The following is a 56,170-nucleotide window of genomic DNA, read 5'->3' on the forward strand; positions in this document are numbered from 1 at the left end:
TAAAAAATATACCGCTATAAAATCAATAAGCAAGAAGTTATATCTTCAACTGAGGCAGTATTTCGAGTCCGATTTCTTCGAGCACCTCGCCCGCGCTGCGGGCGCCGTACTTGAGGTTCAGGATCACGTGGTGAATTCCGATGGAGCGGAGCGCGACGAGGAAGTCGAGCAGGAATTGACGACCGCAGCGGAACCCGAGATGAATGGGTTGCGGCGGGTGATGCGGGTCGGCGCGGAGATCGACGTAGAGGGATTGGGCGAAAGGCTTGAACACCCCCGGCGCTACACCTGCCGTCGTGGCCCGCCACCGGGCCGCGAGGTCGGACTGGCGCTCAAGCGAGCGCGGGTAGGTGATCCAGCCGTCCGCATGTTCGGCGATCCACTCCGGACTCTGCCGGCTCGATCCCGTCACGAGGATCGGCAGCCGTCCAATCGGCTTCGGCACCAGGTCGACGTTGCCGAGCATCTCTCCGAAGCGCGAGCGCAGCGTGGGAAACTCCTCTTCGAGAACCTTTCGGATGACGGCAATGTTCTCGCGAAACAGAACGTCGCGCTCGTCCGCGGGGACGCCGAAGGCCGGAAATTCGATCGGCCGGTCGCCTGACGCCACCCCCATCACGAATCGGCCTCTCGACAACCGGTCCACGGAAGCGGCAGCCTTGGCGGTATGGAGCGGGTGCCGGATCGGGAGGACGATCGACCCGGTCGCGAGGGCGATCTCGCGCGTTTGCGCGGCGATCCAGCCGAGCCAGACCCACGGGTCGTAGACCTGCCCCAGGTCGCCGAAATTGGGATCCCGTAACGGGACGTCGCGAGTCCAGAGCGCGGCGTAGCCGAGTTCCTCGGCCCGAACGGCCAGACGCTCCTGGTCGCGCATGGTCGGCTGGTCGCGCTGGAATGCCTCGATGGGGAAGAAGACGCCGACACTCAGGTGATCCGGGACGAACATGCGCTGGAACCCAGCGCTGTCGCTCGGGCGGGCTGCGTGGTGGACGTGAAGCATGAGGAAACCTCGAAGGTGGGTTATCGCTTCGCTTCATCCAGCAATCACTTTCCGAGGCCCTCGGCCCTGACGCGCATCAGCCTCCGTATCCTCGCCGCCGGACCGGTCATCGCAGCCGCGTGTGAGGATGAGGTCACTGCTTTGGACATCCACATCGAAGACAGGGCCGCAATCGCGATCTCCAGCTCCACCGCGAGCAAAGACGCAGCAGGCCGACGAGACGCTGTGGCCGAGGAGGCGAGGACGAGAGGTGTGCCAGCCACTGCCCTGGCGGGGGGCCTGAACCCGGTCCCTCCGAGGCTGCGGCCGTCGAGAGGCAGCACGGGCTGGCGCCGGCGGCATTGGCGTCATGTCGCCGACGCGCAGCGCGCCCTGGACAACCCTGGGCGCTTTTTGGCGTGGCACGAAGGAAAAGAGGCTGAGAGGCGCCGCTGTCCCCTGCGCGGCCCGGGATTTTGAACCCCAGCCTCCCACGGGCCTACAGCATGGGAAGCCGGCGCGGCCGGGGGCCGCGCGGGAACGCCTCGTCGATGCGGGCGAGGTCGGATTGCGTCAGCCGCAGCGCGCCGGCGCCCGCGTTGTCGGCGGCATGCTCGGGGCTGGACGCCTTCGGGATCGTGAACGAGGACGGCCGCCGCACCAGGAAGCGGAGCGCCACCTGGCGCGCCGTCGCGCCGTGGATCGCCGCGATCTCCGCCAACACGCGGCCGCCCGGCGTGCGCGGACCAGGGAAGTTGCCATGGCCGAAGGGGCTGTAGGCGACCACGGCGACGCCGCGCTCCTCACACCAGGGCAGCACGGCGTGCTCGATCGCGCGCTCCTCCAGGTGGTAGAGGACCTGGTTGCAGGCGATTCGACCCTCGCCCCCCGCATTCCAGGCGGCATCGAGGTCGGGAACGTCGAAGTTGCTCACCCCCCAGGACAAGATCTTGCCCTGCTCGCGGAGCCGCTCGAAGCCGGCGAATGTGTCCTCGAGCGGGTGCGAGCCGGGCCAGTGCAGGAGGTAGCAGTCCAGCCTGTCGGTGCGCAGGCGCGCGAGCGAACGCTCGCAGGCCGCCACCGTCCCACCACGGGAGGCGTTGCTGGGCATGACCTTTGAGACGAGGAAGACCTCGTTGCGCCGCCCGGCGATGGCCTCGCCGGCCACATCCTCGGCCTCGCCGTACATCTCGGCGGTGTCGATGTGGGTCATGCCGAGGTCCAGGCCGCGGCGCAGGGCAGCGACCGCGGTGGGTCGGTGCGCGTCGTCGATATACCAGGTCCCCTGACCGATGACCGGTACCGGACGCCCCGCGGGGCCGAACAGGCGCTGTTCCATGGTGCTGCTCAGCATCGGCATCGCGACCCGACCCAGGAATCCCCGGCTCCTCTCACGCGGCTCATGCTCTCCCCCGCGCGCCTGCGAACAGCTTGATCACCTCCCGGTTGAACGCCGGGATGTCGTCCGGCTTGCGGCTGGTGACCAGGTTTCCGTCCACGACGACCTGTTCATCCACCCACTCCGCCCCTGCGTTCCGGAGATCGGTCCGGAGCGAGGGCCAGGAGGTCAGGCGCCGCCCGCGCGCAGCACCCGCCTCGATGACGGTCCAGGGGCCGTGACAGATCGCGGCGACGGGCTTGCCCCCGTCGAAGAAGTCCTTCGCGAAGGCGACTGCCGCCGGGATCGTCCGGAGCGTGTCGGGGTTGATCACGCCGCCCGGCAGCAGCAGCGCGTCGTAGCGATCGGGCCGGGCCCTGCCGAGGGGCATGTCCACCGGGAATTCGTCACCCCATTCCGTGAACTTCCAGGCCTTCACCTGGCCGTCCTTGGGCGAGACGATCTGGGTCTCGGCGCCGGCTTCGTCGAGCGCCCGGCGCGGTTCGGTCATCTCGACCTGCTCGAAACCGTCCGTGATCAGGATCGCGACCTTCAGGCCCTTGAGGGTGTCAGACGCCATGTTCGTCCCTCCGTTGGACAGAGAGTGCGCTCGATGGGGGCAGCCCCATCTTGGTGCTGTCACTGCCCCCGGCGCTGCACCGGCCCGTGCGACGTGAAGACCCGTCCGGCCGCGGACAGGGTGCCCGGCAGCGGCATGCGGCGTATGCAACAGCCGCAGCCGGCTGGATGTGCGGCCGAGCCCCCGCGGGGGGACGTCGTGCTCGGCTCGGTTGCAGCGGGGGCAAGGCGGCCACCCGGATTGATCCTGGCAATGGCCGGTGCGCCGAGGAAGGCGCGTGGTGCTCCGACCCCGCATCCCGGGCAGAGGCAGGGGTCCCGGAACTGCGCCATGGGCCGCATCGCCGTGAACGGCCCGCACTCATCGCACGCGTAGTCGTAGTTCGGCATGGCGTCCCCACGCTTGAGCCCGTCCGGCGAGATGGCGGATCAGCCGAGCGGGCGACGGCCCGCCCGGCCCGGCGGCTCACGCGGCGGGCTTGAGGACCACCTTGGTCCAGCCCTTGTCGCGCGCGTCGAAGTGCTGGTAGGCCTTCGGGGCCTCTCCGAGCGGCAACTGATGCGAGACGATGAAGGACGGCTTGGCGCGGCCGGTCGAGATGAGATCGCGCAGCTGCCGGTTATAGGCCTTCACGTTGCACTGGCCGGTGCCGATCGTCTGACCCTTGAACCAGCAGAGGCCGTAGTCGAAAACGATCTCGCCCTGCTTGTAGAGCGGGTCCTGAGGGGCCGGATCCTGGGGCACGTAGACGCCGACCACGCCGATGCCGCCCGTGAACTTCACGGATTTCACGAGGTCGTTCATGGTCATGTTGGGGTGCTCGTGGCCCTCGGGGTCGTGCGCCTGGTAACCGACGCACTCGCAGCCGCGGTCGGCGCCGATGCCGTTCGTCAGCGCAAGGACTTGGTCCACCGGGGAGCCCTTGGAATCGTCGATGGGCAAGGCCCCGATCGACTCCGCGAGGCGCAGGCGGTCGGGATGGCGGTCGACGACCATGACCTTGCAGGCGCCCTTGATCATCGCCGCGTGGGCCGCCATGAGGCCGACCGGCCCCGCCCCGTAGATGACGATCGACTCGCCGGGACGCAGTCCTGCGAGTTCGGTGGCGTGCCAGCCGGTCGGAAAGATGTCGGCCAGCATCACATAGTCGTTCTGCCGCTCCTCGGCGTCCGGCGGCAGCTTCAGGCAATTGTAGTCGCCGTAGGGGACGCGCAGCAGGTCGGCCTGCCCGCCGCGATACGGTCCCATGTCGGCGAAGCCGTACGCGGCACCGGCCATGTTCGGCATGACGCTTCGATCCGCCGTGGTCAGGCAGAACGCGCTCAGGCCGCGCTCACAGTTCCTGCAGAACCCGCAGCCGATGTTGAACGGGACAGCGACCCAATCGCCGACTTTCACGCGATCGACGGCGCTGCCGACTTCGGCCACCTGGCCGAGGTTCTCGTGCCCGAACACGCCGCCACGCGGGAAGTCGGTCCGGCCCTCATACATGTGCAGGTCGGAGCCGCAGATGTTGGTGCTCGTGATCCGCACCAACACGTCGGTCGGCCTCTCGATTCGCGCATCGGGCACGTCCTGCACCGCAACATGGCGCGGTCCATTATAGACAACTGCTCTCATCGCGTTCTCCCGACCTGAAGTCGCATACGCGATAAAGAGCGTGTCACGCAGTCAGCCGTCGCACTATACGGGCGATACCTAAGGGGGTGTCCGAAGCGCGCTTCGAACCTCCTATAGGACGCGCCACCAGTCTAGAGAACTTGGCAGAACGGCGCCGGACGGAAGGCTTGCGCGTCGACGTGCGTGGCCCGTCCGCTGCGCCCTGATGATCTCTGGACCGAGATTGCTCCGCTTCGGCCCTCGCCGAAACCGCGCCCGAAGGGCGGCCGGCCGCCGATCGCGAACCGGGCCGCCCTGACCGGCATTCCGTTCGTGCTGCGCTCGGGCAGTCCGTGGGAGTTGCTGCCGGCCGAGATGGGCTGCGGCTGCGGCGTGAGATTGCTGGCGCCGCCTGCGCCACTGGCAGGAAGCGGGTCTGTGGGCGCGCCTGCATCAGGTGCTGCTGGAGCGCCTGCACGCGGCGGGCGAGACCGACTGGAGCCGGGCCGGTGTCGACCGCGCGAGCGTGCCGGCCAAAATGGGGGGTCTGCCACCGGCCCGAACCCGACGGGCCGCGGCAAGGCGGGCACCCGGCGCCACCTCGTCACCGACGCCCGCGGCACGCCGCTCGGCCTCGTTCTGACGGGCGCCAACCAGCACGACAGCCCGATGCCGGCCCCGACGCTGGATGCCGTTCCGCCGCTCCGCAAGGGGCGGCGCGGCCGCCCTCGCTGCCGGCCGACAAGCGGGACGCCGACAAGGCCTCCGATGCCAAGGTGCGACGCCAGGAGTGCCGCGCCCGCGGGATTGGGCCACGCATCGCGCGACGCGGCCTCGAGAGCAGCGAGCGGCTGGCCCGTCACCGCTGGGTGGGAGAGGGCACCCACGCGCGGTTCAACCGCTTTCGCCGTCTGCCCATCCGCTACGAGCGCCGTGCCGACATCGACGCGGCCTTCAACCTCCCTCGCCGCCTCCCTCATCACCCTGCACCAGATGAGACGGTTCTGTTAGGCGCTCTCTGGGGCAATCCCGAGCCGCGGGGGGTTACACCGCTCGCCCGTCCGCGCGGGCCGGCGCGGGAATCGGCCCGCCCCTCTCCCGCCCAAACGACCAGCCGGACGCGCATCATGTCCCACCCGACCCTGAAGCAGATCCGGTTCTTCGTGGCGGCGGTCGATTGGGGCAGCCTGTCCCGGGCCGCCGCCCACCTGAACGTCGCGCAGCCCGCCCTCAGCCAGCAGATCGCCCAGCTCGAGGCGAGCCTGCGGACCGAGCTCCTCACCCGCACGGCCCGCGGCGTCCAGCCGACCGAGGCCGGGGACCGCTTCTACCGTCACGCCCGCACGATCCTGCGGCAGGTGGAGGGCGCCGTCGCCGACGTGACCGGACCGGCGGCGGTGACCGGGCGTGTCGCGATCGGCCTGCCGACGAGCGTCGCCACCATCCTGGCGCACCCGCTCCTGAGCGCGATCCTCCGCGGGTTCCCGGGCATCCGCCCGGAGCTGTTCGAGAGCCTCTCGGGCTACCTGCACGAGCTGATCGCCCGCAACCGCCTCGAGCTCGCGATCCTCTACCGCGACCGCTCGGGGCCGGGGCTGACCGTGCGGCCGGTCCTGCGCGAGGAGCTGTTCCTGGTGACGAAGGCCGGGGCGTCGGGCGCCTCCACCATCACCATGCGGGAGGTCTCCCGCCTGCCGCTGGTGATGCCGAGCCCGACCCACACCCTGCGGACGATGATCGAGGCGGCCTTCGCGCAGGAGGGCCTCGCCCTCACCGTGATCGCCGACGTGGACAGCCTGCCCACCATGCGCAAGGCCGCGGCCTCGGGCCTCGCCGCCACGATCCTGCCGGTCTCGGCGCTGGCGGGAATCGACGACGCGCAGCGCCCGGCCATGCTGCGCATCGTCGAGCCCGCGATTTCCCGGCCGATCGGCCTGTGCTGGGCGGCCGACCAGCCCTTCGTGGGGCCCACCGCCGTCGTCGCCGACCTCGCCGTCGCGGAGATGCGCCGCCTCGTCCAGGACGGGGCCTGGGGCGGCGCGATCCTGGCGGAGCCATAAGAAATCGCGATGGCCACCACGCGAAATCCTTCTCGATCCCGATAGGTCCTTCGTCGCAAGATACCCCCAGGCCCCATCGGGGGCGGACCGTCCCGTCAAGGGGCGGCCGGGGAGGAACCATGGCCAGCACGCCCTGTCGCCGGGCACCGGCGCGCGCCGTCCGGAGCGGCGCATGAGCACGCTATCCGCGCTGATGGCGGAGGGTCCCCTCGCGGGGATCCGGGTCCTCGACCTGTCGCGCCTCGTGGCCGGCAACATGCTGAGCCTGCAGCTCGCCGATTTCGGCGCCGACGTGATCAAGCTCGAACCGGGCCGGGGCGACCCGCTCCGCCACTGGCAGGAGAACGGCATCTCCGCCTGGTGGAAGGTCTACAGCCGCAACAAGCGCTCGATCCGCCTCGACCTGAAGACCTCGGAGGGCAAGGACACGTTGCGCCGGCTCGTGCCGGGTGCCCAGGTGCTGGTCGAGGGCTTCCGGCCCGGCGTCATGGAGGCGGCGGGGTTCGGCCCCGACGCCCTGCTGGCGCTCAACCCGAAGCTGGTGATCGTGCGGGTCAGCGGCTTCGGCCAGACCGGCCCCTACGCCCAGCGCCCGGGCTTCGGCTCGCTGATCGAGGCGATGAGCGGCTTCGCGGCGAAGAACGGCTTCGCGGACAAGCCCCCGGCCCTCCCGAACCTCGCGCTCGCCGACATGGTGGCGGGCCTGTCGGGCGCCTTCGCGACGCTGGCGGCGCTCCGGGTCGCCGAGCGGCCCGACGGCGTCGGGCAGGTCGTCGACCTCTCGCTCCTCGAACCCCTGCACGCGACCCTCGGCCCCGACGCGGCCATCCATCGGCTGACCGGCCGCTCGCCCTCCCGGATCGGCAACCGCGTCAGCATCACGGCGCCCCGGAACGTCTACCCGACCCGGGACGGCGAGTGGATCGCGCTCTCGGCCTCGACGCAGGACATGGCCGCCCGGTTGTTCCGCGCCATTGGCCGGCCCGAGATGATCGAGGATCCGCGCTTTTCCACGAACTCCGCCCGGCTCGACAATGTCGAGGAGGTCGACGCCGTGGTGGGCGGCTTCATCGCGGCCCGCGACCTCGCCGAGAACCTCGCCTATTTCGAGAAGGCGGAGGTGACGGTCGGCCCGGTCTACGACCCGGCGGGCTTCGCGCGCGACCCGCACGTCCAGGGCCGCGGCGTCCTGGTCGAGGTCGAGGATCCGGAGGTCGGCGCGATCCCGATGCACGCGCCCTTCCCCCGGCTGTCGCGCACCCCCGCCCGGATCCGGCGCGTGGCGCCGGCGCTCGGCCAGGACGAGGGCGACATCGCGGCGGAACTCGGGGAGGGCGTCCGGTGAGGCTGCGCTCCCTCCTGTTCGCGCCGGCCGATGCCCCGCGCAAGGTCGAGAAGGCGGTCGCGTCCGGCGCCGACGGCGTCATCCTCGACCTGGAGGACAGCGTCGCGCCGGGGGCGAAGGCGGCGGCGCGCGAGGCCGCCGCCGCGGTGCTGCGCGCCCATCCGGACCGCCTCGTCGTGCGGATCAACCCGCGCGGCACCGAGTGGTACCTCGGCGACCTCGCGGCCGTCGTGCCGGCGCGGCCCGCCGCGATCCTGCTGCCGAAATGCGCCGGCCCCGCCGACCTCCGGGCCCTCTCGGAGCAGATCGACGTGCTGGAGGCGGTGGGGGGCCTCGCTCCGGGCAGCGTCGGGGTGCTGCTGCTCGCCACCGAGACCGCCGCCTCCCTCCTCGCCATGGACTACGCGGGCGTGTCGCCGCGCCTGCGCGGCCTCTGCTTCGGGGCCGAGGACCTGTCGGCGGATCTCGGCGTCGCGCCGCGGCGGGGAGACGGCACGCTGACGGCGCCCATCGCCGCGGCCCGTGACCGCCTGCTGATCGCGGCCGCCGCCGCCGGAGTGCCGGCGATCGACACGCCCTTCCCGGATCCCCGCGACCCGGACGGGTTGCGGGCCGAGGCCGCGGCCGGCGCGGCGGACGGCTTCTCGGGCAAGCTCTGCATCCATCCCGGCCAGCTGGAGGCCGTGGCCGCCGCCTTCACGCCGGCGCCCGAGCGGGTCGCCTGGGCGGCCGAGGTGGTGCGGCTCCTGGACGGGAACGGGGCCGGCGTCGCCACCCTCGACGGGCGGATGATCGACATCGCCCACCTGAAGCTCGCCCGCCGCGTGCTCGCGATGGCGGACGCGGCGCGCCCACCCCGCGGCTGAGGATCCCGGATGACGATGCGCTTTCCCACCAGCAGCCGCGCCGCCGTGGTGCGGGAATTCAAGGCCCCGGTCTGCATCGAGGAGGTGCCGATCCCCCGGGAACTGGAGCCCGGCACGCTCCTCACCCGCGTCGAGACCTGCTCGATCTGCGGCACCGACGTCCATCTCTGGCAGGGCTCGCTCGCCCTCAAGGTCGACCTGCCGGTCATCCTCGGCCACGAGATGGTCGGCCGCATCGTCGCGATGGGGGCGGGCACCGACCGCGACTCGGTGGGCCAGCCGCTGCGGGTCGGCGACCGCATCACCTGGACCCACACCGCCTGCGGGCGCTGCTACTTCTGCACCGTCGCCCGCGAGCCGACCCTGTGCCAGTACAGCCGCAAGTACATGTACGAGCGGATGGACGTTGCGCCCTACCTGCTCGGCGGCTTCTCCGAGTACGGCTACGTGCTGCCGGATGCGGGCCGCGTGAAGGTGCCGGACAATGTCCCGAACGAGCTCGCCAGCATGGCGAGCTGCGCCTTCCGCTCGGTGATGAACGCCTTCGACGCGCTCGGGCGCATCGACCCGACCGACACCGTGGTGGTGCAGGGCGCCGGCCCCCTCGGGCTCCTCGCCACCGCGGTCGCCAAGATCTCGGGCGCGCGCCGGGTGGTCACCCTCGGCGCCCCCGCGCCGCGGCTGGCGCTGGCGCGGGAGTTCGGCGCCGACGAGGTGATGTCGGTCGAGACGACGACGCACGACGAGCGGCTCGACCGGGTCCGGGCGCTGACCGACGGGCGCGGGGCCGACGTGGTGATGGAGTTCACCGGCCACCCCGACGCCTTCGGGGAGGGGCTCGACCTCGCCCGGCGCGGCGCGAGCTACGTGGTGGTCGGTCAGCTCGGCCAGGGCACCACGACGATCCGGCCCTCCGCCATCGTCGCCAAGAACCTGCGGGTGCTCGGCTCGTTCTCCGGACAGGCCAAGGCCTACTGGAAGGCGCTGGAATTCGTCTCGAAGCACCTGCACGAGGTGCCCTTCGACCGGATGGTGACCAACCGCTACGCCCTCGACGACGTCAACGTCGCGCTGACGCGGATGAAGGCCTTCGAGGAGATCAAGCCCGTCATCGCGCTGTGACCCCGTGCGGGGTCCGACCGGGCACAACGAGACACATCCAGGAGGACACGATGCCGAGCACACCCCTCTCGCGCCGCTCGCTGGTCGCCGGCTCGATCGGCGCCGGCCTGATCGGGGCGGCGCTGCCGCTGCGCTACGCCCACGCGGCCGAGTTCGTGCTGAAGCTCGGCACGGACGTCCCGGAGGCCCACCCGATCAACGTCCACGCCCGGAAGGCCTCGGAGGCGATCAAGGCGCAGACCAACGGGCGCGTCGATCTCCAGATCTTCTCGAACAACCAGCTCGGCGGCCAGACCGACATGCTCTCGCAGCTGCGCTCGGGGGCCCTCGAATGCTTCGCGCTCTCGGGCGTGAACGTGCTCTCCTCGATGATCCCGACCGCGTCGATCTACGGGCTCGGCTTCGCCTTCCCGAATTACGACGCGGTCTGGCGGGGCCTCGACGGCCCTCTGGGCGCCCACCTGCGCGGCCAGATCGAGAAGGCCGGCCTCGTCGTCATGGACCGGATCTGGGACAACGGCTTTCGGCAGGTCACCAACAGCGTCCGCCCGATCCGGGAGCCGAAGGATCTCCAGGGCCTGAAGATCCGCGTGCCGGTCAGCGCGCTCTGGACCTCGCTGTTCAAGTCGCTCGGGGCCGCGCCGGCCGGGCTCAATTTCTCCGAGGTCTACTCGGCGCTGCAGACCAAGGTCGTCGACGGGCAGGAGAATCCGCCGGTCATCATCAACACCGCGAAGCTGTACGAGGTCCAGAAGTACTGCTCGATCACCAACCACATGTGGGACGGCTGGTGGTTCCTGATCAACCGCCGCGCCTGGAGCCAGATGCCGGCCGACCTGCAGGAGATCTTCGCCAAGACCGTGAACGCCGCCTGCCTGGAGGAGCGCAAGGACGTGGCCCGGCTCAACGCGAGCCTGCGCGACGAACTGACCGCGAAGGGGCTCGTCTTCAATGACGTCGACCCGGCGCCCTTCAAGGAGGAGCTGCGCAAGAGCGGCTTCTACGCCGAGTGGCGCAAGCGGTTCGGGGACGAGCTGATGGGCCTCCTGGAGGAAGCCGCGGGCAAGCTCGGGTAAGGGGGAAGACGTCTGGGCCAAGGGTCTTGCGCATGCCCTCGCTCCGCCAGCGGCGCGGCTGGTGACAATCCGAGGCCCGTGAGAATGCGCCTCGATCTCCGGAACGCACTCATTCAACGACACGCCACGCTAGCCCAGCACGCGCGGGAGCCCCTCTCCCGAGGGGGCTGCCGTGTGCGCACAGTGATCGAAAAACTCTTACAAGACAATTGCTTGTTCAAGCGCATGACTCGGTGAGTCCGGCGGGGGAACCCCTCTCCCGTGCGGGAGAGGGGCAGGGGTGAGGGTCCCGGACCGTCCCGTCATCAAGCGTAGACTGTCGTGCTGGTGGCGGAACACTTCAGAATTCTTGCTGAACCACCTGGACCCTCACCCCTACCCCTCTCCCGCACGGGAGAGGGGATCCCGCGATCCACTTCGAGGCTGCCTGTAATCCTCTACCGCGAAAGACTTTTCTGGTTCTACGAAGAGGTGTGCACACGGTAACCCGAGCGGGGGAGTGGTAGGGGCGGTCGGAGATCGCGCAGGTTGGCTCGGCCGCAGCAAAGGGTCTGAACCGTCGAGTTGTCAGCGGTACGGTTCAGTTCACTTGCTGCACCCGAGCCACCCTCACCCCCGGATCCGCTCCCACTCGGGAGAGGGGAGCCGTGCCTCGCATGTCCCCGGACTGCCGTGCGCACGCGGGGAGAGGACAAGCCCGCGCCTCACGCGCCGAACACTGGAGTCTCCCGCTGTAGGGGGGCGGAGGTCACGTCTCCGCGATGGTCTCGTGGAAGGCCTGCGCCTCGGCCCGGCTCTCGAAGATGTGCGGCCGCACGGTGCGGGTGAGGACGTGCCCGAGCTTCACCCGCATGAACGCGCTCGTCGTGTAGCGGGAGACGCGGGTGTAATGGGCCTCCTCCAGGGAGCGCACCATCTCTGCGTAAGCCTCCGCCACGTCCGGATCGAGCTGGAAGGCGTCGTAGTTCACGACCACCGCCATGCGCCGGCCGACCTCCCGGCACAGGGCCGCCACGGCGTCCCGGATCGTCGCGACGTCCGCGATCCGGCGGACGTGCATCCCCTCGAAGTTCAGGAACAGGATGTTGCGGTCGGGGTCGTAGGCGAGCCGGTCCGCGAGGTTGAGGTCGAGCATCCGCTCCCGCAGCCCCATCGGCCCCGCCGCGAAGAGGCGCGGGTCCATCGTCCGCACGGACCGGACCAGCGGCTGGAAGTTCATGTGGGCCAGCACGTCCCGGTCGACGTCGAGGCCCGGCGCCACCTCGATCAGCTCCAGCCCGTCGCGGCGCAGCCGGAAGACGCAGCGCTCGGTGACGTAGAGCACGGTCTTGTCCTTCTCGGCCGCGACCCGGCCCGAGAAGGTGATCTGCTCGACCCGCGCGTGGAACTTGCGGGCGCGCCCCTCCTGGTGGATGCGCAGCCGCCCGTCCTCCACCCGGGCGTCGAGGCCGCCGGCCGTGAAGGTGCCGGCGAACACCACCTTGCGGGCGTTCTGGCTGATGTTGATGAAGCCGCCCGCCCCCGCGAGCTTCGGGCCGAAGCGGCTGACGTTGACGTTCCCCTCCGCGTCCGCCTCCGCCATCCCGAGCACCGCGATGTCGAGGCCGCCCCCGTCGTAGAAGTCGAATTGCTGGTTCTGGTGGATGATCGCCTCGGTGTTGACGGCCGCGCCGAAATCGAGCCCCGAGGCCGGCACGCCGCCCACCACCCCGGGCTCGGCCGTGAGGGTGATGAACCCGCTGATGCGCTCCTCGGCCGCGACCGCGCCGACGCCCTCGGGCATCCCGATCCCGAGATTGACGATGGCGCCCGCCCGCAACTCCATGGCGCAGCGCCGCGCGATGACCTTGCGCTCGTCGAGCGCCATCGGCCGGACGCTGTCGAGCGGCACGCTGATCTCGGCGCTGTAGGCCGGGTTGTAGACGGTCGCGTAGGTCTGGTGGTGGTGCTCCGCCTCGGCGACGACGACGCAGTCGACCAGCGAGCCCGGCACCAGCACCTGCCGCGGATGCAGCGACCCGGCGCGGGCGATGCGCTCCACCTGCACGATCACAACCCCGCCGGAATTCTTCACCGCCATCGCCATGGCGAGGTTGTCGAGGGCGAGCGCCTCCCGCTCGGCGGTGATGTTGCCGTTCGGGTCCGCCGTGGTGCCGCGCAGGAACGCGATGTTGAGCGGGAAGGCCCGGTAGAAGAGCCAGTCCTGGCCGTCGATCTCCATGACCCTGACGAGGTCCTCGGTGGTGATCGCGTTGACTTTCCCCCCTTCCAGCCGCGGATCCACGAAGGAGCCGATGCCGACGCGCGAGAGCGTGCCGGGCTTGCCCGCCGCGATGTCGCGGTAGAGGTGCGAGATCACGCCCTGCGGCAGGTTGTAGGCCTCGATCTTCCCTTCGAGGGCGAGGCGCCCGACCTTCGGGATCAGGCCCCAGTGTCCGCCGATCACCCGCTTGAGCAGCCCGTCATGGCCGAGGGCGTTGAGGCCGCGGTCCTTGCCGTCCCCCTGCCCGGCCGCGAACAGGAGGGTGAGGTCGCGCGGCGCGCCGGTGTCGAGGAAGCGCTGCCCGAGCGCCGAGAGCAGGGCGTCCGGCACGCCGATGCCGACGAAGCCCGAGGTGCACAGCGCGTCCCCGCTCTGGATGACGGCGACGGCCTCCGCAGCCGTGACGATCTTGTCGCGCATGATCGACCCTCCGCACATCCCGCCCCGGGGCGCAGATCGACCAGTCTGACACCCGGCCCGGCGGGAGACCAGACGGTGCGGGGCCGCCGGAGGCCGGCGCGGACCGTCGCCCCCGATGGAGTCGTCCTCTACGCCCGCTTCGGGAGGGTGGTGGCCGAAGCGGAGGCGGCCCGCCCGTCATGGCCGTGGCGGACGCCCTCCCAGCCCAGCCAGCCCGTGTAGAGGCCGACGAGGACGATCAGGACGGCCGAGGCGTAGGGCGCCCGCCGGGCGAAGGCATCGAACCCGGACCAGCGGGTCGCCACGTGGCGCAGGCTCAGGGCGGCGATCACCCCGGCCGAGACCATCGTGAGGGCGAGCCCGAGGCTGAAGCAGACGACGAGGGCGAAGCCGAGGCTGAGCTGTTTGAGCTGCATGCACAGGAGCAGGACCGTGATGGCGGCCGGGCACGGGATCAGCCCGCCCGTGAGCCCGAACAGCACGATCTGGCCGGTGGTCACGCGGCGCCCCGCGAAGCGCCGCCGGATGTCCTCCGCATGCGCCCGGGCATGGGCGTCGTCCGCGTCGCCCAGGTCCAGGGAGGCGTGGCCGTGCTCCGCGAAGGCGACCTCGTGGGTCTCGACGCCGTCCGGATGCCGCAGCGCGAGGCGGGCCGTGAAGGCGTGCGGCTCCGGGATCACGTCGAGGCTCTCCAGGACGGCGCCGCGCCGCGCGAACCCGAACAGGTGGCGGGTGCCGTCCGGCCGCACCGTCTCGACCGTGACGGCCTCGGCCGGCGGCAGGACGCCGGTCTCGGCGCCGAGGCGCCAGCGCGGCGGCACGCCCTCCTCGAACACCGCGAGGGTCAGCCGCCCGTCCCGCGCCGCGATGGGGCGGTGCGCGTCGTGGTGATGGTGGCCGTGATGGGGGTGGCCGTGCTCCTCGCGCCACGTGCGCCACGCCATCCAGAGCGCGATGCCCAGGATCATCGCCGCCGAGGCGAGCTGGAAATACGGCTCCGACGCCTCGCCGCCCCATTCGCGGCCGAAGGACTGCCCGCCGAGGGCGATCGCCCAGACCAGGGCCGTGTGCGAGAGCGTCGCGGCGAGACCCAGCAGCACCGCCTGCGCGACGGTGCCCCGCACCGCGATGATGAAGGCCGCCATCATCGTCTTGGAATGGCCGGGTTCGAGGCCGTGCAGGGCGCCGAGCAGGATCGCGCTCGGCACGAACAGCCACGCATGGGCGGTTCCCTGCTGCAGCAGCGCGGGCAGTGAGGTCATGGGCGGCTCTCGCTACTTCAGGTAGGTCCGCACCACCTCGATCAGTTCGGCGGCGCCCTTGGCGCGGTCGCGGTCCGGCTCGCTGTCCGGGTTCACGACGTGGTGGCGGATGTGGTCTTCCATCAACTCGGCGGTCAGGCCGTTGATGGCCCCGCGCATCGAGGCGACCAGCATCAGGACGTCGGCGCAGCCGATCTCGGCCTCGAGCGCCCGCTCGACCGCCTCCGCCTGCCCCCTGATGCGGCGCACCCGCGCCAGGAGCTTGGTCTTGTCCTTGATCGTGTGGGCCATGAACGGCTTTCCCAGGTGATATATAGGGGGGTACCCTATCATCTGTCGAGTCTGGTCGGCGCGGCGCAAGCGCGTGGCGGATCATCGCCCGGGCGCGGCCCGCGCCTCAGCGCGCGGCGCCCGGCAGGATCGCGGCGGGATCGATGGCGAAACCCATTGCGTGGTAGCCGGTCCGGTTCGGATGCAGCCCGTCGCCCGGCCCGCCCGTGGTGGATTCGGGAACGAACGCGGCCTTGAGCCGGCCCGTCGCCGGATCGCGGGTCGCGGCGTCGAAATCGACCACCGCGTCGAACACGCCGGAGTCGCGGATGAAGCGGTTCAGGGCCTGGCGCTTCTCGTCCTGCTCGGGGAAGCCGTGCGCGGGACTGGACGAGCCGAGCGCGCTCGTCACGGTGGCGCCCACGACCCGGATGCCCGCCCGTTTCAGGCGCGCCGCGCCCTCCCGCATCCCGGCCTCCACCGCCGCGACGTCCGCGTTGCCGTTGCGGCTGAAATCGTTGATGCCTTCGAGCCAGATCAGCGTCGTGACGCCCGAAAGGCCGAGCACGTCGCGGTCCAGGCGCTGCCCGGCCGCTGGACCGCCCGGGAAGGGCGCGTCGGGCCCGTACGCGGCCGGGCCGGCGACCTGGTTGCCGCCGATCCCCGCATTGACGACGGCGACGCCGTTCGACCCGAGGGCCCCGGCGAGGCGGCGGGCGAGCACGTCGGGCCAGCGGTCGTCGCCGTTCATGGTCGAGGCGGTGCCGTCCGTGATCGAGTCGCCGAACGCCACCACGACGGGCGTGGCCGCGGGCGCCGCCACGTCCACCGCGTCGAGGAAGAACCACGAGGCGGTCGCGTAAGGGAAGGCCGCCTCGCTCTCCTCCGCGCCCTTGGCCCCCGCCCCGGGCGGCGTGACGTAGGAGGTCTGGAGCGCCTTGGCGTGCCAGGTCATCGGGCCGCTCTCGCCCGGCACGTGGAGGCTCACGGCGAGCTTGCGCCCGTCGAGCAGCGGCAGGGCGGCCGGCGTGACGAAGGACAGGTCGACCGGGTCGCTCCAGGCCATCCCGCCCGGCGCGACGGTGACCGCGGACCCGCCCGCGAACAGCACGGGCCGGTTCGTGCCCGGGACCAGGGCGGCGGAGCCGCGCTGGAGGCCGACATGCACGCCGTCGAAGGTGACCGGTCGGGTGCCGAAGGCGTTGGACAGCCGCAGGCGCAGCCGCGGCCCCCAGAGGCTCGGCCGCAGGACGAGGCGGAAGGTCTGGTCCCGCGCGCCGGCTGCCGGGTCCGGGAAGGCGAAGCGCTGGTCGGGCTGGGCCGAGGGGTTGCCGACCGGGTAGGGACCCTGCACCGAGCCGGCCCAACTCGTCTTCCAGGCGAGATCGGCGGGCTGAGCGCGCCCCGCCAGGGGAGACGCCACCGCCCAGAGCCCGATCAACGCCGCTGCGACGCCCCTCATCCCCGGCCTCCCCCTGCGCGGGGCCGGGCCGCGCCCGTCGGGCCGCGGGAACGGCGCCCCGGAGAGGCAGTGTAGGGCCTGCGCGACCCGGCCAACAAGCTGGGGGGCGCCGGGTCGGGACCAGCGCCGCCGCGCTCAGGCGAGGGAGAAGGTGAAGTTCTGGGCGCCCAGGTTCGCCAGCTGCACGTTCTGGAGCACCAGAACGTCGCTGGCGCTCACCGTGATCTCCACGTCCGCGCCCACCTGCCGGCTCGCCGACTGGACTGCCGCGAACGATCCGAAGACGCCGCCCCCGAACTCCACCACGTCGCGCTCCGCCCCGCCCGTCACGAAGTCCTGAATCAGGTCGCGCCCGTCGCCGCGGGAGAACACGAAGGTGTCCGAGCCCGGCCCGCCGATCAGCACGTCGTTCCCGGCGCCGCCCACCAGCGTGTCGGCCCCCTCGCCGCCCACGAGCCAGTCCGCCCCCGCGCCGCCCAGCAGCACGTCGTTGCCCCCATCGCCCACCAGCACGTCGTCCCCGTCCTCGCCGGCCAGCCAGTCGTCGCCCGCGCCGCCGTGCATCTCGTCCTTGCCGGCGCCGCCCAGCATGGTGTCGCGGCCCTCGTCGCCCTGCATCCAGTCGGCCCCGGCGCCGCCGCGCAGCACGTCGTCGCCCGCGCCGCCGATCAGCACGTCGTCGCCCGCGCCGCCCTCGATCCAGTCGTCGCCCGCGCCGCCGTAGAGGTCGTCCTTGCCGTCCTCGCCCACCAGAACGTCGTTGCCGTCCTCGCCGACGATCCAGTCGTCGCCGGCGCCGCCGTGGATCTCGTCGTTGCCCGCGCCGCCCAGCAGGGTGTCGTTCCCCTCGTCGCCGGCCAGCCAGTCATTGCCCGGACCGCCGTGCAGGACGTCGTTGCCCGCGCCGCCCACCAGGGCGTCGTTGCCCTCGCCGCCCTCGATCCAGTCGGCCCTGGCGCCGCCCACCAGCGTGTCGGCGCCCGCGTCGCCGACGAGCAGGTCGTCCCCGGCCCCGCCCTCGATGCGGTCGTCGCCCGCGCCGCCGAACAGCGTGTCGTTCCCGTCGTAGCCGAAGATCTCGTCGTCGCCCGCCGTGCCCACCAGCCAGTCGGCCCCGCCGGTGCCGAAGCGGTCGGACTTGAACACCGTGTCGCCGCGCAGGCTCAGGTTCTGGATGCGGAGATCCTCGCTCGCCGGCGTGTCCGCCATTCCGTAGGGATGATCCGCCGATCCGTAGCGCTCGTGCAGGTAGCCCTCGAACGCCGCCTGCTCGCCGATCACGTTGGCCGGCACGTTGGCCGGAGCCGTGAAGTCCTTGGCCTTGTCGATCGGCGCCGACAGGGTTCCGTCCGTGAGCAGGTAGCGGAAGTTGTCGCCGTTCTGCTTGGTCGGGTAGCCGTCGCCGCCATTCGCCGTGAAGTTCAGGGAGACGACGCTGATCCGCGACGGGGCGCCCGCCACGACGGCGCCGTTCTCCACCACCTTGGCGATGACGGTGCCGGCCTCGTCGGTGAGCGCCACGCTGCGCAGCCGCGATCCCGCCGGCTGGGACGGATCGTAGGAGAACTTCACGCCGCCGATCTGCGGGTAGCCGCCATTCCCCGGGGCGAGGCCGGCACCGTATTCGAGGATGGCCTTGAGGCCCTGCGGCGTGGTGTCGAACACCATCAGCTTGTTGTCGAAGCGCAGGGCGTTCTCGACGTCGAGCTGGGATATGCCGCCGGAAGGCTTGCCCGCCGCGGCGTTGGCGAGCGGAGGCAGCTTGGCGCCGGCGTTCGGATCGTTGCCGCCGCCGGAATTCACCGCGCCGATCGAGGCCCGGATGCCGCCGCCGTTCTTGAGCGAGACGAGGTAGGGCTGGCCCGCCACGGCCTTGGCCGCCGCAGCCGTGTTCGCGTCCGCCGAGAGGTCGCCGAGGTTGGTCTCCTGCGCCCGTCCGAAGGCACGGTCGCCCTCCAGGTACACGCCCGTGAAGCCGAAGACGTTGCCCTCCTTGGTGTTGACCACCTGGCCGACCGCGTCGGTGATCTGCTTCACCCGGGCGCCGATCGAGCCGGCCGCGAAGGCCTTCCCGATGTCGGCGCCGTAGGCCGCCTGGAGGTTCGCCGTCGTCGAGGCGTAGCTGCCGCTCACCGCCGGGTTGAGGCTGCCCGGCACGATGTGGCCGTCCGCGTCGAAATCGACCACGAGCCGCCCGAGATAAGTCGATTCGCTGTCGGTGCAGACGATCAGCGTCGGCGCGCCATCCGCCCCCGCGGTCACGATCGGGTAGGGACCCGCATAGGTGGCGTCGTGGCCCGGGAAGGCGGCCGGGACGTCGGTGGAATCACCGAGCCGCGTGTGCGAGCCCGCCGCCAGGATGATGTCGACGCCGCGCAGCAGCGGCGCCAGCGCCTGCTCGTTCGACAGAAGCTGCAGGTGGCTGTCGAGGACGACCTTGTTGACCCCCTGGGCGATCAGCGCGTCGATGACCGGCTGGAGCTGGCTCGCGAGGAGCGCCATGTCGTCGTGCTCGACGAGCTTGTCGCCCGGCCCGCCGGCCTTCGGGAAACCGTTCACCTCGGTGCCCGTGGGCGAGGAGATGCGCTCCAGCACCTGCGTGGTGGCGCCGACGATGCCGATCTTCTCGCCGTTGATCGTCACGATCGCCGAGGGCGCGATGCGGCCCTTGATGGCCGCGGCGTCCTGGCCCGCCGCCGTGACGCGCCCGCGCAGGGCGGCGTCCCGCGAGAAGTCGAGATTGGCCGACAGGTAGGGGAACTGGGCGCCGACCCAGGAGCCCGACGGCGCGATCGCGTCGGCGAGCACCTGGGAGCCGAGGTCGAATTCGTGGTTGCCGAAGCTCGTCGCCCTGACCCCGAAGGCGTTGTAGATGGCGATGTCGGGCCGCGCGAGGGCCGTCGCGCCGACGATCGCGTTCAGGGACGGGTCGGCGCCGGCGGTCAGGAACGGGCCGGGAATGAAGTTGTCGCCGCCGGCGAGCACCAGCGTGTTGGCGTATTGGTCGTCGAAGCGGTCGATGAGCGCGCCCATGATCGGGGCGGTCTGGGTCGAGAGCGTCGAGCCCTCGCCGTCGGACATGTGGAGGAGCTGGAGCGTGTAAGTGGCCATCGTGAACCTCCGGGCGCTGATCGCGGCGTCGGCCGCCGCGCGCGTCCCGAGGGGGCCTGTCGTCGCCGCCGGAGAGCGCGGTCGATGCGCCCCCGATCCGGGCGCAGCCGGACGCGCCCCGAGGGGAGCGGGTGGGGTCGCATCGGGCCTTCCTGCGGGAGAGGCACTCCCGGAGCCGCGCGCCGGCGCGTCTCGTTACCGGCGAACTCGGCCGTTCCCGTAGCCTTCCCCAACGACAGTTCGATGAAGACGTGTCTGGCGTGTTTCGCTGCGCATCCGCCGCGTCGTCGACGAGGACGGACGCCCGCGCGGGTCGGCGCTCCGGCCCGCCGGCGCGCCGAGCCGCTTCGATCGCGCGGGTCAGGCCGCCGCGGCGGCCTCGCCCAGGAAGGTCTCGGCGTAGTGGCAGGCGACGAGCCGGCCGCCGACGGGCCGCAAGGCCGGGCGCTCGCCCCGGCAGAGGTCCGTGGCGGAGGGGCAGCGGGTCGAGAACACGCAGCCCCGCGGCGGGTCGAGGGGCGAGGGCAACTCGCCGCCGAGCACCATGCGCTTGCGCCGCGCGCCCGTGAGGCCCGGCGTCGCCCCGAGCAGGGCCTGCGTGTAGGGGTGGAGCGGCGCGGCGTAGATCCGCTCCTTCTCGCCCTGCTCCATGGCGAGGCCGAGATACATCACCAGCACCTCGTGGGCGATGTGCCGGACGACGCCGAGGTCGTGCGAGATGAACAGGTAGGCGAGGCCCAGCTCCCGCTGCAGGTCCGCGAGGAGGTTCAGCACCTGCGCCTGGATCGAGACGTCGAGGGCGGAGACCGGCTCGTCGGCCACCACCAGCCGCGGGTTGAGCATCAGCGCGCGGGCGATGGCGATGCGCTGGCGCTGCCCCCCTGAGAACATATGCGGGTAGCGCCCGTAATGCTCCGGCCGCAGCCCGACCTTGGCCAGCATGGCGCGGGCGCGCGCCGTGCGCTCGGAGGCCGGCAGGTCGGTATTGATGGCGAGCGGCTCCTCCAGGATCGTCCCGACCTTGCGGCGCGGGTTGAGCGAGCCGTAGGGGTTCTGGAAGACGAGCTGCACGCTCTGCCGCAGGCGGCGCCGCTCGGCGCGGGGCGGCGCGATCGCGTCGATCCCGTCGAGGGTGAGCGTCCCGCCGGTCGGCGTCTCGATCAGCGTGACCATGCGGGCGAGGGTGGACTTGCCGCAGCCCGATTCGCCCACCACGGCCAGGGTACGGCCCGGCTCGACCGAGAAGGAGATGCCGCCCACCGCCTGCAGGCGGGCGGGCGCCCGGAACAGGCCGCGGCGGATCTCGTAGATCTGGGTGAGGTCGCGGGCCTCGACGACGGGAGCGCTCATGGGGCCGCCTCCGCGGTGGCGCCGACGAGACCGTCCGCGGCGAGGCGCGCCTCGCGCCCGGGCTCGCCGAGCGGGTAGTGGCAGCGCACCCTCCCCTCTCCGAATGCCTGAAGCTCCGGCCGCACCCGGCGCGAATGGTCGGTGGCGAAGGTGCAGCGCGGGGAGAACAGGCAGCCGGCGGGCCGGTCGTGCAGCCCCGGCACCACGCCGGGGATCGTGGCGAGCCGCCCGCCCTCGCTGCGCTCGGGCAGAGCCGCCAGCAGCGCCGCCGTGTAGGGGTGGTGGGGGGAGGAGAACAGCGTCTCGGCCCGCTGCTCCTCCATCACCTGGCCGGCATACATCACCATCACGCGCTCGGCCGTCTCGGCCACCACGCCCATGTTGTGGGTGATCAGCACCAGCGCCATCCCGCGCTCCTTCTGGAGGGTGAGCAGCAGATCGAGGATCTGGGCCTGGATGGTGACGTCCAGCGCCGTGGTCGGCTCGTCGGCGATCAGCAGCTTCGGGTTGCAGGCGATCGCCATGGCGATCATCACCCGCTGGTTCATGCCCCCGGAGAGCTGGTGCGGGTAGGCGTCGAGGCGGCTCCCCGGCGCCGGGATCCCGACCTGCCCGAGCAGCTCCGCGGCCCGGTCGCGGGCGGCGCGCCGGCCCATTCCCTCGTGCAGCCGCAGGGTCTCGGCGAGCTGGAAGCCGACCGTGAAGCAGGGATTCAGGCTCGTGGTCGGCTCCTGGAAGATCATCGCCACGTCCTTGCCGGTGAGGCGGCGGCGCTCGCGGTCCGACAGGGTGAGGAGGTTGCGGCCCTGGAAGCGCAAGGTGTCGGCCCGGACCCGGCCCGGGTAGCCGACGAGGCCCATCAGCGCCAGCATGGTGACGCTCTTGCCGGAGCCCGACTCGCCCACCACGCCCAGCACCTCGCCCTCGTCGAGGGTGAGCGAGACGCCCTCGACGGCACGCATCACCCCGCCGGCGGTCGGGAATTCGACGGAGAGGTTCTCGATCTCGAGGAGGGGCAAGGGCCTACCGCTTCAGCTTGGGGTCGAGGGCGTCGCGCAGGCCGTCGCCCACGAGATTGAAGGCCAGCACCGTGACGAGGATCATCAGCCCCGGGAAGGTGACGACCCACCACGCGCGCAGCACGAATTCCCGGGCATCGGCCAGCATTGTGCCCCATTCGGGCGAGGGCGGTTGCGCGCCGAGGCCGAGGAAGCCGAGGGCTGCCGCGTCGAGGATCGCCGTCGAGACGCCGAGGGAGGCCTGGACGATCAGCGGCGCGGCGCAGTTCGGCAGGATCTCGCGGACCATCAGGCGCAGGGTGCCCGCCCCGCTCACCCGGGCGGCCGTGACGTAGTCGCGGGAGGATTCCGCCAGCACCGCCGCGCGGGCGATGCGCACGTAGTGGGGCAGAACCACCACGGCGACCGCGAGCATCGCGTTCATCAGGCCGGGGCCGAGGATCGCCACGATGACGATGGCCAAGAGCAGGCTCGGCAGGGTCAGGATGATGTCCATCACCCGCATGATCGCGGTGTCGACGGCGCCCCGGACATAGCCCGCCGCGAGCCCGAGCGCGGTGCCGACCAGGATCGACAGCGCCACCACGGCGATGCCGATGGTGAGCGAGAGCCGCGCCCCGTAGATCAGCCGCGAGAGGATGTCGCGCCCGATCGCGTCGGTGCCGAGCGGGTAGGCGAGCGCGCCGCCCTGCTGCCAGAACGGGGGTTTGAGGAAGATCGCGTCGTTGGTCTGGATGGGTGAGTGGGGCGCCACGAGGTCGGCGAGCCCCGCCATGGCCAGCACGACGACGATCACCGCGAGCCCGATCACGGCCCCGGTATTGGCCCGGAAGGCGGTCCAGAACTCCCGGAAGGGATGCGGCGGCGCCCCGCTCGGGGCGGCCGCCGCCGGGGTCTCCATGACCTCGACGCTCATCGCTGGGGCCCTCGAAATCGGATCATCGTGTGTGCCGGATGCGGGGATTGATGATCCCGTAGGCGAGATCGACCAGGAGGTTCACGCTCATCACCACGACGCCGATGAGCAGGATGCCGCCCTGCAGCACCGGGTAGTCGCGCCGGCCGATCGCCTCGATCAGCCATTTGCCGATGCCCGGCCAGGAGAAGATCGTCTCGGTGAGGATCGCGCCCGTGAACAGGACGCCGACCTGCAGGCCGATCACCGTGACGACCGGGATCAGCGCGTTGCGCAGGGCGTGCAGGCCGACGACCCGGAAGGTGGAGAGCCCCTTGGCCCGCGCCGTGCGGATGTAGTCCTCGCCCAGCACCTCCAGCATGGCGCTGCGCGTCATCCGGGCGATGACCGCGAGCGGGACCGTGCCGAGCACGATCGCCGGCAGGACGAGGTGGCCGAGCGCCGAGCGGAAGGCGCCCCAATCGTCAGCGAGCAGGCTGTCGATCAGCAGGAAGCCCGTCACCGGCTCGATGTAGTACATCACGTCGATGCGGCCCGAGACCGGGGTGAGGTCGAGCTGCACCGAAAACAGCAGGATCAGCAGCAGGCCCCACCAGAAGATCGGCATCGAGTAGCCGGCGAGCGACAGCCCCATCACCCCGTGGTCGAGGATGGAGTTGCGCCGCACCGCCGCCACGATGCCGGCCGGCAGCCCGAGCAGGATCGCGAACAGGATCGCGCAGACCGCGAGTTCGATCGTGGCCGGGAACAGGCTGGTGAACTCGTTGATCACGGTGTCCTGCGTGATCATCGACTTGCCGAGATCGCCGTGGAGCAGGCGCCCGAGATAGATCCCGTACTGGACGAGGACCGGCCGGTCGAGGCCGAGCTCGTGCCGCAGGGTCTCGTGGCGGGCGGGGTCGATGCCCCGTTCCCCGGCCATGACCTCGATCGGGTCGCCCGGGACGAGGCGGATCAGGAAGAAGGCCACGAGCGTGATGCCGAGGAAGGTCGGCACGATCAGGCTGAGGCGGGAGAGGAGGAAGCGCAGCATCGGGTGTCCTGGGCGGGCGGCGCCGGGGAGCGCCGCCCGGTCCGCCTCACTTCATGTCGACGCCGTAGAAGACGTGGCGGCTGAAGGGGGAGAGCTTGAAGTCGACCACCTCCTTGCGCACGGGCTTGAGCTGCACCGCATGCGCGATGGTGAACCACGGCGCCTGGTCCTTGAAGCGCACCTGCGCCTGCTCGTAGAGCTTCGTGCGCTCGCCCTGGTCGCTGATCGACTTGGCCTTCACGACGAGGTCGTCGAAGGTCTGGTCGCACCATTTGGCCACGTTGCCGCCGTTGTTCTTGGCGGCGTCGCAGCCCAAGAGCACGTGCAGGAAGTTGTCCGGGTCGCCGTTGTCGCCGGTCCAGCCGAGCATGCCGGTCTGGTGCTCGCCCGCCTGCATGCGCTTGCGGTACTCGCCCCACTCGTAGGACTTGATCTCCGCCTTCACCCCGACCTTCGCCAGGTCCGCCTGCATCAGTTCGGCGATGCGCCGCGCGTTCGGGTTGTAGGGCCGCTGCACCGGCATCGCCCACAGGTCCGTCTCGAACCCGTTCGGGAAGCCCGCCTCCGCCAGGAGCTTCTTGGCACCCTCCGGATCGTAGGGATCGTCCTTGATGTCCTTGTCGTAGGACCAGATCGTCGGCGGGATCGGGTTCACCGCCGGGACGCCCGTCGACAGGAAGACCGCGTCGAGGATCGCCTTCTTGTTGATCGCCATGTTGAAGGCCTTGCGCACGCGCACGTCGTCGAAGGGCTTCTTGGTGACGTTGTAGGCGAGGTAGCCGATGTTCAGCCCCGGCTGCTCCAGCACCTGCACGGCCGGGTCCTTGCGGATGGCGTCGAGGTCGGCGGGGTTCGGGTAGGGCATCAGGTGGCACTCGCCCTTCTGCACCTTGGCCCAGCGGACCGAGGCATCGGGCGTGATGGCGAACACGAGGTCGTCGATCTTGGCCTTGCCGGCCCAGTACTCGGGGAAGGCCTTGTAGCGGATGACCGCGTCCTTCTGGTACTGGACGAGATAGAAGGGGCCGGTGCCGATCGGGACCTGGTCGACCTTCTCGGGCGTGCCGGCCTTCAGCATGGCATCGGCGTATTCCTTCGACTGGATCGCCGCGAAGGACATGGCGAGGTCGGCCAAGAACGGCGCCTCGGGCCGGTTCAGGGTGAAGCGGACCGTGTAGTCGTCGACCTTCTCGACGCTCTTCAGCAGCTTCGCCAGCCCCATGTCGTTGAAGTAGGAGTGGTTGGAGCTGGTCACCTTGAAGAAGGGGTGATCCTCCTTCCATTGCCGCTCGATCGAGAACAGCACGTCGTCGGCGTTGAAATCACGACTCGGCTTGAAGGCGCGGTTGGTGTTGTGCCACTTCACGCCCTTGCGCAGGTGGAAGGTGTAGACCGTGCCGTCCGGCGAGATCTCCCAGCTCTCCGCGAGATCGGGTACGACCTTGGTGTCGCCCCGCTCGAACTGGACGATGTTGTCATAGACCTGGGTGGTGGCGTCGAAGGTCGTGCCCGTGGTATTGATCGCCGCGTAGAAGTTCTCGGGCGAACCTTCCGAGCAATAGACCAGCGTCTTGGCCTGGAGAGGCGCCGCGCTCAGGCAGGTGGCGGCGACGGCGGCGGCGAGCAGGGCTTGGATCTTCACGGCTTCGGTCTCGTCCCTCGGGCGGCCGTAAAGTAGCGGCTGGCGCGGGACGTACAACCACCGTGTCGGTCTGCGCCGACTTTTCCCCTTCCTCCGCCCGCCTCAGGGCCTGGCCGCGCCCGCCCGGGTCACGAAGGTGCCCTCGAAGCGCCCGCGCTGGCTGTCGGCCGTGCAGGCCACCGTCGAGGTGCCGGGCTCGCCGGCCGGGAAGCGGCAGGAGCCGACCGCCATCAGCGTGTCGCGCAGCACCGCGCCGTCCGGCCCCTTGCTCGTCAGGATCAGGGCGCTCACCGGCTGCAGCGCGTCGACGCCGAACTCCTCCTGGCGCTCCTGCTGCGCCCCGGTGCCCGTGAAGGCGACCGCGCTGCCGTCGCTCGCGCGGAACTCGAAGGAGGTGCGGGTGCCCTGGACCGTGTTGACGAGCTCGTTGACGCAGGCCGCGCCGGCATCCCGGCCGCCGATCACCAGCCTGCCGCAAGTGCCCGGGAGGGTGTTGCGGATCGGGGCCTGGGCCTGCGCCGCCGGCGGGCCGACCAGGGCGAGGGACGTGAGGGTGAGGGACGCGAGGGCGAGGAGGCGGGGCATGCGGCCGATCTAGCGGCCAGCGCGCGGGCGTCGAGGGGCACCTTCGGGTCAGGCCAGGACCGCGTCCGCCTCCTCGCGGGCGACCTGTCCCTCGGCCACCAGCGTGGCGAGCCCGTGCACGAGCCCCCAGGCGCGGATCGTCTCGCGGGCGACAAGGTCCGGCGGCACCGTCTCCTCCACCGTCTCCCGCAGGACCGCGAAGGCCGCGGCCGCCGCCGCCGCGAGGTCGGGATGTGCGCCGGGATCCGGGGCCGCCCCGAACATCAGGCGGAAGAGCGGGCGCTCCCGCGCCGCGAAGGCGAGATAGGCCCGCCCGAGCGCGGCCAGCGGAGCGGAGGGACTCGCCTCGCGCGCCGCCCGCAGCCCGTCGCGCAGGGCCGCGAACCCTTCCGCCGCCAGGGCGGCCAGGAGGGCGTCGCGGCTCGGGAAGTGGCGGTAGGGGGCGTTGTGGGAAACGCCCGCGGTCCGGGCCGCCTCGCGCAGCGTCACCGCCTCGCGACCACCCTGCTCCAGCAGCGCCCGCGCGGCGGCGAGCAGGCCGCGGCGCAGGTCACCGTGATGATAGGGCGCCTTCCCGTCGTCGCGGGGCGGTGACACCGGCATGATTTCCCTCTATGTTGATGCTGTCAACATGGTGGCGCGGCCCGCGACCGCCATGGTTCCCTCCTCGTGAGTCCCGCCTCATGACCCTCGCCCCGCTCGCGACCGCCTCGCCGGTGATCCAGCTGCACGCGGCCGCCGCCGTCGCGGCGCTGGCCCTCGGCACCGCGCAGTTCGCGCTGCCGAAGGGCGGCCGGACGCATCGCGGCCTCGGCCGCCTCTGGATCGGGCTGATGGCCGTCGTCGCGCTCAGTTCCTTCGGCATCGCGGAGCTGCGGCAGGTCGGGCCGATCAGCTGGATCCACGGCCTCTCCGTGGCGACGCTGATCGCGCTCGCCCTCGGGATGGCGCATGCCCGGCGGGGCCGGGTCGCCGCGCATCGCTGGACCATGATCGGCCTCTTCGTCGGTGCGCTGATCATCACCGGCCTGTTCACCCTGGTGCCGGGCCGGATCATGCATCGGGTCCTGTTCGCGGGCGGCGCGGCCTCACGGCAGGGCGCGCTCCAGGAGCAGGCCGGCCGCGGCCCCGAGATCCGCCGCCCCGAGGAGCGCGTGCTCGCGCAGGAGCCGGGTCCGCGCGAAGGCCTCGGCGACGGCCGGCGGGGCTGAGGCGGCGAGCGCCGCCGTCGCCGCGAGGGCGGCGAGCCGGCCGGTGGCGAAGCGCGCCCGCGCCTCCGCGTCCGGCGCGGCGAGGGCGGCGGCCACGTCGCGGGCCGCCTCCGCCGCGCCCGGCAGGCCGGCCGCCTCGGCGGCGAGCTCCGCCAGGACGGCCCTCGCCTCGTCGGACGCACGGGCAGCGGCGCGCAGCACGTCGAGGGCCATGACGTTGCCGGATCCCTCCCAGATCGCGTTCACGGGCGCCTCCCGGTAGAGGCGCGGCAGCGGGCTCTCCTCCACGTAGCCGTTCCCGCCCAGGCACTCCATCGCCTCGACGACGAGGCCGGGCGCCGCCTTGCAGACCGCGTATTTGACGGCCGGGGTGAGCAGGCGGGCGCGGGCCGCCTCGCCCCGGTCGAAGCTCGCGGCGAGGCGCAGGACGAGGGCGACCTGCCCCTCGACGGCAAGCGCGAGGTCCGCGAGCACCCGGGCCATGGCGGGCTGGTCGGCGAGGGGCCGCTGGAAGACGCGCCGGTGGCGGGCGTGGTGGAGGGCCAGCGCCAGCGCCATGCGCACGAGGCCCGCCGAGGCCACCGCGCAGTCGAGCCGGGTGAGCTGGACCATGGCCAGGATGGTGCGGATCCCGCGTCCCTCCTCGCCGATCAGCCAACCGAAGGCGGCCTCGAACTCGACCTCCGAGGAGGCGTTCGCGCGGTTCCCGAGCTTGTCCTTGAGCCGCTGCAGGTGGAGGGCGTTGACGCTCCCGTCCGGCCGGTGGCGGGGCACCAGGAAGCAGGACAGGCCCCCGGGCGCCTGGGCGAGGACCAGGAACCCGTCGCACATCGGTGCGGAGAAGAACCACTTGTGGCCGGTGAGCGCGTAGGCGTCGCCGCCCATGGGCGCGGCCCGCGTGGCGTTGGCGCGGACATCCGTGCCGCCCTGCTTCTCCGTCATGCCCATGCCGAGGGTGACGCCGCGCTTCTCGAACCAGGGCCGGAAGCCCGGCTCGTAGGCGCGGGCGGCGATGCGGGGCCGCCACGCCGCGAGATGCGCAGGCGCCGCGGCGAGCGCCGCCACGGAGGCGCTGGTCATGGTCATCGGGCAGAGGTGGCCGCTCTCGACGCCGGCGACGACGTAGAGGCGGGCCGCCCGGGCCACGTGTCCTCGACCGAGAGGTCCCTGCCCGAGAGGGTCGTGACCGAGAGGGCCCGGCGCCCCCGGCGCCGCGGGGCCGTCCCAGAGCGAGCCCGCCAGGCCCGCGGACACGCTCGCCTCCATCAGGGCGTGGTAGGCCGGGTGGAACTCGACGAGATCCGCCCGGCGGCCGCGCGCGTCGTGGGTGCGCAGCCGCGGCGGGTGCTCGTTGGCGAGGCGCCCGAGGTCGAGCCGCTCCGCCGCGCCCCACTCCGCCCCGAAGGCCAGGAGCCCGGGATCCTGCGGATCCACCCCGTTCGCCCGCAGGCTGCCCCGCAGCGCGGCATCGGCCGCGATCAGGTTCACGTCCGAGAAGGGCGGGCTCTGGTTGAGGACCTCGTGCGTCGCCATCGCCGCCATCCTGCGGGGGGATTGCGGCCGGCGCAATGGGCGCGGAGTGACGGCCGAGGGTTGCGCGGCGAGCCCGGTCGGGCTGCCTGCCGGCGGTCTCCGATGCCGGCGCGACCGTCACGCGGGCCGGCGGCCCCGGGTCCGGGGAGACGGCGCCGACCGGATGAGGCGCGTGCGCCGCACCCGGCCGAGGCTGGAACCCCGATGCCCCGTCAGGCGGGGGCGGCCTGAACGAGCGGTTCGGCCGGAAGCCAGCGCGCCACCGCGTCGCGCAGCCCCGCCGTGGCGAAGGGTTTCGGCAGGATGTCGTCCGCGCCGGCGGCGCGGCAGCCCGACAGGCTCTCCGCCAGCGCGTCGTCGCTCAGCACGATGACCGGCAGGGCGTTGTGCGGAGGCGGCAGGGCGCGGATCGCCCGCGTGGCGGCCAGTCCGTCCAGGCCCGGCATCCGCAGGTCGAGGAGAGCGAGGTCGTACCCGCCCTTCGCCACGGCCGCGACGGCCGCCCTCCCGTCGCCGACCACGTCGACCCGGTGGCCCGCCTGCTCCAGCACGAGGCGGCCGAGCTCGCGGTTGAGCAGGAGGTCGTCGGCGAGGAGGATGCGGGCGGCGCCCCGGTCCGGCGGCGACCGGGCGGGCACCGCGGCGGGCAGGTCGAGGTCGATCCAGAGCGCCGCCTCGCCGGACTCCGCACCCTCGGCCCCGAACCGCGCCCGCATCAGGCCGAGCAGGCGTCCGGCGAGGCGCAGGGACAGGGACGGGGCGGCGGCGGAGTGCGCCTCCTCCTCGGTCGGCGGCACCTGGCTGGCGGCGAGCTGCGCCACGAGCGTCCCGAGGCTGCGGTGGCCGGGCGCCGCGAGCACGAGGCGCACCGCGCCGTCCTGGCTCTCGGCCCGCAGGGTCACCGCGCCCTCGGCGGGCCGCGCGCCGCGCAGGACGGCGTCGAGCAGTGCCAGCAGCACTTGGTGAAGCCGGGCCGCGTCGCCCCGGCGCGGGGCCGCGAGGGCCGGATCGATCGCGGCGACGAGGGCGAGTCCCTTCTCCGCCGCGGCGGGGGCGGCGGCCTTCGCGGCGGCGGCGACGAGCGCGGGCAGGAACACATCCTCCGGCTCGAGGACGGCCTGCCCGGTTTCGAGCCGGGAGAGGTCGAGCAGCTGGTCGACGGTGCCGCGCAGGCCGGCCGTGGCCGCCGCCGCGCTCGCCACGTAGCGGCGCTGCCGGCCCGAGAGGGTCTCCTCGGCCTCCAAGAGGTCGACGTAGCCCTGCATGGCGGTGAGGGGGTTGCGGATCTCGTGGCCCATCATGGCCATGAAGGCCTCGCGGAGCAGGGGCGGCTCCGGCGGCGCGGCCGCGGCCGCGGCCTGCAGGCTGACGACGAAGCGGTCTCCGGCGGCCGGGTCGACCGAGGCGACCGCCGTGAGGCAGAGGCCGTCCGGAGCGCCCTCCCGCCCCGGAAGCGCCAGCCGCGCCGTGCCGCGGCCCCCCGCCCGCGCGACCCGCAGGGCGTCGGCCACGGCCGGCGCCGCGGCGGCCGGCAGCAGGTCGGCGAAGCGGCGGCCGGAGACCGCCTCGGCCGGGTGGCCGATCAGCCGGTGCCCGCGCTCGCTCAGCATCGTCACCCGCAGGTCGTCGTCCAGGATCGCGATCCCGTCCGCGCTGGCGCGCAGGACATCCGAGAGGACGGCCTCGCGCAGCGCCAGGTCGCGGGACAGGCGGTCCCGCTCCGCCGCGGCCCGCAGGGTGCGGCGCCCGATCCGGCGGGCGACGAGGATACCGAATCCGGTGACGAGCAGCGCCACGGCCGCGAGCCCGATCGGCCCGGAGGCCTGCGCGGACGCGTCGGGGCCGGTGACGCCGTACGACGCGCGGGCGCCCGATCCGGTCAGGCCCGCGAGGGCACCAGCGAGAGCCAGGGCGAGGCGCATCGGGGACGGATCCGCCGGGCGGCCGGTCGCCGGCCCGATGCGATGTCCCTTAACGCAAAGGTTGAATGCGGGAAACCATCCTTGGGTTGAGTCTCCCGTGCGGCTGTTGCCCGTCACCCCGAGTCCGTCCTATCGCGGAGGCGGGGCCGGCTTTCGGCCCGGACGGGACAGGGCATGGATGACGACGGGTTTCCGGCGGTGGCAGCGCGGCGGGCGGTCTATGGCGGTCCCCCGCCCGAGCTGACGCCGCCCCTCGACGGGGCGCGGCAGGTCTCGCCGCTGGTCCCGGGCGCGGCGGCGCTGGAGGAGATCCCGTCCGGATCCCTCGACGAGATCGTGATCCTGGCCCCGCCCGGCACGGCGGAGCGGCGGGCCGTGCTCGCCGAGGGATTGCGGGCGCTGCGGCCGGGCGGGCGGCTCGTCGCGCTCGCCCCCAAGGACCGGGGCGGGGCGCGGCTCGGTCGGGAGGTCGCCGGGTTCGGCTGCGCCGTGTCCGAGACCGCCAAGCGCCACCACCGCATCTGCGAGGCGCGCCGGCCGGAGGCGCCGGAGGGCCTGGAGGCGGCGATCGCCGAGGGCGCCCCGCGACTCGTGCCGGAGATCGGCCTGTGGTCGCAGCCCGGCATCTTCAGCTGGAACCGGATCGATCCCGGGACCGCGCTCCTCCTCGACCATCTCCCGGCCCTGGCGGGGCGGGGGGCGGATCTCGGCTGCGGCCTCGGGATCATCGCGCGGGCGGTCCTGGCCGCGCCCGCGGTCACCGCGCTCGCCCTCGTCGACATCGACCGGCGGGCGGTGGCGGCGGCGCGCCGCAACGTCGACGATCCGCGGGCGAGCTTCGCCTGGGCGGATGCCCGCCGCGCCGAGGCCCTGCCCGGACGGCTCGACTTCGTGGTGACGAACCCGCCCTTCCACCACGAGGGCGGCGAGGACCAGGGGCTCGGGCAGGCCTTCATCCGCCGCGCCGCGGAGCTGCTGCGCCCGGGCGGCACGGTCTGGCTCACCGCCAACCAGCACCTCCCCTACGAGGCGGTGCTGGCGGAGGCGTTCCGGCAGGTGACGCCCCGGGGGAGCGCGAACGGCTACAAGCTCTTCGAGGCCCGCCGATGAGCCGCGCGCCGCAGGTCCGGCTCGACAAGCTCCTGGCGAATCTCGGCTACGGCTCGCGCCGGGAGATCCAGTCCCTCGCCCGGGCGGGCGCGATCCGCCTCGACGGCGCGATCCTGCGCGCGGCGGACGGGCGCATCGCCGTGACCGACGACCTGCCGGCGCGCCTCACCGTCGACGGGGAGCCCCTCGACCCGCCCCCGGGCCTCGTCCTGATGCTGCACAAGCCGCTCGGCGTCACCTGCTCGCACAAGGAGGCGGGTCCGCTGGTCTACGGGCTGCTGCCGGAGCGCTGGCGGCGGCGCGACCCCCCGCTCTCCACGGTCGGGCGGCTCGACAAGGACACGTCCGGCCTCCTGCTCCTGACGGATGACGGGGCCCTCCTCCACCGGATCATCGCCCCGAAGGCGAAGGTCACGAAGCGCTACCGGGTGGAGCTCGACCGGCCGCTGACGGGACAGGAGGGCGCGATCCTCGCCTCCGGCACCCTGATGCTGGAGGGGGAGGAGACCCCGCTCCTGCCGGTCGGCTTCGCGGCCGAGGGCGAGCGGCGGGCGAGCGTGATCCTGACGGAGGGCCGCTACCACCAGGTCCGGCGGATGTTCGCGGCGCTCGGCAACCACGTCACGGGTCTGCACCGGGACCGGGTCGGCGGCCTCGCCCTCCCGGACGACCTCCCGCCCGGCGCCCACCGGATCCTCGGCCCGGACGAGGTGGCGCGGCTCTTCGCGGGCTGATCCGCCCGCCGCCCTGGGACGCCGGGCGGCCTGGACCTGTCCCCGGTTTGGCCCCATGCAGGAGGGAACGAGCGGACCGGGAGGACGGGAATGGGCGAAGCCAGGATCAGCACGGCCGGACGGCCGGAGGACGCGCAGGATCTCGACGTGCTGGTGATCGGCGCGGGCATCTCGGGCGTCGCCGCCGGCTACTACCTGCAGTCGCTCCGGCCGCGGAGCACCTACGCGATCCTGGAGGCCCGGGACGCGATCGGCGGGACCTGGGACCTCTTCCGCTATCCCGGCCTGCGCTCCGACTCGGACCTCTACACCTTCGGCTTCTCGTTCCGGCCCTGGCGGGAGGAGCGCTCGATCGCCGAGGGCGCGGCGATCCTGCGCTACGTGCGCGAGACCGCCGCCGCCTACGGCATCGACCGCCGGATCCGCTTCGGCCACCGGGTCGTGAGCGCCGACTGGTCGTCCGAGCGGGCGCGCTGGAGCGTCGCCGTGGAGGTCGGCCCGGAGCGGACGCGCCGGACCTACACCTGCCGGTTCCTGTTCGCCTGCTCCGGCTACTACGACTACGACCAGGGCTACCTGCCGACCTGGCCGGGCACGGAGCGGTTCGGCGGCCGGATGGTGCACCCGCAGGACTGGCCGCGGAACCTCGACTACGCGGGCAAGACAGTCGTGGTGATCGGCAGCGGCGCCACCGCCGTGACGCTGGTGCCCGAGATGGCCAAGGACGCGGCGCACGTCACCATGCTGCAGCGCTCGCCCTCCTACGTGATGTCGCTGCCGGCCGAGGACCGGATCGCCAACGGGTTGAAGCGATTCCTGCCCGCGCGGCTCGCGCACGGGCTGGCGCGCTGGAAGAACATCGGGATGGCGATTGTCCTCTACCAGTTCGCCCGGCGCCGGCCCGAGAAGCTCGCCGCGCTGCTGCGGCAGGGGGTCCAGGCCCAGCTCGGCCCGGACTACGACGTGGCGACCCACTTCACGCCGACCTACAAGCCCTGGGACCAGCGCCTGTGCTTCGTGCCGAACGGCGACCTGTTCAAGGCGATCCGCTCCGGGCGGGCCGCGGTGGTGACCGACCACATCGAGACCTTCACCGAGACCGGCCTGCGCCTGCGCTCCGGCACCGAGCTTCCCGCGGACATCGTCGTCACGGCGACGGGTCTGCGGCTGAAGATGCTGGGCGGCGTGACGATCAGCGTCGACGGGCGGACGGTCGAGCCCAGCCGGACCTACCTGTACAAGGGCATGATGCTGAGCGACGTGCCGAACCTCGCGGTGGCGATCGGCTACACCAACGCCTCCTGGACGCTGAAATGCGAGCTGACCGCCCGCTTCGTCTGCCGGCTCCTCGCCCGCATGGAGGCGCGCGGCGAGGAATGGTGCGTGCCGCGCCGCACGGGCGACGAGGGCGAGATCCCGGCGATCGACTTCACCTCGGGCTACATCCAGCGCGCGCTCGACATCCTGCCCAAGCAGGGGACGCGCAAGCCCTGGCGGCTCTACCAGAACTACGCGCTCGACCTCGCCAACCTGCGCTACGGCCGGGTGGAGGACGACGCGCTGGAATTCGGGCGGCGGCAGCCGGGCCGGAAGGCCGCCTGACGGGCGGAGCCCGGGCGCGGGCGGGGGATTCCCTCTCGCGAGCCGGCTAAGGCATCCATCCGATCCTGGAAGACGCGCCCTTGCGGGCAGGGCTCTCGCACGCGAGCCAATCGCGACAAGAGACAATCGTCGGGCTCTGCGCGTACCGCGCCTGCGCGGCGAAGGCGGCCTCAGCGCCCGCGGACAGCGTCGGCTGGTTCTCCTTCAGACCCAGCACGGATCAGCCTGGCCGTGTCGTAAGGGCAGTGCAGCGCGTCCATGGTCACCGTGACGCCCTTGGGCGTGATCTGCTCCAGCAGCAGGCGCGCCGCCGCGGCCTCGCCGCCGTCCCGGGCCCGGCTCCGGGCCAAGGAGAGGCGGGTGAGTGTTCGAACACACTGACCATGATGGGCGGCATGTGCTTCTGCGAGCCTGGTGGGCGTGTCGGAGGGCTTTGCCGTCCACTGCCGCACCGGCGCGCGGGTGCCGGCCCATGGCGCGCAGGCAGGCGCGCGATCCACGCTTTCGCGGCGAGGGCCACGTCGATCAAGCGACCGCTGGCCAGCCGCCGCACGCCCACGAACGCGGTGAACGTCCTCATTGGGTCGTCTGGCATCGCAGCTCCATTCTAACCGCCAGAGCCAGAGCGTTACCTCGCTGTCAATTTCACCCGGGTGATATTGTGCAAAGGCATCGCTTTCGATAGCGTCGCTGCCGATCTGCGAGGGCATGCGATGAGAACCGAAGACCGAAAGGCGGCTGTGAGCGCCTACAAGAAGCGGGAGGTCGAAGGAGGCATCTACGCCGTCCGCTGCGTGGCGTCCGGTGAGGTTTGGGTCGGCAGCGCGCCCGACCTGTCCAAGATCCAGAACCGCCTCTGGTTCACGCTCCGGCAGGGCACGAACACGCATCGTTCGCTCCAGAGTACGTGGAATGCGCATGGAGCGGACGTGTTCAGCTTCGAAATCATCGAGCGATTGGATGCTGAAGAGATCGGATACGTCCGCGACCGGATCATGAGGGAACGTCTTGTTCATTGGGCGGAGCAACTCCGGGCTGTCCGGATATGAGCCCGGAACCCAGGTCTGCCCGTTTGGCGGCCAACGGCATCACCCTGGCCTATGACAGCTTCGGCGACGAGGCGGCTGAGACGATCCTTCTGATCGCTGGGCTCGGTACGCAAATGATCCGCTGGACCGAGCCCTTCTGCTGCGAGTTGGAGACGCGCGGCTATCGGGTCGTGCGGCTCGACAACCGGGACACAGGACGCTCGACCCACTTCACCAAGTACGGTGCGATGGACTTTGCGACCCTGGCCTCGGCGCTCGCCGAAGGACGGCGGCCAGCAGTCGCCTACACGCTCGACGACATGGCCTCGGATGCGCTCGGCCTGCTCGATGCCCTATCCATCCGCCGAGCCCACATCGTTGGTCGCTCGATGGGCGGCATGATTGCCCAGATCATCGCGAGCGAACACCCGTCTCGTGTGCTCTCCCTCACCTCGATCATGTCGGCCACGGGAAACAGGGCATGCCGTCTGCAAAGCCTCACGTTATGACGATGATGATGCGTCCAGCTCCCGATCCCGTGTCGGACAAGGCGGGCTTCCTCGATCACGGCGTCGCCTTTGCACGGTGCATCGCGGGCACGTCTCATCCGTTCGACGAAGAAGCTTGCCGTGCTCTCCTCTGGGAGGAAGTTCGGCGAGGCTGTGCGCCGGGTGGGTTCGGACGCCAACTCGCGGCGATGGTGGTGGCTGGCGACCGCCGTTCACGGCTCGCTGCGATCACGGCGCCGACCCTCGTTGTTCATGGAACGGACGATCCTCTCTTTCCGGCCGCCTGCGGCGAGGACACCGCGGCCTCAATCCCGGGTGCGGAGATGATGTTGATCGCCGGGATGGGCCATGATCTGCCGCCATCCTCGTACCGGGCCATCGCCGATGCGATCGAGCGAACCGCTCGCCGTTCGACCATCTCGGCATCAGGAAGGTAGACGGGCACTGCTCCAAGAGTTCGAACGACCGCTTTCGAGAAGGTCGTTGTGCCGTTCCTACGGCGTGGGTGGGTCGCAGTCGGAACGTCCGCTTCCAGCGGGGAGGGCAAGGACCGCTTCCCACCCTCAGCAGCCATTCACACGGTCAAGCTGATCGGGTTTTCAGCCTGAATCACGGCGAGCCGTGAAGGCACGCGGATCCTCCACCTCTCGGAAGATCATCAGCCGGGTGACGGCCATGGTGAGGGCCGCCGTCAGGCCAAAGCCTCCAAAAGCCCTTCACCCTTGCGCGGAAACCAAAAATGTTCGCCTACGGAATCAGCCTGCTTCTGGGAGAAAGGATCTGGCGTCCCGTTCTGCAGCTGTCAAGCATTGGAACGAGGAGGCCTTTTTTAGGGTCAATACGCTCACCTCGGTGAGCGATTGCGAGCCATGGTGCTGCGAAATTCCCGAAAAGCATTTGTATTTTGCCGGATTATCATTCCGGAGTCTCGCCCGGCTTGTAGGAACACCGTCCTCGCGCAATCCTCCGGCGGCGAGGACGCCTCCCCGCCCCCGACGACGACAGGAGACCGCGATGCCCCGCCACCCCGTCCTCCCGCTCGTCCCGGCGGCGTTCTTCGGCATGGTCCTCGGCCTCGTCGGGCTCGGCACCGCGTGGCGGGCGGCCGCGCCGCTCTGGGGCCTGCCCGTCCCCGTCGGCGAGGCGGTGATGGCGCTCGGCGTCCTGGTCTGGGCCGCGCTCGTGGTCCTGTACGCCGCCAAGTGGCTCGTCGCCCGCCCGGCCGCCCTCGACGAGGCCCGCCACCCCGTCCAGTGCTGCTTCATCGGACTCGCGGGCGTCGCCACGATGCTGGTGGCGCTCGCCGCCCTCCCTTACGCCCGGCCCCTCGCCTTCCTGCTCTTCGCGCTCGGCGGGTTGTTCACCCTCGGCTTCGGCGTCTGGCGCACCGGCGGGTTGTGGCAGGGCGGCCGCGAGGTCGGCGCCACCACGCCGGTGCTCTACCTGCCGACCGTGGCCGGCGGCTTCGTCACCGCCATCGCGTCCTCCGCCTTCGGGTTGCACGACCTCGCCCAGCTCGCCTTCGGGGCGGCGTTGCTGTCCTGGCTCGCCATCGAGTCGGTGCTGCTGCACCGCTTCTACACGGTGGCGTTGCCGCCTTCCCTGCGGCCGACGCTCGGGGTCGAGCTCGCCCCACCCGCCGTGGGCGGGGTGGCCTGGCTGAGCCTCGGCGGCGACCCCGGCGGAGCGGTGGCGCTGGGGCTCCTCGGCTACGGGCTCCTGCTCGCCCTGGTGCTGCTGCGGCTCGTGCCCTTCATCCGCGAACAGGCCTTCTCGGCGGGGTCCTGGGCCTTCTCGTTCGGCGCGACGGCGCTCGCGACCCTGGCGCTGCGGGTGGGGGCGAGCGGGCGGGCGCCGACGGTGGCCGCCCTGGCGCCCCTGGTGTTCGTGGCCGCGACCCTGCTGGTCGCGGCCCTCGCGATCGGCACCATCCGCCTGCTCCTGGCGGGCCGGCTCCTCGCCCCGGCCGCCCCGCCACCCGCGCCCGCGCCCGCGCAGTGACGACGGCGCAGGGCCCCCGGCGGGAGATCGCCGGGGGCCGCCGCCCGGCTCAGTACCGCGCCGGGACGTACATCTCCGGCGGCACCGGGTGACGCTCGTAGTCGGCGTGGCGCACGCGGTCGGGGAGGTGGACCGCCGGGTGCTCGACGGCGCCGTAGGGAACCTGCGTCAGCAGGTGGCTGATGCAGTTCAGGCGCGCCCGCTTCTTGTCCACCGCCTCGACCACCCACCACGGCGCCTCGGGGATGTGGGTGCGCTCCAGCATGGTCTCCTTCGCCCGCGTGTAGTCCTCCCAGCGGGCGCGGGACTGGACGTCCATCGGGCTGAGCTTCCACTGCTTCAGCGGATCCCGGATCCGCATCTGGAAGCGGAATTCCTGCTCCTCGTCGGTGATCGAGAACCAGTACTTCACCAGCCGGATGCCGGAGCGGACCAGCATGCGCTCGAATTCCGGCACCGAGCGGAAGAACTCCTCGTACTCGTCATCGGTGCAGAAGCCCATCACCCGCTCGACGCCGGCCCGGTTGTACCAGGAGCGGTCGAACAGGACGATCTCGCCGCCGGCCGGCAGGTGGGCGACGTAGCGCTGGAAGTACCACTGGGTGCGCTCGCGCTCGCTGGGCGCCGGCAGCGCCGCGATCCGGCAGATGCGCGGGTTCAGCCGCTGGGTGATGCGCTTGATCACGCCGCCCTTGCCGGCGGCGTCGCGGCCCTCGAACAGCACCACGACGCGCTCGTTGTGGTGCTTCACGTAATCCTGCAGGCGCACGAGTTCCTGCTGGAGCCGCAGCAACTCGCGGAAGTAGAGGTTGCGCGGCAGGCTGGGCGCGCGGGTCGGCGGCCGGATGCCCTCGGACAGGCGCTCGAGGTAATCCTCTTCCAGCTCGAGCTCCACTTCCTCGTCGAGGCTGTCCGCCACGTCCTCGCGCACGGCCTCGATCTGGGCGGCCTTGAGATCGTCTTCCATCGGGTCCCTCCGTCGATCCCACACCGGGTGGGATTCACCTGTTCTGCGACCGGTCTGTGACAGGCCGCCCCCGGCGGCCCGTCCCCGGCCGGGCGGCTCAGCGCGGGCCGGCGAGGTAGTCGTGCACCACCTCGCCGAGACCGAGCGTCAGGTCGGCCACGAGGTGCGTGCCCTTGATCACCTCGCGCACCGGCAGCCGCGCCACGTCGGCGAGCACGTGCCAGGCGAGGTCGAGGGCGGCCGGGCTGGTCCAGGCGCCCTTCAGGACGATGTCCTCCAGGTGGTAGCGCACGAGCTCGCAGATCCGCGGCGTGCCGTCCACGTGGGGGATCACCTTCAGGACGAAGTTCGCCTCGCGCAGGGACCGCTCCAGGGGCGCGTGGTCGATGACCTGGTGCTTGTAGCCCATCGTGCCGGTGGCGCAGATGACCGAGCCGTAGTTCAGCCGCCCGACGATGACGTCGCCCTCGTGCACGATCTCGGGCTTCGCCAGCTTCTTGGGGAAGCCCCAGATCTCGCGCCCGCCCGCGATCGGCGCGTCGTCGTCGAGGTACATCGCGTGGACGTAGGAGCCCGGCTGCCCGTCGAACCGCACCGGGATGACCTGGCCGCTCTCCGTGTAGTCGCCGAAGCCGGTCGAATCGGCCATGCGGATGAACTCGTAATTGACGATCGGTTCCATCACCTCGAGGGGCTCGGGCACCACCTCCCGCAGCGCCTCCAGGTCCGTGAGGTACTGAATGATCAGGTATTCGCGGTTGTAGAAGCGGTAGGGCGGCCGCGGGAAGGCCGGGTTGGTGACGGGCATCGCGAAGGCGGTGCGACGGACATCTTCGATCTTCATCGCGGGTTCTCCGGGAGCGGCCGGGATTCCGGGTGCGGCCTGCCGGAACGGGACGCGGGGAGCGGCGGGGCATCGCCCGCGGCGGGCGCGATCGCGCCCCGAAGCCGCGGACAAGACTCGCCGCGCGCCGCCGCGACGGCCGCCGGTGCGCAGGTGAGTGCGGCACGGATCTGACGGTCGTATGACGCAGCGTCACGAAGTCACGGCCGGCGCGGTCATACGCGCGTCATCATCTTTCATCTCTGTGACGCCCGGCCACGGCGCCGCGAAACCTGGCGGAACCGTAGGATGCCTCGCCCGGGGAGACTCGATCATGGACGCGTCCACGCCTCGCCCCCGCCGCTCCTGGCTGCCGGAGGGCTGCGACCGCATCGCCCTCGTCCTCCAGGGCGGCGGCGCCCTCGGGGCCTACCAGGCGGGGGTCTACCAGGCGCTCCACGAGGCGGAGATCGAGCCGGACTGGATCTCCGGCGTGTCGATCGGCGCCGTCAACGCGGCGCTGATCGCGGGCAATCCCCGCGAGCGCCGCCTGGAGCGCCTGCGCACCTTCTGGGAGCGCATCACCGACCGGACGGTCTGGCCCTTCACGCCGGAGGGCGACGTGTTCCGCCGGCTGCGCAACGGGATGAGCGCCGCGCTGACCATGACGCTCGGCCAGCCGGGCTTCTTCGCGCCGCGCCGGACCAATCCTTGGGCGGCGCCGGCCGGCGCCTCGGACGCGACGAGCTACTACACGACCGATGCGCTGGCCGAGACCCTGCGGGACCTCGTCGATTTCGACCTGATCAACGCGCAGCGGATGCGCTTCTCGGTCGGGGCCGTGAACGTGCTCACGGGCAACTTCGTCTTCTTCGACAACGCGCAGGAGAGCATCGCGCCCACCCACGTCATGGCGAGCGGCGCGCTGCCCCCGGCCCTGCCGATGGTCAAGATCGGGACCGACTACTTCTGGGACGGCGGCATCGTCTCCAACACGCCGCTCCAGCACCTGCTCGACGAGGACAGCTCCCTCAACACGCTGGTCTTCCAGGTCGACCTGTTCAGCGCCCGCGGGGTGATGCCGCGCACCATCCAGGACGTCATGTCCCGGCAGAAGGACATCACCTACTCGTCGCGCACGCGCTACAACACCGACGTCTACCGCCGCCTGCACAAGTGGAAGACGATCGCGTACGAGGCCCTGGCCCGGGTGCCCGACGAGAACCTGTCCGAGGCGGACCGGGCGCTGCGCGACTCGCTCGGCCGTCAGCCGGAGATCACGATCTTCCAACTGATCTACCAGCAGAAGGCCTATGAGGGCCACGCCAAGGACTACGAGTTCTCCGGCACCTCCATGCGCGAGCACTGGACGAGCGGCTACGAGGACACCAAGCGCACGCTCAAGCGCGGCGATTGGATGCGCCTGCGCCAGAGCGGCGCCGGCGGCATCGTGGTGCACGACGTGCACCGGCAGGATCAGGACGCGTAGAGCGCGTCCGGTCCTCGCGGCCCGCGAGGGCTACGCGCGCAGCGCCCTGCGGTAGGCGGCGGGCGACAGGCCGACGATGCGCGCGAACACTTTCCGGAAGGCGCCCGGATCCGCGTAGCCGACCTCCCACGCCACCTGGTCCGCCGAGAGGGTGCCGGACCGGAGCAGGTCGCAGGCCCGGTCCACGCGCAGCCTCCGGCAATACTCGGCGGCGGTCACGCCCGTCGCCCGCCGGAACCGCCGCAGGAAGGTGCGCTCCTCCAGGCCGGAGCGCGCCACCAGGGCCGCGAGGGCGACCTCCCTCGCCTGTGTCGCGTCGAGCCATTGCTGGACCCGGAGGACCGCCGCGTCGCCGTGAGTCGGCGGAGCGGCGGCACCGCGGCCCGGGACGGCCGCCTCGAAAGCGCGGGCGGTGGCGATCATCACCGGGGGGCCGAGGAAGCGGTCGATCAGCCGCAGGGCGAGGTCGCTCCAGGCCATCGCCCCGCCCACCGTGATGATGTCGCCGTCCTCGACGATCGGGCAGGCGGCGTCGACGCGCGCCTCGGGACAGCGGCTCCGGAACTCGGCCTCGTAGCTGGGATGGGCCGCCACCCTTCGCCCGGCGAGCAGACCCGTCTCCCCGAGCAGGAAGACACCCTTGCAGATCGCGCCGAGCGCGGTGCCCGCGCGGTGCCGCTCGCACAGCCACGCGGCGTAGGCGCGGGTCTCCGCCGCGGGGCCCGGCGCCTCGGGGGCGGGCGGCAGCACGAGCAGGGCGGGCGCGCCCGCCGAGCCTGGCGCCGTGTCGAACACGCGCCGCGGCGCCCCCGCCTCGCAGCGCCAGTGGCTGACGCGCAGCCCGGTGTGCGGCCTTCGGGTGCCGCCGCATCGGGGCAGGCCGTCCGCGAAGGTCAGGACGTCCGTCATCCCGAGCACGGCGGCCATCTGGACCCCGGGATAGACGACGAGGCCGATCTCCACCGCGCGGTCGGGTCCCATGGCGGTCGCGCCCCTGCTTTTGTCGGTCCTGCCCCTCCTAGCCCGGATGGAACGGCGGCATCCAGGGACAGTCTCCACACAACCGGGGCCGGCCCAATGACCAAGCGTGCCATGACCAAGCGTGCCATCCTCGTCGTCGACCTCCAGAACGAGTACCTGCCCGACGGCAAGCTGCCCCTCGTCGGCATTGCGGAGGCGGTTTCCGGTGCGGCCGCTCTGATCGCGGACGCCCGCGCCAGCGGCCACCCGGTCATCCACGTGCGCCACGAGAACCCTGCCGGTGCACCGGTCTTCGCCGCGGGCACGGCGGGCGTGGGCATCATTCCCGCAATCCGCCCCCAGGAGGGCGAGGCGGTGGTCGTGAAGCACTTCCCGAACGCGTTTCGCGAGACGGGACTGCAGGCGCTCCTCGATGCCGGCGGGATCGAGGAGGTCGTGATCGTGGGGGCGATGAGCCACATGTGCATCGACGCGACCGCGCGGGCCGCGGCGGATCTCGGTTATGCCACGCTGGTCGCGCACGACGCCTGCGCGACGCGCGACATCGCATTCGGCAGCCGGACGGTCGCGGCCGCCGATGTCCACGCCGCCTTCATGGCGGCCCTCGGGCTCGCTTATGGGAGGGTCGTCCCTGTTCGCGACATCCTGGCGGCGGGGTCCGCCGACCGGCCGGATCACGACGCGGGATGATCCGCTCTCAACCCGGCTCCGGGCGGTGCACGGGGCCGCGCCGATGCGCGGCCCCAAATCCCGTTAGCCGAGGGCGGCGCCCCACTTCGCCGGGTCGGGCGTCTTCGTCTTGTAGACGTGGCCCGCCAGATCGACGTGCAGCTCGGTCACGGCGTCGCCGTCCCGGCGCGCCAGGATCTCGACGTGCTTGGGCTTGCGGCGGGGCTCGCCCGCCTGCGTCCAGCCGGCGGACGCCACAGCCGCCAGGATGGCGCCCATGTCGGCCGGGCGGTCGGGCCTGCCGTCCGCGGGGGCGTGGTGCGGCTTCTTGTGGTGGATGAGCACCGGCTCGCGTCCCTCGGCGGCGATCCGGGTGACCTTGATCTCCGAGGGGCGGCGTTCGCCCTCGAGGCTCACCGGAAGCCCGGCCGCGAGCGGGAAGGCCTCCGCCCCTTTGGGGCCGAGATCGGCGAGATGCAACGCGCCCTCCGCCTCCAGGGTGAAGCGGTGCGCAAAGACGTGACGGATGATGCCCGAGAGGGCGACGGTGTCGTGGTGCGGCATGATCTTCTCCGTAGAGCGCCCAACCGCAGGCGCAGGACCGGAGATGGGCCGGCGCGGCCCGCCATTCAAGGCGTCATCTGCGTCATGGCGCGATGAGAGCTGGCCGCTGACGCAGACGTGATCGGGGCCGTCATCCGTTCATCCGCCACACCGCCGCGTTGACCGCCGTCGCGAAAGCCACCCAGCCCGCGTAGGGCACCAGCAGCAGCGCGGCGGCGCGGTCGAGCGGCCAGGCGAGGCGGATCGTCCAGAGGATCATCACGAGGAGCGCCGCGATCACCACGAGGCCGCCGAAGAGCGCGTGGGCGGCGAAGAAGACCGGGGTCCAGAGGCCGTTGAGCACCAATTGCAGCAGGAAGGCCGCGAGGGCGAGCGCCCGGGTGCGGCGCAGGCCCGCGCTCGCCGGGGCCGTCCCGAGGAGGCGCCAGCCCGCCACCGCGATCATCGCGTAGAGGACCGACCACGCCACCGGAAACAGCCAGTTCGGCGGCGTGAAGCTCGGCTTGGCGAGGCCCGCGTACCAGGTCGGGATCTCGGGCGTGGTGAAGAGCGGGCCGGTGGCTGCCGCCGCCAGCACCGGCAGCACGGCCAGCGCCAGGCGGGCGGCGGGCGAGGGGGTGGAAAGGCGGGGGGCGACGCTCGTCATGGGTGTCTTCCGGTGGTTGTCCCTGACTTGCGCTGCGGCCCCCGTTCTGCAAGGGCGAAGCGGTGCCGCAGGAGACGCTCATGAGCGATGACACCCCGCCCGCCTGGTCGAAGCGCAGCCTCGCCGCGCAGGCGATGGGCCACGTCGACCCGCTGACGAAGGCGGTGGTGCCGCCGATCCACCTCGCCACGACCTACATCCGCGATCCCGACAACCAGTACAGTTCAGGCTACTGCTACGGGCGCCCGGACAACGCCACGGTCCGGGAGGCGGAGGCCGTGCTCGCGATGCTGGAGGAGGCGCCGGCCGGCGCCCTGCTGTTCGGCTCCGGCATGGCGGCCGCCACGGCGGTGTTCGGGGCCCTCGATCCCGGCGACCACGTGGTGGCGCCCACCGTGATGTACTGGGCCCTGCGGCGCTGGCTCGCCCAGGAGGCGACGCGCTGGGGCATCCGGGTCGAATTCGTCGCCACCGACGACCTCGACGCCCTGCGGGCGGCGGTCGTGCCGGGGCGGACCAAGCTCGTCTGGCTGGAGACGCCGTCGAACCCCCTCTGGACGATCACCGACATCGCCGGGGCGGCCGAGATCGCCCACACGGCGGGCGCCCGGCTCGCGGTGGATTCGACGGCCGCCTCGCCGGTGGTCACCCGGCCGCTGACGCTCGGGGCCGACGTGGTGATGCACTCGGCCACCAAGGTGCTGAACGGCCACTCGGACGTGATCGCGGGCGTCCTCGCCGGCGCGCGCGACGACGCATTCTGGGCGCGGATCCGGAGCGTGCGGGCGAGCCAGGGGGCGATCCTCGGCCCCTTCGAGGCCTTCCTGCTGCTGCGGGGCCTGCGCACGCTCCACCTGCGCATCGCCGCGCAGATGACGGGCGCCGCCCTCCTGGCGGAGCGTTTCGCGGCCCACCCGCTCGTCGCGGCCGTGCTCTATCCGGGCCTCCCCTCCCATCCGGGCCACGCGCTCGCCGCCCGGCAGATGGAGGGCGGGTTCGGCACCATGCTGTCGATCCGGGTGAGGGACGGCGAGGCCGCGGCCATCGGCACCGCGGCCCGGGTGGCGTTGTGGAAGCGGGCGACCTCGCTCGGCGGCGTCGAGAGCCTGATCGAGCACCGCGCCTCCGTGGAGGGGCCGGGCACCCCCTGCCCGTCCGACCTGCTGCGCCTCTCGGTGGGCATCGAGGATCCGCGGGACCTGTTCGACGACCTCGATGCGGCCCTGCGCGGAGCGCAGGCGTGACGGCGCGCGTCACCTCATGGTGAAGAGAGGGTGAAGACCGGTCGCCGCGCTCGCGCGTCGAACCGAATCGCCCGCGGCGCGTTCCCTGCAAAGCTCGCTCTGCCGGGGAAAAGCCATGCCCGTCGCCCTGCCCCTCGCGCTCCTCGGGGCGCACCTCGTCCTCACCGCCGCGGCCGACGGGCCGCCGCGGCTCGACGTCGAGGCCACCTGCAACTCGCCGGGCCGCGCCTCGGTCTCCACGGAGAACGGCGCGGATGGTTGCCTGCGCTCCGAGCGCGCGGCGGGCGACGACCTGCGCAAGCGCTGGCGCGACTTTTCGGCCAATTCCAAGCGGCAATGCTCGAAGCAGTCGCAGGCCGGGGGTTTCCCGAGCTACGTCGAGATGCTGACCTGCCTCGAACTCGCCAGCGGCAACGTGCCGGCCCGCGGGCCGGAGAACGGGGCGACGGCCGGCCAGGGCGGGGTCGGCCCCGCCACCACCGGCAGCACCCGCAGCAACGCGCGGAGCGAGCGGGGCACCGCCCTCACGGACGAACCCGCGCCGAGCCAGCGCACCGATCCGCTCAAGGTGCTGGGCAAGCCCGCCCGCTGACGCGGCTCAGGACCGCGCGGAGGCCGCCACCTCGACGGCGTGACGCCGCGCCGGCTCGGCCTGCGCCTCCGGCCCCTCCACCTCCAACCCCGCTCGAGCCAGCGCGAGGTCGCGCAGCTCGGGCGCCTGGTCGGTGTCGTCGACGGTGAGGAACAGGCCGCGCTCCCGTGCCCGCGCCCCGAGATCGGCGCGGCTCGTCAGCACGCTCAGGGCCGGGCTGAGCAGCAGGCTCGCGGCGACCGGCCCCATCCAGACCGCCAGCCAGGGATCGCCCGCATAGGCCAGCACCGCGGCCAGGATCCCTCCGGCGACGAGCGCGTCGGCCTGGAGCCGGCCGGCCTCGCGCCAGGGCACCTGCCGGTCGTCCCGCACCTGCGTCTCCCAGCGCACCACGCGCCCCGCGAAGGTGGTGACGACGGCGCCCGCGTTGAACAGGGTCAGCACCGGCCAGAGCAGGATCCACAGGCCCTGCTCCAGGGCGGCGCTCGCCAGCAGGCGGGCGGTGCCGCCGAAGGCGCGGCGGCTCTCGCGGCGCGCGAGGACGTGGCCGAGGCTGAGGAGCTTCGGCGCCGCCAGGATCGTCAGGGAGAGCGCCGCGAGGGCGCCCGCCGCCGGGCCCTCCCCGGTGAGCCCGTAGGCGAGGAGGCCGAGATCGCCCTCCGCCACCGCCCGCGCGGTGCCGAGCGCCAGGAAGGCGACCCAGAGCGGCGCCGCCAGGTAGGACAAGATCCCGACGATCAGGTGCCAGCGGCTGCCGGCTGTCAGACCCGGCAGGCGCACGAGGCCGAGATGCTGCAGGTTGCCCTGGCACCAGCGCCGTTCCCGGCCGAGCAGGTCGATGAGGTTGGTGGGCATCTCCTCCCAGGTGCCGCCCTCCTCCGGGAGCAGCCGGAGGTCCCAGCCCGCCCGGCGGAACAGCGCCCCCTCCACCGTGTCGTGGCAGAGGATCTCGCCGCCGAGCGGCGGCCGGCCGGGCAGGACCGGCAGGTCGGCGCTCTCCGCGAAGGCCCGCAGGCGCAGGATGGCGTTGTGCCCCCAGTAGCTGCCGTCCGGGCCCTGCCACGTGTCGAGGGCTCGGATCGAGAGCGGCGCGTAGAGGCGCACGGCGAATTGCTGGATCCGGGCGAACAGGGTGTCGCGCCCGGCCGCGTAGCTGACGGTCTGGATCAGCCCGACCCGCGGATGCGCCTCCATCAGCCGGATCAGCCGGCGGATGGTGGTGCCGGCCATCAGGCTGTCGGCGTCGAGCACCACCATGAAGTCGTAGGCGGTGCCGTGGCTGCGGCAGAACTCCGCGATGTTGCCGGCCTTGCGGCCGGTATTCTCCGTCCGGCGGCGGTAGCGCAGCCCCGGGAGGCCGGGCCCCGCCCTCTCGCGCCACGCCTGCGTGCGGGCCAGTTCCGACTCCTCGGCGGCCACGATGGCGGGATCGCGGGTGTCGCTGAGCACGAAGACGTCGATGTCGTCGCCGCCCCCGGCCCGGGCGAGGGACCGGGCCATGACCCGGATGGCCGCGAAGACGGCGCCGGGGTCCTCCGCGTGGATCGCGACCGCCAGCGCGGTGCGGCTGCGGCCCGACGGGCGGGTCGCGACGGTCCCGGCCTCCCGCTCGACGGCGGACATCACCCGCTCGCCGAGGACGGCCCCCACGGCCCCGTAGGCGTATTGCCACGCCAGGTAGGCCTGCCACGTCATCACGAGGCAGAACAGCGCCAGCACGGCGCCCTCGAGGAGCGTGTCCGGCAGGCCGGTCGCCGCGACCGCGAGGGCCGCGACGGCGGCCGCGGTCGCCGCGGTCGGCAGCGCGAGGGCGAGGCGGCGCGGGAGAAGGCCCGCGTCGGACGAGGAGAGCAGCGGCATGAAGGGCTCGAACGGAGGGAGCGGCTGTCGCGCATCTAGAGGCTGGTACGGGCCGTCGACAGGGGGGCGTGCGGTCCAGGGTGGGGCTGGCCGCGACGCCATCCGCGGCGTCGGCCGGCAGGAACAAGGCACCGATCCTCGCCCCTGCCGCCCTCCCGGCGGGCTGGCCGTCCCTGACGCGACACCACACCTGTCGACGGTCCATCACAGCCTCTACGGCCTTCGGCCTGAATGACGCCGGAACGATGACGGCCGTCCTCGACACGGGCCGCGTCCCCTGGCTATTCGGCTCCCTGAGTCACGGCCCCCAGGAGCGCCGCCCGTGTCGGACACGATCTTCGCCCCGGCCTCCGGGTTCGGCCGCGCCGCCGTCGCGGTCATCCGGATCAGCGGGCCGGGCGCCGCCGCGCTCCTGTCGGACCTCACCGGCGGCCCCCCTCCCCCGCCGCGCCGGCTCACCCTGCGCAGCCTGCGGGACCCCGAGAGCGGCGAGATCCTCGACCGCGCCCTGGTGGCCTGGATGCCGGGACCGGCGAGCTTCACCGGCGAGGACAGCGTCGAACTCCACCTCCACGGGGGCGTCGCGGTCCGGGCCGCCCTCCTCCGGGTGCTCGCCCGCCGGCCCGGCCTCGTCGCCGCCGAGCCCGGCGCCTTCACGCGCCGGGCCTTCCTCAACGGGCGGATGGACCTGACCGCCGTCGAGGGCCTCGCCGACCTCATCGACGCGGAGACGGAGGCGCAGCGGCGCCAGGCCCTCCGCCTCCTCGACGGGGCGCTCGGCCGGCTGGTCGAGGACTGGCGGGGGCGGCTCCTCGACCTGCTGGCGATGACCGAGGCGGCACTCGATTTCTCCGACGAGGGCGACGTGGACGAGGCCGCGCTCTCGGCGGCGGGGCTGCGGGCCGCGGCGGAGGTGCGCGACGCGATCTCGGCCGCACTGGCCGATGGCCGCCGCGGGGAGCGGCTGCGGGAGGGGTTCACCGTGGTCCTGGCCGGGCCGCCCAATGCCGGGAAATCGACCCTCCTCAATTCCCTCGCCCGGCGCGATGTGGCGATCGTCTCGGACATCCCCGGGACCACCCGGGACGCGATCGAGGTGCGCTGCGACCTCGGCGGATTGCCCGTCCTGCTCGTCGACACGGCCGGCCTGCGCGAGGCGGGCGACGCGATCGAGCGGCAGGGCATCGCGCGCAGTCGGGCGCGCATGCGCGAGGCCGACCTGGTGCTCTGGCTGGTCCCCGCCGACGGTCCGATCGCGCCCGCTCCCAAGGGCGCCCTCCCGGTCCTCACCAAGGCGGATCTGGTTGCCGGATCCGGCGGCGAGGCCCTCGCGGTCTCGGCCCTGACCGGGGCCGGCCTCGACCGGCTCCTCGATGCGATCGAGGCGGCGGCCCAAGAGCGGCTCGGGCGCGGCGACGCCGTGGTGACGCGCGAACGCCAGCGGGCCGCCCTGGAACGCTGCGCCGCGCATCTCGACCGCGTCGCCGCGTCCGACGCCGGAGCCCCGCCGGAACTGGTCGCCGAGGATCTGCGACTCGCGGTCCGTGCCCTTGGGGAAGTGGCCGGCCGCGTCGGCGTGGAGGAGATGCTGGATCGACTCTTCTCCAGCTTCTGCATCGGCAAATGACCGGTGGAGTGCCGCGCGACGCGGGTTCGCGCGCCTGTTTCACGTGAAACACCGGGGCGCGGCAGTTCGGCGTTGACGGCGCGGCCGCTCCGGATCACATCACCCGCATGCAGAGTCTCGACCGCTTCGACGTCATCGTCGTGGGCGGCGGTCACGCCGGTGCCGAGGCGGCGGCGGCGGCCGCGCGCACGGGCGCCCGCACCGCCCTCGTCACCCATCGCCGCGCGACGCTGGGCGCGATGTCCTGCAACCCAGCCATCGGCGGCCTCGGCAAGGGCCACCTCGTGCGCGAGGTCGATGCCCTCGACGGGCTGATGGGCCGGGCCGCGGACCGGTCCGGCATCCAGTTCCGCCTCCTCAACCGCCGCAAGGGACCGGCGGTGCGCGGCCCGCGCACCCAGGCGGACCGTAAGCTCTACGCGCGGGCGGTCCGGGAGGCGCTCGAAGCGACCGACGGCCTGACGATCATCGAGGGCGAGGCCGATGACCTGGCGGTCGAGGCCGGGCGTGTCACGGGACTGGTCCTGGCCGACGGGCGCGCCCTCTCCTGCGCGGCGATCGTGCTCACCACCGGCACCTTCCTGCGCGGCCTGATCCATATCGGCGAGCGGACCATGCCGGCGGGGCGCGTGGGCGAGGCCCCTTCCCTCGGTCTCGCCGCCACCCTGGCGCGGCACGGCTTCCGCCTCGGGCGGCTGAAGACGGGGACGCCGGCGCGCCTCGACGGCCGCACCATCGACTGGGCCGGGATCGCGCTCCAGGAGGCGGACGAGGACCCGGTCCCGTTCTCGACCCTGACCGAGCGGATCACCGCGCCGCAGATCGCCTGCGGGGTGACGCGCACCACCGGGGCGGTGCACGACCTCATCCGCGCCAGCCTGCACCGCTCGCCGATGTATTCCGGCGGCATCACCAGCCGCGGCCCGCGCTACTGCCCCTCCATCGAGGACAAGGTGGTGCGCTTCGGCGACCGCGACGGGCACCAGATCTTCCTCGAACCCGAGGGGCTCGACGACCCGACCGTGTATCCGAACGGAATCTCGACCGCCCTCCCCGAGGAGGTCCAGCGCGCGATGCTGCGCCTGATCCCGGGCTGCGCGCGGGCCGTGATGCTGCGGCCGGGCTACGCCATCGAGTACGATTACGTCGACCCCCGCGAGCTCGACGCCACCCTGCAGACCCGCCGGATCGCCGGTCTGTTCCTCGCCGGACAGATCAACGGCACCACCGGCTACGAGGAGGCGGCCGGCCAGGGCATCGTCGCCGGGCTCAACGCGGCGCTCCTCGCGGGCGGGGCGGCCCTCGCCGTCTTCGACCGGGCGGAGTCCTATCTCGGCGTGATGATCGACGACCTCGTCACCCACGGGGTGAGCGAGCCCTACCGGATGTTCACCTCGCGCTCCGAGTACCGGCTCAGCCTGCGCGTCGACAATGCCGACGAGCGCCTGACCGCCCGCGGCATCGCGCTCGGCTGCGTCGGTGCCGTGCGAGCCCGTCATGACGCGGCGAGCCGCGACGCCCTGGCGGCGGCGCGCGCCCGGCTCGACGCCCTCAGCCTCACCCCGACCGAGGCGGCCCGCCACGGTCTCAGCCTCAACCGGGATGGGATCCGGCGCACGGCCTTCCAGCTCCTCTCCTATCCGGAGATCACCTGGGAGCGCCTCGCGGCGATCTGGCCCGACCTCGCGGCTCTCCCGCGGGCGGCGGCCGAGCGCTTGCGCACCGACGCGACCTACGCCGTCTATCTCGACCGCCAGCAGGACGACATCGCGGCCTTTCGGCGCGACGAGGCGATCCGGCTGCCCGACAGCCTCGATTACGGGCGCATCGCCGGCCTGTCCAACGAGCTGCGCCTCAAGCTGGACCATGTCCGGCCGCACACGCTCGGGCAGGCGGCGCGGATCGAGGGCGTGACGCCCGCCGCCCTGACGCTGCTCGCTGCGCACGCCAAGCGGGCGCCCTCCCCGTCCGCCCCGCGATGAGCCCGCGTGACCGCGACGCCGTCCTGGCCGCCGCCGGTGTTTCACGTGAAACAGCGGCGGCCCTCGACCTCTACGTCGCCCAACTCGCCAAGTGGCAGACGATCAAGAACCTGGTCGGGCCCTCCACCCTGCCCGAGGTCTGGACACGCCACGTGGCGGATTCGCTGCAGCTCCTCGACGCGGCGCCGGAGGCGGGGCGCTGGCTGGACCTCGGCAGCGGCGCGGGAATTCCCGGCCTGATCCTGGCGATCGCCGGCCGCGAGCGGCGGCCGGACATGCAGGTCGACCTCGTGGAGAGCAACGCCCGCAAGGGCGCCTTCCTGCAGGAGACGGCCCGGCTGACCGGCGCGCCCGCCCGCATCCACGTCGCGCGAATCGAGGCGGTGATCGAGCGCTTCACCGGCGTCGAGATCGTCTGCGCCCGCGCCCTCGCCCCCCTGCCCCAGCTCCTCGCCTGGACCGCCCCCTTGTTGAAAACCGGCACCATCGGGCTGTTTCCGAAGGGGCGGGAAGCCCTCACCGAATTGACCGCCGCGCGCGAAACATGGACAGTCACCGCGGACGTGATCCCGAGCCGGACCGATTCCTCCGCGGCGATCGTCCGCATCTCCAGCTTGAGCGGCCCGCTTCCATGACCATGGAACCCCCTGAAGCGAAGGCGGCCCGGCGCCCCCTCCGTGTCATCGCGCTCGCCAACCAGAAGGGCGGCGTCGGCAAGACCACGACGGCGATCAACCTCGGCACCGCCCTGGCGGCGATCGGCGAGAAGGTCCTGATCCTCGATCTCGACCCGCAGGGCAACGCCTCGACGGGGCTCGGCATCGACCGGCGCCAGCGCCGGCTCTCCACCTACGACGTGCTCGCCGGCGAGGCGGCCCTGGCCGACGCGGTGCTGGCCACGGCCGTTCCGCGCCTCGCCATCGCGCCCTCGACCATGGACCTGCTCGGCCTGGAGATGGAGATGGCGACGGCGCAGGACCGCGCCCAGCGCCTGCGCCGCGTCCTGGAGCCGATCACGCGCGCCGACCTGCCGGAGGACGAGCGCTTCACCTACGTGCTGATCGACTGCCCGCCCTCCCTTAACCTGCTCACCCTCAACGCCCTGGCCGCCGCCGACGCGGTGCTGGTTCCGCTGCAATGCGAGTTCTTCGCCCTGGAGGGGCTGAGCCAGCTCCTGCGCACCGTCGAACAGGTCAAGGGCGCGCTGAACCCGCGGCTCACCATTCAGGGCATCGTCCTGACGATGTTCGACCCGCGCAACAATCTCTCGGCTCAGGTCGTGGCGGATGTGCGCGCCTTCATGGGCGACAAGGTCTACGAGACGATGATCCCGCGCAATGTGCGCGTCTCCGAGGCGCCGTCGCACGGCAAGCCGGTGCTGCTCTACGACCTGAAATGCGCCGGGTCGCAGGCCTATCTGCGGCTCGCCTCCGAGATCATCCAGCGCGAAGGGCGCCTGCCCGCCGCCGCGTGACGGCCGGGCGATCACACACGAAGGTAGGATCATGGCGGAAGAGGTGGCCCGCCCGCGGCTCGGACGCGGGCTCGCGGCGCTGATCGGCGATGTCGGCGAGGACGCGCCCGCGGCGCCGGCGGAGCGGCGCGGGCAGCGGCGGGTGCCGATCGAGTTCCTCCGGCCGAATCCCCGCAACCCGCGCCGGCACTTCGCCGAGACCGAGCTGGAGGAGCTCGCGGCCTCGATCCGCACCCGCGGCGTCATCCAGCCGATCGTCGCGCGCGCCGTTCCCCGGGTGCCCGACACGTTCGAGATCGTGGCCGGCGAGCGGCGCTGGCGGGCGGCGCAGCGGGCGGGCCTCCACGACGTGCCGGTCGTGGTGGTCGAGATCGACGACCGCACCTCCCTCGAATACGCGATCCTGGAGAACGTCCAGCGCGCCGACCTCAACGCCATCGAGGAGGCCGCCGGCTACGAGCGCCTGATGAGCGAGTTCGGCTACAGCCAGACCGAGCTGGCCGAGATCATCGGCAAGAGCCGCAGCCACCTCGCCAACACCCTGCGCCTGCTCAACCTGCCGCCCTCCGTGCGGGATCAGGTCGTGGCGGGCGCGATCACGGCGGGGCATGCCCGCGCGCTGCTCTCCGTGAAGGACCCGGACGCCGTGGCCCGCCGCGTCGTGGCCGAGGGGCTGACGGTGCGGGACGTCGAGGCCCTGGCCGCGGCGGAACAGCCCGCCGCGGCCGGGCCGCGCCCCGGGCGCCCGCGCAAGCCGGCGCCGGAGAAGGACGCGGACACCCGCGCGCTGGAGCGCCGCCTGGAGGACGCCCTCGGCGTGGCAGTGTCGATCGAGCACCGGGGCGGCGGGGGCGAGCTGCGCCTGCGCTACGCGAGCCTGGAGCAGCTCGACGGGCTCTGCCGGCGGCTGGAAGGGTAGGGGCGCAGCCGGATCCGCGGATCGGTGGGGCTGCCCCCAAGCGATCCGCGACCGATCGCGCGCCCGCGCCCGGTCAGCCCCGGCGGCCGGCCTCCAGGGCGAGCCGCAGCAGCAGATCGCTGGCGACCGCGTGCGCGAAATCCGCGTCAGCCCGACGACAGGCGAGCACCGTCGCCTGCAGGCGGGTCGCCGCCCGGCGCAGTCCGTCCGGCGACCAGCGCGCGAGCTGCCTCTCCACGACCTTCTGCCGCCGGAAATGCAGGCCCCGCCAATTCGCCACGATCTGGGCCGGCGGTGCGCCCGGATTGTCCAGCTGAACCGCCAGCAGGGCGAGGCCGTGGCGCAGGGCGGCCGCCAGCATGACCGAGGCATCCATGCCCTCGACCTGGAAGCGGCGATAGGTCCGCTCGGTCTCGCCCGCCTGGCCCGCGAAGGCCGCGTCGATCAGCGCGTTCAGGACGGAGCCCGAGACGTCGCTGGCGACCGCCTCCACGTCCTCGAGCGTGACCTCGGCCTGGCCGCGGGCGTAGAGGGCGAGCTTCTCGATCTCCCCCAGGCTGGCGCGGCGGTCGCCGCCGAGGCTCGCGGCCAGCGTCTCGCGGGCGTCCCGGGCGATGCGGAGCCCCTCGTCCCGCAGCCGGCTGTCGATCAGGTCGGCCAGCGCCCGCACGTCGTCGGGGTAGCAGGGGAGGGCGAGGGCCCGCTGCGACCGCTCGCAGAGGGCCCGCAGCGGTGCGGATTTCGCGAGGTCGCCCGCCTCGATCACCGCGAAGGACTCGGGCAGCTCGGCCTTGAGCAGAGCCTCCACGGCCGGCGCGAGGTTGCGGCTGCCCGGCCGCACCCAGACGGCACGCTTGCCGCCGAACAGCCCGATCGTGCCCGCCTCGTCCACCAGACGTCCCGGGTCGGAGGCCAGGACGTCGCCGTCGAGCTTCACCAGGGCGAAGGGATCGGTCGGGTCCGTCACCGCCTGCTCGGCGAGACGGCGGGCCCGCTCCGCCACCAGTCCGGTATCGGGGCCGTAGACCAGGACCACGGCGACGCGGGGATCCGGCCCCCGCCGCAGCAACCCCTCCACGTCGCCCGGACGAACCGCCGTCACGGCTGCGTGGCGAGGATCGCGGCGACTCGCGTCTTGATCTGGTCGGCGAGGAGCTTCGCGAGGCGGGTCTCCGCCTCGCGGGCGGCGCGGACGCTGGCGAAGCGCTGCACCGAGCGGTCGTAGCTGGCGAGCCCGGTCGCCGTGCCCTCGGTGAGCGTCCGCCCGCCGTCGAGGGTGAGCACCTTGTAGGTGGCGGTGCCGTAGAGCGTGGCGGACTCGGCCCGGGCCGTCACCGAGCTGACGATCGGCGTCTGGACGGTCTCGTTCACCGCCAGCGTCAGCTTGTAGCGCTTCTCCACGGTCTGGCCGGACCCGTCGAGGTCGAAGACCAATTCGCTGCGCAGGTAGTGGCCGAGCCGCTCCTGGCCCTGGGCCGTCGTCGCCGGATCGACCTGGATCGCCGCGAGCACGGTGCTGAGCGGCGCTCCGGACGCGGTCGGCCCGTAGAGGGGCCGGAAACACGCCGACAGACCGAGCGTCAGGGTTGCCGCCAGCGCCAAGCGTCGCGCCGTCCCCGCCATGCTGCGTGCCATCCGGTTCCGTCCTCCACCCGGCCTCGGGCGCCCTCGCGCTGCCGTAGCATACCGCGCTTTAAGGAAGCTCTGCGGCAGGACCGTGATCGCCGCCGCGGATCCCCGCTTTCCCCACGCCGCCCCCGCGGTCGCCGCGGTCAGGCGACCACGTTGACGATGCGCTGCGGCACCACGATGACCTTGCGCGGCGCCTTGCCGTCGAGCGCCCGCTGCACCGCCTCGAGGTCCAGCACCGCCGCCTCCACGAAGGCCGCGTCGGCCTCCCGCGGCACGGTGATGTCGGCGCGCTTGCGGCCGTTCACCTGCACGGGCAGCGTGACGCTGTTCTCGACGAGAAGCGCCGCCTCGATCTCCGGCCAGGGCTCCTCCGCCACCAGGCCGGGCTGCCCCAGCACCGCCCAGGCGGCTTCCGCCAGGTGCGGCATCATCGGGGCCAGGAGCTGGGTCAGGATGCGTCCGGTCTCCAGCAGGGCCGGGTGGCCGATCCGGGTCGTGCCGGCCAGGGCATCCTGCAGGGCGTTGGCAAGTTCGTGGATATGGGCGACGCAGCGGTTGAAGCGCAGCCGCTCGATGTCCTCGCCCACCGCCGCCAGCGCCCGGTGGGCCGCCTTGCGGAGCGCGAGGTCGGCCGCCGCGTCCCCGGCCGCCTCGGGCCGCTCGGCGATCTCGTTGATCAGGCGCCAGACCCTTTGCACGAAGCGGGAGGC

Annotated in this window: 49 protein-coding genes and 2 pseudogenes (1 of these 51 running past the window's edge); 23 read left to right on the forward strand and 28 right to left on the reverse strand. The window is 72.3% G+C overall.

Annotated elements, in window-relative coordinates; translation table 11 throughout:
• Window positions 1-37: 37 nt before the first annotated feature.
• The 5 genes from ACW9J6_RS07440 to ACW9J6_RS07460 all read right to left on the reverse strand — a co-directional run bounded on the left by ACW9J6_RS07440 (window position 38) and on the right by ACW9J6_RS07460 (window position 4,521).
• Entirely contained in the window at window positions 38-1,003 is a 966-nt protein-coding gene (locus ACW9J6_RS07440) for an LLM class oxidoreductase (protein WP_457115817.1), read from the reverse strand.
• Between the two features lie 478 nt (window positions 1,004-1,481).
• Window positions 1,482-2,321 (reverse strand): aldo/keto reductase, encoded by an 840-nt coding sequence (locus ACW9J6_RS07445; protein WP_457115867.1) that lies wholly within the window; start codon window positions 2,319-2,321, stop codon window positions 1,482-1,484.
• 61 nt (window positions 2,322-2,382) lie between these two features.
• Window positions 2,383-2,940, reverse strand: coding sequence for a type 1 glutamine amidotransferase domain-containing protein (locus tag ACW9J6_RS07450; protein WP_457115818.1), 558 nt, complete (start codon window positions 2,938-2,940; stop codon window positions 2,383-2,385).
• Window positions 2,941-2,999: 59 nt separating this feature from the next.
• Window positions 3,000-3,329, reverse strand: coding sequence for an FmdB family zinc ribbon protein (locus tag ACW9J6_RS07455; protein WP_457115819.1), 330 nt, complete (start codon window positions 3,327-3,329; stop codon window positions 3,000-3,002).
• 76 nt (window positions 3,330-3,405) lie between these two features.
• Entirely contained in the window at window positions 3,406-4,521 is a 1,116-nt protein-coding gene (locus ACW9J6_RS07460; RefSeq protein ID WP_457115820.1) for a glutathione-independent formaldehyde dehydrogenase, read from the reverse strand.
• Window positions 4,522-4,743: 222 nt separating this feature from the next.
• Here ACW9J6_RS07460 and ACW9J6_RS07465 point away from each other — a divergent pair.
• The 6 genes and pseudogenes from ACW9J6_RS07465 to ACW9J6_RS07490 all read left to right on the forward strand — a co-directional run bounded on the left by ACW9J6_RS07465 (window position 4,744) and on the right by ACW9J6_RS07490 (window position 11,008).
• Window positions 4,744-5,550, forward strand: a pseudogene (locus ACW9J6_RS07465) (IS5 family transposase).
• A gap of 116 nt (window positions 5,551-5,666) precedes the next feature.
• On the forward strand, window positions 5,667-6,599 hold the full coding sequence (locus tag ACW9J6_RS07470; protein ID WP_457115821.1) for a LysR substrate-binding domain-containing protein: 933 nt from the start codon (window positions 5,667-5,669) through the stop codon (window positions 6,597-6,599).
• A gap of 172 nt (window positions 6,600-6,771) precedes the next feature.
• Window positions 6,772-7,944, forward strand: a complete 1,173-nt coding sequence (locus tag ACW9J6_RS07475) for a CaiB/BaiF CoA transferase family protein (protein WP_457115822.1) — start codon at window positions 6,772-6,774, stop codon at window positions 7,942-7,944.
• A complete protein-coding gene (locus ACW9J6_RS07480; protein ID WP_457115823.1) occupies window positions 7,941-8,810 on the forward strand; it encodes an HpcH/HpaI aldolase/citrate lyase family protein in 870 nt (289 codons plus the stop codon). Before ACW9J6_RS07475 ends, ACW9J6_RS07480 begins: the two co-directional genes overlap by 4 nt.
• 9 nt (window positions 8,811-8,819) lie before the next feature.
• Complete coding sequence (locus ACW9J6_RS07485) at window positions 8,820-9,932, forward strand: zinc-binding dehydrogenase (RefSeq protein ID WP_457115824.1); 1,113 nt, start codon at window positions 8,820-8,822, stop codon at window positions 9,930-9,932.
• A gap of 50 nt (window positions 9,933-9,982) precedes the next feature.
• Window positions 9,983-11,008, forward strand: coding sequence for a TRAP transporter substrate-binding protein (locus tag ACW9J6_RS07490; RefSeq protein WP_457115825.1), 1,026 nt, complete (start codon window positions 9,983-9,985; stop codon window positions 11,006-11,008).
• Window positions 11,009-11,756: 748 nt separating this feature from the next.
• Here ACW9J6_RS07490 and ACW9J6_RS07495 read toward each other — a convergent pair.
• The 12 genes from ACW9J6_RS07495 to ACW9J6_RS07550 form a co-directional block, all read right to left on the reverse strand.
• Entirely contained in the window at window positions 11,757-13,691 is a 1,935-nt protein-coding gene (locus ACW9J6_RS07495) for an acyl CoA:acetate/3-ketoacid CoA transferase (protein ID WP_457115826.1), read from the reverse strand.
• 128 nt (window positions 13,692-13,819) lie between these two features.
• Window positions 13,820-14,953: a nickel/cobalt efflux transporter gene (locus tag ACW9J6_RS07500; protein ID WP_457115827.1), complete on the reverse strand. Its 1,134-nt coding sequence runs from the start codon at window positions 14,951-14,953 to the stop codon at window positions 13,820-13,822.
• Between the two features lie 12 nt (window positions 14,954-14,965).
• The gene (locus ACW9J6_RS07505) at window positions 14,966-15,244 is read right to left on the reverse strand and encodes a metal/formaldehyde-sensitive transcriptional repressor (protein WP_457115828.1); all 279 of its coding nucleotides are present in this window, start codon (window positions 15,242-15,244) and stop codon (window positions 14,966-14,968) included.
• Between the two features lie 106 nt (window positions 15,245-15,350).
• Window positions 15,351-16,685: a GDSL-type esterase/lipase family protein gene (locus tag ACW9J6_RS07510; RefSeq protein WP_457115829.1), complete on the reverse strand. Its 1,335-nt coding sequence runs from the start codon at window positions 16,683-16,685 to the stop codon at window positions 15,351-15,353.
• 135 nt (window positions 16,686-16,820) lie between these two features.
• Complete coding sequence (locus ACW9J6_RS07515) at window positions 16,821-19,796, reverse strand: 5'-nucleotidase C-terminal domain-containing protein (RefSeq protein WP_457115830.1); 2,976 nt, start codon at window positions 19,794-19,796, stop codon at window positions 16,821-16,823.
• Between the two features lie 360 nt (window positions 19,797-20,156).
• Complete coding sequence (locus tag ACW9J6_RS07520) at window positions 20,157-21,146, reverse strand: peptide ABC transporter ATP-binding protein (RefSeq protein WP_457115831.1); 990 nt, start codon at window positions 21,144-21,146, stop codon at window positions 20,157-20,159.
• A complete protein-coding gene (locus tag ACW9J6_RS07525; RefSeq protein ID WP_457115832.1) occupies window positions 21,143-22,165 on the reverse strand; it encodes an ABC transporter ATP-binding protein in 1,023 nt (340 codons plus the stop codon). The genes ACW9J6_RS07520 and ACW9J6_RS07525 overlap by 4 nt, the downstream gene beginning before the upstream one ends.
• A 4-nt stretch (window positions 22,166-22,169) precedes the next feature.
• Window positions 22,170-23,081, reverse strand: coding sequence for an ABC transporter permease subunit (locus ACW9J6_RS07530; protein WP_457115833.1), 912 nt, complete (start codon window positions 23,079-23,081; stop codon window positions 22,170-22,172).
• 22 nt (window positions 23,082-23,103) lie between these two features.
• A complete protein-coding gene (locus ACW9J6_RS07535) occupies window positions 23,104-24,114 on the reverse strand; it encodes an ABC transporter permease subunit (protein WP_457115834.1) in 1,011 nt (336 codons plus the stop codon).
• A gap of 46 nt (window positions 24,115-24,160) precedes the next feature.
• Complete coding sequence (locus ACW9J6_RS07540; RefSeq protein ID WP_457115835.1) at window positions 24,161-25,756, reverse strand: ABC transporter substrate-binding protein; 1,596 nt, start codon at window positions 25,754-25,756, stop codon at window positions 24,161-24,163.
• Window positions 25,757-25,858: 102 nt separating this feature from the next.
• Window positions 25,859-26,341 carry a hypothetical protein gene (locus ACW9J6_RS07545; RefSeq protein WP_457115836.1) on the reverse strand — a complete coding sequence of 161 codons (483 nt, stop codon included), beginning with the start codon at window positions 26,339-26,341 and terminating at the stop codon, window positions 25,859-25,861.
• Between the two features lie 48 nt (window positions 26,342-26,389).
• Window positions 26,390-26,944: a WHG domain-containing protein gene (locus ACW9J6_RS07550; RefSeq protein ID WP_457115837.1), complete on the reverse strand. Its 555-nt coding sequence runs from the start codon at window positions 26,942-26,944 to the stop codon at window positions 26,390-26,392.
• 80 nt (window positions 26,945-27,024) lie between these two features.
• Here ACW9J6_RS07550 and ACW9J6_RS07555 point away from each other — a divergent pair.
• A pseudogene (locus ACW9J6_RS07555) lies at window positions 27,025-27,366 on the forward strand (DUF2306 domain-containing protein); the annotation flags it as partial.
• A gap of 63 nt (window positions 27,367-27,429) precedes the next feature.
• Here ACW9J6_RS07555 and ACW9J6_RS07560 read toward each other — a convergent pair.
• Both ACW9J6_RS07560 and ACW9J6_RS07565 read right to left on the reverse strand, forming a co-directional pair.
• A complete protein-coding gene (locus tag ACW9J6_RS07560) occupies window positions 27,430-29,085 on the reverse strand; it encodes an acyl-CoA dehydrogenase family protein (protein ID WP_457115838.1) in 1,656 nt (551 codons plus the stop codon).
• 212 nt (window positions 29,086-29,297) lie between these two features.
• On the reverse strand, window positions 29,298-31,007 hold the full coding sequence (locus ACW9J6_RS07565) for a response regulator (RefSeq protein ID WP_457115839.1): 1,710 nt from the start codon (window positions 31,005-31,007) through the stop codon (window positions 29,298-29,300).
• Between the two features lie 174 nt (window positions 31,008-31,181).
• On the opposite strand from ACW9J6_RS07565, the gene ACW9J6_RS07570 reads away from it, so the two are divergent.
• From ACW9J6_RS07570 to tehA, 7 genes are all read left to right on the forward strand, one after another.
• Entirely contained in the window at window positions 31,182-32,117 is a 936-nt protein-coding gene (locus ACW9J6_RS07570; protein ID WP_457115840.1) for a methyltransferase, read from the forward strand.
• Window positions 32,114-32,851, forward strand: a complete 738-nt coding sequence (locus tag ACW9J6_RS07575; RefSeq protein WP_457115841.1) for a pseudouridine synthase — start codon at window positions 32,114-32,116, stop codon at window positions 32,849-32,851. Before ACW9J6_RS07570 ends, ACW9J6_RS07575 begins: the two co-directional genes overlap by 4 nt.
• Window positions 32,852-32,941: 90 nt before the next feature.
• Window positions 32,942-34,453: a flavin-containing monooxygenase gene (locus tag ACW9J6_RS07580; RefSeq protein ID WP_457115842.1), complete on the forward strand. Its 1,512-nt coding sequence runs from the start codon at window positions 32,942-32,944 to the stop codon at window positions 34,451-34,453.
• 713 nt (window positions 34,454-35,166) lie between these two features.
• Window positions 35,167-35,502: a GIY-YIG nuclease family protein gene (locus ACW9J6_RS07585; RefSeq protein WP_457115843.1), complete on the forward strand. Its 336-nt coding sequence runs from the start codon at window positions 35,167-35,169 to the stop codon at window positions 35,500-35,502.
• Complete coding sequence (locus tag ACW9J6_RS07590; protein ID WP_457115844.1) at window positions 35,499-35,990, forward strand: alpha/beta fold hydrolase; 492 nt, start codon at window positions 35,499-35,501, stop codon at window positions 35,988-35,990. The genes ACW9J6_RS07585 and ACW9J6_RS07590 overlap by 4 nt, the downstream gene beginning before the upstream one ends.
• Window positions 35,987-36,427, forward strand: coding sequence for an alpha/beta fold hydrolase (locus ACW9J6_RS07595; RefSeq protein WP_457115845.1), 441 nt, complete (start codon window positions 35,987-35,989; stop codon window positions 36,425-36,427). The genes ACW9J6_RS07590 and ACW9J6_RS07595 overlap by 4 nt, the downstream gene beginning before the upstream one ends.
• 577 nt (window positions 36,428-37,004) lie before the next feature.
• The gene (tehA, locus tag ACW9J6_RS07600; protein ID WP_457115846.1) at window positions 37,005-37,991 is read left to right on the forward strand and encodes a dicarboxylate transporter/tellurite-resistance protein TehA; all 987 of its coding nucleotides are present in this window, start codon (window positions 37,005-37,007) and stop codon (window positions 37,989-37,991) included.
• A gap of 49 nt (window positions 37,992-38,040) precedes the next feature.
• Here tehA and ppk2 read toward each other — a convergent pair whose 3' ends face one another.
• Together ppk2 and ACW9J6_RS07610 are read right to left on the reverse strand one after the other, a co-directional pair.
• Window positions 38,041-38,958, reverse strand: a complete 918-nt coding sequence (gene ppk2 / locus ACW9J6_RS07605) for a polyphosphate kinase 2 (protein WP_457115847.1) — start codon at window positions 38,956-38,958, stop codon at window positions 38,041-38,043.
• 97 nt (window positions 38,959-39,055) lie between these two features.
• Entirely contained in the window at window positions 39,056-39,802 is a 747-nt protein-coding gene (locus ACW9J6_RS07610; RefSeq protein ID WP_457115848.1) for an acetoacetate decarboxylase, read from the reverse strand.
• Between the two features lie 313 nt (window positions 39,803-40,115).
• Here ACW9J6_RS07610 and ACW9J6_RS07615 point away from each other — a divergent pair, with 313 nt between their 5' ends.
• Complete coding sequence (locus ACW9J6_RS07615; RefSeq protein ID WP_457115849.1) at window positions 40,116-41,270, forward strand: patatin-like phospholipase family protein; 1,155 nt, start codon at window positions 40,116-40,118, stop codon at window positions 41,268-41,270.
• Between the two features lie 30 nt (window positions 41,271-41,300).
• Here ACW9J6_RS07615 and ACW9J6_RS07620 read toward each other — a convergent pair whose 3' ends face one another.
• A complete protein-coding gene (locus tag ACW9J6_RS07620; protein WP_457115850.1) occupies window positions 41,301-42,251 on the reverse strand; it encodes a GlxA family transcriptional regulator in 951 nt (316 codons plus the stop codon).
• A gap of 111 nt (window positions 42,252-42,362) precedes the next feature.
• On the opposite strand from ACW9J6_RS07620, the gene ACW9J6_RS07625 reads away from it, so the two are divergent.
• A complete protein-coding gene (locus ACW9J6_RS07625; RefSeq protein ID WP_457115851.1) occupies window positions 42,363-42,941 on the forward strand; it encodes a cysteine hydrolase family protein in 579 nt (192 codons plus the stop codon).
• Window positions 42,942-43,004: 63 nt separating this feature from the next.
• Here the strand turns inward: ACW9J6_RS07625 and ACW9J6_RS07630 are convergent, their stop codons facing one another.
• Both ACW9J6_RS07630 and ACW9J6_RS07635 read right to left on the reverse strand, forming a co-directional pair.
• A complete protein-coding gene (locus ACW9J6_RS07630; RefSeq protein ID WP_457115852.1) occupies window positions 43,005-43,484 on the reverse strand; it encodes a hypothetical protein in 480 nt (159 codons plus the stop codon).
• 130 nt (window positions 43,485-43,614) lie between these two features.
• Window positions 43,615-44,130, reverse strand: a complete 516-nt coding sequence (locus ACW9J6_RS07635) for a TspO/MBR family protein (RefSeq protein WP_457115853.1) — start codon at window positions 44,128-44,130, stop codon at window positions 43,615-43,617.
• An 80-nt stretch (window positions 44,131-44,210) separates the two neighbouring features.
• On the opposite strand from ACW9J6_RS07635, the gene ACW9J6_RS07640 reads away from it, so the two are divergent.
• Complete coding sequence (locus ACW9J6_RS07640; protein ID WP_457115854.1) at window positions 44,211-45,374, forward strand: trans-sulfuration enzyme family protein; 1,164 nt, start codon at window positions 44,211-44,213, stop codon at window positions 45,372-45,374.
• Window positions 45,375-45,489: 115 nt separating this feature from the next.
• On the forward strand, window positions 45,490-45,966 hold the full coding sequence (locus ACW9J6_RS07645; protein ID WP_457115855.1) for a hypothetical protein: 477 nt from the start codon (window positions 45,490-45,492) through the stop codon (window positions 45,964-45,966).
• 6 nt (window positions 45,967-45,972) lie between these two features.
• On the opposite strand, the gene mdoH is transcribed toward ACW9J6_RS07645, so the two are convergent.
• Window positions 45,973-47,826: a glucans biosynthesis glucosyltransferase MdoH gene (mdoH, locus tag ACW9J6_RS07650; RefSeq protein ID WP_457115856.1), complete on the reverse strand. Its 1,854-nt coding sequence runs from the start codon at window positions 47,824-47,826 to the stop codon at window positions 45,973-45,975.
• A gap of 322 nt (window positions 47,827-48,148) precedes the next feature.
• Between mdoH and mnmE the strand changes: the two genes are divergently transcribed.
• The 5 genes from mnmE (at window position 48,149) to ACW9J6_RS07675 (ending at window position 53,828) form a co-directional block, all read left to right on the forward strand.
• The gene (gene mnmE, locus ACW9J6_RS07655; protein WP_457115857.1) at window positions 48,149-49,453 is read left to right on the forward strand and encodes a tRNA uridine-5-carboxymethylaminomethyl(34) synthesis GTPase MnmE; all 1,305 of its coding nucleotides are present in this window, start codon (window positions 48,149-48,151) and stop codon (window positions 49,451-49,453) included.
• 107 nt (window positions 49,454-49,560) lie between these two features.
• Window positions 49,561-51,435 (forward strand): tRNA uridine-5-carboxymethylaminomethyl(34) synthesis enzyme MnmG, encoded by a 1,875-nt coding sequence (gene mnmG / locus ACW9J6_RS07660; RefSeq protein ID WP_457115858.1) that lies wholly within the window; start codon window positions 49,561-49,563, stop codon window positions 51,433-51,435.
• Complete coding sequence (rsmG, locus tag ACW9J6_RS07665) at window positions 51,432-52,070, forward strand: 16S rRNA (guanine(527)-N(7))-methyltransferase RsmG (protein WP_457115859.1); 639 nt, start codon at window positions 51,432-51,434, stop codon at window positions 52,068-52,070. The genes mnmG and rsmG overlap by 4 nt, the downstream gene beginning before the upstream one ends.
• Window positions 52,067-52,909 carry a ParA family protein gene (locus tag ACW9J6_RS07670; protein WP_457115860.1) on the forward strand — a complete coding sequence of 281 codons (843 nt, stop codon included), beginning with the start codon at window positions 52,067-52,069 and terminating at the stop codon, window positions 52,907-52,909. Before rsmG ends, ACW9J6_RS07670 begins: the two co-directional genes overlap by 4 nt.
• 31 nt (window positions 52,910-52,940) lie before the next feature.
• A complete protein-coding gene (locus ACW9J6_RS07675; protein WP_457115861.1) occupies window positions 52,941-53,828 on the forward strand; it encodes a ParB/RepB/Spo0J family partition protein in 888 nt (295 codons plus the stop codon).
• Window positions 53,829-53,901: 73 nt separating this feature from the next.
• Here ACW9J6_RS07675 and holA read toward each other — a convergent pair whose 3' ends face one another.
• The 3 genes from holA to leuS all read right to left on the reverse strand — a co-directional run.
• Window positions 53,902-54,930 carry a DNA polymerase III subunit delta gene (gene holA / locus ACW9J6_RS07680; RefSeq protein ID WP_457115862.1) on the reverse strand — a complete coding sequence of 343 codons (1,029 nt, stop codon included), beginning with the start codon at window positions 54,928-54,930 and terminating at the stop codon, window positions 53,902-53,904.
• Entirely contained in the window at window positions 54,927-55,463 is a 537-nt protein-coding gene (gene lptE, locus ACW9J6_RS07685; RefSeq protein WP_457115863.1) for an LPS assembly lipoprotein LptE, read from the reverse strand. The genes holA and lptE overlap by 4 nt, the downstream gene beginning before the upstream one ends.
• A gap of 137 nt (window positions 55,464-55,600) precedes the next feature.
• Window positions 55,601-56,170: the final stretch of a leucine--tRNA ligase gene (leuS, locus tag ACW9J6_RS07690; protein WP_457115864.1), read on the reverse strand. It continues 2,022 nt past the right edge of the window; only the last 570 of its 2,592 coding nucleotides appear in the window; its start codon lies off the right edge, out of view; its stop codon occupies window positions 55,601-55,603.

Source organism: Methylobacterium sp. JK268 (assembly GCF_054052225.1).

Bases quoted from the DNA above. Each gene is read 5' to 3' on its own strand.
- ACW9J6_RS07440 (WP_457115817.1), bottom strand. From the start codon at position 1,003: ATGCTTCACGTCCACCACGCAGCCCGCCCGAGCGACAGCGCTGGGTTC.
- ACW9J6_RS07445 (WP_457115867.1), bottom strand. From the start codon at position 2,321: ATGGAACAGCGCCTGTTCGGCCCCGCGGGGCGTCCGGTACCGGTCATC.
- ACW9J6_RS07450 (WP_457115818.1), bottom strand. From the start codon at position 2,940: ATGGCGTCTGACACCCTCAAGGGCCTGAAGGTCGCGATCCTGATCACG.
- ACW9J6_RS07455 (WP_457115819.1), bottom strand. From the start codon at position 3,329: ATGCCGAACTACGACTACGCGTGCGATGAGTGCGGGCCGTTCACGGCG.
- ACW9J6_RS07470 (WP_457115821.1), top strand. From the start codon at position 5,667: ATGTCCCACCCGACCCTGAAGCAGATCCGGTTCTTCGTGGCGGCGGTC.
- ACW9J6_RS07475 (WP_457115822.1), top strand. From the start codon at position 6,772: ATGAGCACGCTATCCGCGCTGATGGCGGAGGGTCCCCTCGCGGGGATC.
- ACW9J6_RS07485 (WP_457115824.1), top strand. From the start codon at position 8,820: ATGACGATGCGCTTTCCCACCAGCAGCCGCGCCGCCGTGGTGCGGGAA.
- ACW9J6_RS07490 (WP_457115825.1), top strand. From the start codon at position 9,983: ATGCCGAGCACACCCCTCTCGCGCCGCTCGCTGGTCGCCGGCTCGATC.
- ACW9J6_RS07495 (WP_457115826.1), bottom strand. From the start codon at position 13,691: ATGCGCGACAAGATCGTCACGGCTGCGGAGGCCGTCGCCGTCATCCAG.
- ACW9J6_RS07500 (WP_457115827.1), bottom strand. From the start codon at position 14,953: ATGACCTCACTGCCCGCGCTGCTGCAGCAGGGAACCGCCCATGCGTGG.
- ACW9J6_RS07505 (WP_457115828.1), bottom strand. From the start codon at position 15,244: ATGGCCCACACGATCAAGGACAAGACCAAGCTCCTGGCGCGGGTGCGC.
- ACW9J6_RS07510 (WP_457115829.1), bottom strand. From the start codon at position 16,685: ATGAGGGGCGTCGCAGCGGCGTTGATCGGGCTCTGGGCGGTGGCGTCT.
- ACW9J6_RS07515 (WP_457115830.1), bottom strand. From the start codon at position 19,796: ATGGCCACTTACACGCTCCAGCTCCTCCACATGTCCGACGGCGAGGGC.
- ACW9J6_RS07520 (WP_457115831.1), bottom strand. From the start codon at position 21,146: ATGAGCGCTCCCGTCGTCGAGGCCCGCGACCTCACCCAGATCTACGAG.
- ACW9J6_RS07530 (WP_457115833.1), bottom strand. From the start codon at position 23,081: ATGAGCGTCGAGGTCATGGAGACCCCGGCGGCGGCCGCCCCGAGCGGG.
- ACW9J6_RS07535 (WP_457115834.1), bottom strand. From the start codon at position 24,114: ATGCTGCGCTTCCTCCTCTCCCGCCTCAGCCTGATCGTGCCGACCTTC.
- ACW9J6_RS07545 (WP_457115836.1), bottom strand. From the start codon at position 26,341: ATGCCCCGCCTCCTCGCCCTCGCGTCCCTCACCCTCACGTCCCTCGCC.
- ACW9J6_RS07550 (WP_457115837.1), bottom strand. From the start codon at position 26,944: ATGCCGGTGTCACCGCCCCGCGACGACGGGAAGGCGCCCTATCATCAC.
- ACW9J6_RS07560 (WP_457115838.1), bottom strand. From the start codon at position 29,085: ATGGCGACGCACGAGGTCCTCAACCAGAGCCCGCCCTTCTCGGACGTG.
- ACW9J6_RS07565 (WP_457115839.1), bottom strand. From the start codon at position 31,007: ATGCGCCTCGCCCTGGCTCTCGCTGGTGCCCTCGCGGGCCTGACCGGA.
- ACW9J6_RS07570 (WP_457115840.1), top strand. From the start codon at position 31,182: ATGGATGACGACGGGTTTCCGGCGGTGGCAGCGCGGCGGGCGGTCTAT.
- ACW9J6_RS07575 (WP_457115841.1), top strand. From the start codon at position 32,114: ATGAGCCGCGCGCCGCAGGTCCGGCTCGACAAGCTCCTGGCGAATCTC.
- ACW9J6_RS07580 (WP_457115842.1), top strand. From the start codon at position 32,942: ATGGGCGAAGCCAGGATCAGCACGGCCGGACGGCCGGAGGACGCGCAG.
- ACW9J6_RS07585 (WP_457115843.1), top strand. From the start codon at position 35,167: ATGAGAACCGAAGACCGAAAGGCGGCTGTGAGCGCCTACAAGAAGCGG.
- ACW9J6_RS07590 (WP_457115844.1), top strand. From the start codon at position 35,499: ATGAGCCCGGAACCCAGGTCTGCCCGTTTGGCGGCCAACGGCATCACC.
- ACW9J6_RS07595 (WP_457115845.1), top strand. From the start codon at position 35,987: ATGACGATGATGATGCGTCCAGCTCCCGATCCCGTGTCGGACAAGGCG.
- tehA (WP_457115846.1), top strand. From the start codon at position 37,005: ATGCCCCGCCACCCCGTCCTCCCGCTCGTCCCGGCGGCGTTCTTCGGC.
- ppk2 (WP_457115847.1), bottom strand. From the start codon at position 38,958: ATGGAAGACGATCTCAAGGCCGCCCAGATCGAGGCCGTGCGCGAGGAC.
- ACW9J6_RS07610 (WP_457115848.1), bottom strand. From the start codon at position 39,802: ATGAAGATCGAAGATGTCCGTCGCACCGCCTTCGCGATGCCCGTCACC.
- ACW9J6_RS07615 (WP_457115849.1), top strand. From the start codon at position 40,116: ATGGACGCGTCCACGCCTCGCCCCCGCCGCTCCTGGCTGCCGGAGGGC.
- ACW9J6_RS07620 (WP_457115850.1), bottom strand. From the start codon at position 42,251: ATGGGACCCGACCGCGCGGTGGAGATCGGCCTCGTCGTCTATCCCGGG.
- ACW9J6_RS07625 (WP_457115851.1), top strand. From the start codon at position 42,363: ATGACCAAGCGTGCCATCCTCGTCGTCGACCTCCAGAACGAGTACCTG.
- ACW9J6_RS07630 (WP_457115852.1), bottom strand. From the start codon at position 43,484: ATGCCGCACCACGACACCGTCGCCCTCTCGGGCATCATCCGTCACGTC.
- ACW9J6_RS07635 (WP_457115853.1), bottom strand. From the start codon at position 44,130: ATGACGAGCGTCGCCCCCCGCCTTTCCACCCCCTCGCCCGCCGCCCGC.
- ACW9J6_RS07640 (WP_457115854.1), top strand. From the start codon at position 44,211: ATGAGCGATGACACCCCGCCCGCCTGGTCGAAGCGCAGCCTCGCCGCG.
- ACW9J6_RS07645 (WP_457115855.1), top strand. From the start codon at position 45,490: ATGCCCGTCGCCCTGCCCCTCGCGCTCCTCGGGGCGCACCTCGTCCTC.
- mdoH (WP_457115856.1), bottom strand. From the start codon at position 47,826: ATGCCGCTGCTCTCCTCGTCCGACGCGGGCCTTCTCCCGCGCCGCCTC.
- mnmG (WP_457115858.1), top strand. From the start codon at position 49,561: ATGCAGAGTCTCGACCGCTTCGACGTCATCGTCGTGGGCGGCGGTCAC.
- rsmG (WP_457115859.1), top strand. From the start codon at position 51,432: ATGAGCCCGCGTGACCGCGACGCCGTCCTGGCCGCCGCCGGTGTTTCA.
- ACW9J6_RS07670 (WP_457115860.1), top strand. From the start codon at position 52,067: ATGACCATGGAACCCCCTGAAGCGAAGGCGGCCCGGCGCCCCCTCCGT.
- ACW9J6_RS07675 (WP_457115861.1), top strand. From the start codon at position 52,941: ATGGCGGAAGAGGTGGCCCGCCCGCGGCTCGGACGCGGGCTCGCGGCG.
- lptE (WP_457115863.1), bottom strand. From the start codon at position 55,463: ATGGCACGCAGCATGGCGGGGACGGCGCGACGCTTGGCGCTGGCGGCA.